The following is a 57,671-nucleotide window of genomic DNA, read 5'->3' on the forward strand; positions in this document are numbered from 1 at the left end:
CCGTTGAGATTGCAAAGCGCCGTGGGCATAAAGGAATTGCTGGTATGGTGAACGGTGTATTACGTTCGATTCAAAGAGAAGGTGTACCTTCTGTAGATGAAATCAAAGATCCGGTAGAACGCTTGGCAACTGCAACAAGTCATCCAGTTTGGCTTGTCCAAGAATGGGCTTCAGAATATGGTTTAGAAACTGCTGAGAAAATGTGTGAAGTGAACATGTTACCGCCTGTACCAACAGCGCGTGTAAATGTTGATAAAATAACAGTAGAAGAAGCAATTACATTATTAGCTAGTGAAGGTATAGAAGCGAAGCGTGGCGATTTATCAGATGATGCAATTCAAATTGAAAGAGGGAATGTAGCGCACACAGATGCGTTTAAAAAAGGTTTTCTTTCTATTCAAGATGAAAGTTCTATGCTGGTAGCACGTGCCTTAGAACCAGATGAGGGAGATGTAGTTCTTGATAGTTGTGCTGCTCCAGGTGGAAAAACAACGCATATTGCAGAGCGATTAAAAGGAACTGGTCAAGTCATGTCCCTTGATTTACATGCACACAAAGTACGTTTAATTAAACAACAAGCAGAGCGACTTGGTCTAGGAAATGTCGAAACAAAGGCATTAGATGCTAGAAAAGTACAAGAACACTTTGCAAATGAAACGTTTGATAAAATATTAGTAGATGCCCCATGTTCTGGATTTGGTGTAATTAGACGTAAGCCTGATATTAAGTTAGGTAAAGATAAAGGCGATAGTGAAAGACTATCGACGATTCAACTTGCAATACTAGAAAAAATCGCACCGTTATTAAAACAAGGTGGTCGCCTTGTTTATAGTACGTGTACAATTGAGAAAATAGAAAATGAACAAGTAATAGAACGATTTTTACAAGAGCATCCTGAGTTCGAGTGGGATACTACGATAAAAGAGCGTATGCCAGAAAAGTTAAGTCCGTATATTGATGAAGGTCAAGTACAAATTTTACCGCATTATTTTGCAACAGATGGCTTTTATATTGCTTGTTTAAGGAAGAAGGTGTAGCATCGTGGAAACGACTGTGAGAAAACAAAAGAAAAATTTAGAAACGAAAAAACCATCAATTTACTCTTTACAACTTCATGAAATGCAAGATTGGTTAAAGGAGCAAGGAGAACCAAAGTTCCGTGCTGGACAAATTTTTGATTGGTTATATAAAAAACGTGTAAAAAATTATGAGGATATGTCAAACCTTTCTAAAGGATTGCGTGAAAAATTGTCGAATTCCTTTGATATTACTACTTTAAATACGTTAGTAAAACAAACGTCTTCGGATGGAACAATTAAATTCTTATTCCAATTATATGATGGATATTCTATTGAAACGGTATTAATGCGACATGAATATGGAAATTCCATTTGTGTAACAACACAAGTAGGTTGTCGTATTGGGTGTACGTTCTGTGCTTCAACGCTTGGCGGTTTAAAGCGAAACTTAGAAGCTGGAGAAATTGTAGCACAAGTAGTAGAAGTGCAACGTGCACTTGATGAATCTGAAGAACGTGTAAGTTCTCTTGTCGTTATGGGAATTGGAGAACCATTTGATAACTATGATAATTTAATGGGATTCTTACGCATCGTTAATCATGAAAAAGGACTTCATATTGGTGCGAGACATATGACAGTTTCGACAAGTGGAATCATCCCGAAAATTTATAAGTTCGCTGAAGAAGATTTACAAATTAATTTTGCGATTTCACTGCATGCTCCAAACTCAGAATTACGTTCAAAATTAATGCCGATTAACCGTGCTTATAAGCTACCAGATTTGATGGAAGCTATTAAATACTATGTAAATAGAACAGGGCGTCGTATTACTTTTGAATATGGACTATTTGGAGGCGAAAATGACCAAGTTGAGCACGCTGAAGAGCTTGCTGCGCTCTTGAAAGGTGTAAAATGTCATGTGAACTTAATTCCGGTAAACTACGTACCTGAACGTGATTATGTACGTACGCCACGTGAACAAATTTTCTTATTTGAAAAAACGTTAAAAGATCGTGGAGTAAATGTAACGATTCGCCGTGAACAAGGTCATGATATTGATGCAGCCTGCGGTCAGTTGCGTGCGAAGGAGCGCAAAGAAGAGACGAGGTGACGAGATGAAAGCCGTGTTTCTATCAGATAAAGGAAAAGTTCGTCAACATAATGAAGATAGTGCAGGAGTTTTTCACAATTTAGATGGAAATATTTTAGCGGTAGTAGCAGATGGAATGGGAGGTCATCGAGCTGGTGATGTAGCTAGCTCGATGACCATTCAATTATTCCATGATTATTGGAAGCAAACGCATAATATGAACGAGCCAAAAAAAGTAGAAGAGTGGTTACATACTAGCGTGGGGATTATTAATGAGCGTATATATGAATACTCTAAGCAACATGTAGAATGTAATGGTATGGGAACAACACTTATAATAGCGATTTGTACACCAAATTTTGTGACGATAGGTCATATAGGAGATAGTCGTTGTTATATGGTATCAGAGGGGGAAATCTCGCTTGTAACGGAAGATCACTCACTTGTTAATGAACTTGTGAGACATGGTGAAATTTCAAAAGAAGACGCAGAATATCACCCGAAAAAGAATGTTTTGTTAAGGGCATTAGGAACAGAAGAGAAAGTCGGATTAGATGTGAAAACATTAGTGCTAGAGGAAGATGATCAGTTACTTCTTTGCTCTGATGGACTATCTAACAAAGTTTCTATTGCTGATATGCAACAAGTTTTACAGTTAAATGAACAGCTAGAAACTAAGGGACAACGTCTCATTCAATTGGCGAATGATCGTGGCGGGGAAGATAATATCACCCTTGTTCTCATTGATTATGCGGGTTCGACAAACGAAAGTAGGTGAAGTGCAACGTGCTGATTGGAAAACGCTTAAATGACCGTTATAAGCTACTGAAAATGATTGGTGGCGGTGGAATGGCCAATGTTTATTTAGCTCATGATGATATACTAGGCCGAGATGTAGCGGTGAAAATATTAAGACTCGACTATTCAAATAACGAAGAGTTTATTAAACGTTTCCATCGAGAAGCGCAGTCTGTTACAACGTTGTCGCATCCAAATATTGTGAATATGTATGATGTCGGAGAAGAAGATGGTATATATTATCTTGTAATGGAGTATGTACCAGGACAAACATTGAAGCAATACATAATTGAGCAAGGAATGTTACCGATAGGAGAAGCTCTTGATATTATGGAGCAGTTAACATCCGCCATGGCACACGCCCATCATTTTGAAATTGTGCACCGCGATATTAAACCGCACAATATTTTAATTCGAGCTGATGGAGTAATAAAAGTAACAGATTTTGGAATTGCGACAGCTACAAGTGCAACAACAATTACACATACAAATTCAGTACTCGGTTCGGTGCATTATTTATCACCAGAACAAGCACGTGGCGGGATAGCAAATAAACAATCAGATATTTATTCCCTAGGGATTGTTATGTTTGAGTTGTTAACAGGAAGACAACCATTTTCTGGCGAATCTGCTGTTGCTATAGCTTTAAAACATTTACAAAGTGAAATTCCGTCTCCAAAAAGATGGAATGAAAGTATTCCGCAAAGTGTCGAAAATATTATATTAAAGGCAACTGCGAAAGATCCGTTTCATCGATATCAATCTGCTAATGCGATGAAACGAGATATTGAAACTGCGCTATATCCAGAGAGGATAAATGAGCAGCCATTTTACATACCGGAAGATATGGAAGCGACAAAAGCGATTCCGGTTATTCAACAGGAACAATTATTCGAAAATGTAACTGATGAAACAATTGTTTTACAAGGAAGTAAAGTGGATGAACAGGCAAGAAAAGAAGATGAGGGTTTAAATAAGAAGAAAAAACGAAGTAATAAATGGCTCAAAGTTTTAATTATAACATTTTTACTTTTAGCGATCGGAATAACGTTAGCCCTTACTGTTATTCCAGGATTCTTTATTCCAAAAGATGTAAAAGTCCCTGATGTGGCTGGTATGAAATATACGACCGCAGTAAATACATTAGTTGAAAAGGGTTTTGAGGTTACGGAACCTAATATTGTATATACAGATGATGTTGAAACCGGTGATGTTATAAAAACAGACCCTGTGGCAGGAAGAGTCGTGAAAGAAAACTCTAAAATTACTATCTATCAATCAGGTGGGAAAAAGAAAAGTAAGATGATTGATTTCACAGGAAAAGATTTAGAGAGTATAAGAACAGAGTTAGAAGAGAAATATAAACAAGTTACAGTATATTATATTGAAGATGATAGGCCAAAAGGTGCAATCGTAGAGCAATTTCCGACGTCTGACCAAATGGTGGTAGAGGCCGAGCAAGAACTGAAAATCTGGGTGAGTAAAGGTCCTTATCAAATTAGACCGGGTGATTTTTCAAGGTGGACTGAAAATAGTGTAACTGGTTATCTGAATGAGAGAAAACTAACTCCAGATATAAAACGAGAGTATTCCGATACTGTTGATAAAGGACTTGTAATTTCGCAATCTCCAAAACCGGGAACGCCGTTAAAAGAAGGAGATAAAGTGACGATTGTTATTTCAGATGGTCCTAAGCCGAAAGTAACGAAAACAGTGAAAGTGGATAATATTTCTATTCCGTATGAGTCTTCTATAATAGGTGAGAAAAAACCGCAAACGATAGAAATTTATAAAGAAGATATGCAACAAAAAATGGATAGACCAATTGAAACTAGAACAATTTCAGAGTCGGCAACTATTTCATTAGAATTTGTAATTCAAGAAGGTACAAAAGGACATTATAAAATTGTACGAGATGGTGTAACGATTATCGACAAAGAAGTACCATACCCAACTCAATAATAATGAATTCCATTTTATCTCCAAAGAGAATGGAATGTATTACTTCTGCCTGTTATGCTGTCTACATATAGTGGACTGTATAACAGGCAAAAATATATGATTCAAAAAGATATAAAAGTGATACTGTTATAAATAATATTTTAAATTTGATGGTAGATTAAATATATTAATGTGTATATATGACTGGTTTTGAAATCTTTATTTAAAGAATGATAATCCATTCAATATGAATTACAGCTTCACTTTATACAGAATAAAGGAGAATTATATGCCAGAAGGAAAAATTGTAAAAGCTCTAAGTGGATTTTATTATGTGCAGCATGAAGAAGGGATTACACAATGTCGCGGGCGTGGTGTGTTTAGAAAAAATAAAATTACACCACTGGTAGGAGACCAAGTTGTTTTTCAGGCTGATAATCCAAGTGAAGGATACGTGCTTGAAGTATTTGATCGAAAAAATGAACTTGTCAGGCCTCCTATTGCTAATGTTGATCAAGCAATTCTTGTTTTTTCAGCAGTAGAACCAGATTTTAATCCAGGGCTGTTAGATCGATTTTTAGTGCTGATTGAATATCATAACATTAAGCCGATTATTTGCATTAGTAAGATGGATTTAGTTGATGAAAAAATGAGAGAAACTGTTGAATCTTATGCAAATGACTATCGTGAGATGGGATATGATGTATTATTTACTTCTATAAATACATCGGAAAGTATTGATATTTTAAAACCGTTCTTAGAAGGTTGTGTTTCCGTTGTTGCGGGGCAATCTGGTGTTGGAAAATCTTCTATGCTTAACGTCTTACGTCCAGAATTAGAACTGAAAACGAATGATATTTCCTCACATTTAGGACGCGGGAAACATACGACAAGACACGTAGAATTAATTGCGATTGGAAGCGGACTAGTTGCAGATACACCTGGTTTTAGTTCACTCGATTTCATAGATATAGAGGTAGAAGATCTTACATATTGTTTTCCAGAGTTGAAAGAAGCGAGCCAATACTGTAAATTTAGAGGGTGTACACATCTTTCTGAACCGAAATGTGCTGTGAAGGCTGCGGTTGAAGAGGGGAAGATTACAGAATATCGTTATAAGAATTACAAACAATTTGTAGAAGAAATTAGAGAGAGAAAGCCGAGGTATTAGTTATGATTAAAATTGCACCATCGATCTTATCAGCAGATTTTTCAAAATTAGGGGAAGAGATTAAAGATGTAGAAAAAGGCGGAGCGGATTACATTCACGTCGATGTAATGGATGGACATTTCGTACCAAATATTACGATTGGACCATTAATTGTAGAAGCAATTCGTCCGATCACATCGTTACCGTTAGATGTACATTTAATGATTGAAAATCCTGATAACTATATCCCGACTTTCGCAAAAGCGGGAGCGGATATTATTACTGTTCATGTAGAGGCGTGCCCTCATTTACATCGTACAATTCAGTTAATTAAATCTCATGGCATTAAAGCAGGAGTTGTATTAAATCCGCATACGCCAGTTTCAGTGATTGAGCATGTATTAGAAGATATTGATATGGTATTACTTATGACAGTAAACCCTGGATTTGGTGGGCAGAAATTTATCCATTCTGTATTACCGAAAATTAAACAAGTTGCAGAAATGGTTAAAGAGCGCAATCTAGAAGTAGAAATTGAAGTTGATGGTGGTGTAAACGCTGAAACAGCAAGACTTTGTGTAGAAGCAGGAGCAAATGTACTTGTAGCTGGGTCAGCGGTATACAATCAAAAAGACCGCGGTGAAGCAATTCGTGTCATTCGTGGATAATGAATGAACGAGTCTTTATCCCAGTGAATCTTCTAGTGTAGTAAGTTTTCACTATTTATAAAGGGTAGAGAAAAAATATATAAAAAGGCAATCTACCGAATGGCAGATTGCCTTTTTACAATAGAAGGGGAAGGAAACATGATTATTCATATTTTAGCGGGAGGACCCGCGGAATATTGTGCAGATTTTTCTTCATATGAAAATGAGAAAGTAGTGTGGGCGGCAGTTGATAGAGGAGTATATCGTTTATTGAAAATAGGTATTACTCCTGCTGTTGCGTTTGGAGATTATGACTCGGTTACTGAAGAAGAATTAGCATGGATGGGGCAACAAACAAATGATTTACATATTGTTCCTCGTGAAAAAGATCAAACAGATTTAGAAATTGCGATTAACTGGGCGTTAGAACAAAAGCCGGCACTCATTCGTATTTTTGGTGCTACTGGCGGAAGACTTGATCACGGTTTAGCGAATATACAAATGCTTTTAAAAGGATTAGAAGTAGGAATAGAGATGTGTATTGTAGACAATCAAAATGAAATAAGTGTAAAAAGAGTGGGTACACATATAATTGAAGAAAATAAAAATTTCCCTTATGTATCTTTTGTGCCTGTTACTGAAATAGTGGAAGGGATTACATTACTTGGTTTTAAATATCCTCTAACGAATAAAAAAATAGAGTGGGGATCCACACTTTGTATTAGTAATGAACTCGTTGAGGAAAAAGGTACTTTTTCATTTACTTCTGGCATATTAATGGTGATAAGAAGCACTGATTAAAGAAACAATTTTGCTCCTTACATCATATAGTGACCAAGTGGAGTAATGGGGATTAGGAGGGAAACCATGAGATTTTATACAATTAAGTTACCTAAATTTCTTGGTGGAATTGTTCGTGCCATGTTAAATACCTTCAAAAAAGATTAAAAAAAGCACCTATTACCGGTGCTTTTTCCATTGGTATAGTAAAAAAAGAGCCTAGCGGCTCTTTTTTTTATTATTAAACACGTTCGATTTTGCCAGATTTTAATGCTCTAGCAGAAACGTAAACACGTTGAACTTTTCCGTCGATGCGTACGCGAACTTTTTGAAGGTTAGCGCCCCACTTACGTTTTGTAGCGTTCATTGCGTGAGAACGAGAGTTACCAGAACGAGCTTTTCTTCCAGTAATAGCACAAACACGAGCCATTTATATTTCCCTCCCTTGATACCTTACCATACGTAATTTTTCAATGTTAGTCTTTTATGCGATGCTAAAAACACTACTATAATTTAACACAACTAAAAAGAGAATGCAACACTGTAGAAAAAAGAAATCAAGAAAAATTACTTGACACTATATGTCAATGAAGAAAAGTTGAAATCAAGAAAAATTGCTTGACATATTATAGTGATACATGTTGTATAATAACAATGGACTATTTTGCTCATCATAAAAAAGTGTAGTTTTCAACATAAAATATGAGAGTGAAAAAGAAAGAACGATGGAATTTTCTTTAAAAAGATTATATGATAGTAACTAAAGTAGTCTAACTCACTTTCACCATTTATGAAGGGGGAAAACGAGATGTCAATTGAAATTAAAACGAAGTACGGTCAAATTGATATTAGTACAGATGTAATTGCAACAATTGCTGGAGGTGCCGCGGTAGATTGCTACGGTATCGTAGGTATGGCATCAAAAAATCAGTTAAAAGATGGATTAACAGACATTTTACGAAAAGAAAATTTCACTAGAGGTGTTATTGTTCGTAAAGATGAAGATGAAGTACATATTGATATGTATATTATTGTGAGCTATGGTACGAAAATTTCAGAAGTAGCACATAACGTGCAGACGAAAGTGAAATATACATTAGATCAAACTGTAGGACTAGCAGTAGATTCTGTAAACATCTACGTACAAGGAGTTAAAGTAATAAACTTGTAATGTGCATTAAGGAGGAAAATCTGTGTCAATTCAAAAAATTGATGGAAAACGTTTATCACAAATGATCATTCAAGGAGCGAATAATTTAACGAATAATGTTCAGCTTGTTGATGCATTAAACGTATTTCCAGTTCCAGATGGCGATACCGGTACAAACATGAACTTATCTATGACTTCAGGCGCACGTGAAGTGAAAGCAAATCCTTCACAACATGCTGGTAAAGTCGGCGTAAGTTTAGCCAAAGGATTATTAATGGGAGCTCGTGGTAACTCTGGAGTTATTTTATCTCAGTTGTTCCGTGGTTTCTCGAAATCCATTGAACAAAAAGAAGAATTAACAACAGTTGATTTTGCTGCAGCTTTAGAAGCTGGAGTAGAGGCGGCTTACAAAGCGGTTATGAAACCGATTGAAGGAACGATTTTAACGGTTGCAAGAGAAACGGGTAAATATGCAGTAACAGTTGCGAAAAAACAGCGCGACTTTGTTTTGTTTATGGAAGACGTTGTGAAAGAAGCAAATGCATCGTTAAATCGTACGCCAGATTTATTACCTGTATTAAAACAAGTTGGCGTTGTAGATAGCGGTGGTAAAGGTCTTGTAGTAGTTTACGAAGGGTTTTTAGCTGACTTAAAAGGAGAAACGATTTCTTCTGATGCACCTGCCCAACCATCTATGAATGAAATGGTGCGCGCAGAACATCACCGTAGTGTACAAAGCCAATTGAGTACAGAAGATATTAAGTATGGATATTGTACGGAGTTCATGGTGAAATTAGAAGCTGATAAAGTGAAAGAACATAATTTCTCTGAACAAAAATTCCGTGAAGATATTAGTGTGTATGGTGATTCACTACTAGTTGTATCTGATGATGAAATTGTAAAAGTTCATATTCATGCAGAACATCCTGGAGACGCTATGAACTACGGACAACGTTACGGTAGTTTAATAAAGATTAAAGTAGAGAATATGCGTGAACAGCATACCGCTTTATTAGATGAGCCTGCTATGATGCCTGAGCCAACTAGCCAGCCTAAAGAGAAACAACCATATGGTATCGTAACTGTAGCTATGGGATCTGGTATTAAAACTTTATTTGAAAGCATTGGCGCGACGAAAGTTATCGAAGGTGGCCAAACGATGAATCCAAGTACTGAGGATATCGTGAAGGCGATTGAAGAAGCAAACGCTGAAAAAATCATTATTTTACCGAACAACGGGAATATCGTAATGGCAGCAGAACAAGCAGCGTCAGTTGTGGATCAAGAAGTGATTGTAGTTCGTTCAAAAACAGTTCCTCAAGGTATGGCTGCAATGTTAGCATTTAATCCAGTTGGAACGCTAGAGGAAAATGAAGAAAACATGAAAGAAGCTTTATCTCATGTGAAAACAGGTCAAATTACGTATGCTGTACGTGATACGGAAATTGATGGTGTGGCAATTCAAAAAGATGATTTCATGTGTATCGCAGATGGAAAAATCGTATCAACAAATGCTGAAAAAGTAGGAGCTGCGAAGCAATTACTAGAAGCACTAATTGATGAAGATTCTGAAATCGTAACGATTCTACAAGGTGAAGATGCAACTGATGAAGAAGTAGCTGAATTAGTTGAGTTTGTAGAAGAGAATTTTGAAGATGCAGAAGTAGAAGTACATGCTGGAAACCAACCGGTGTATTCTTTCATCTTCTCTGTAGAATAAGAAAAAATTCGTTTTGAAAATAAATGGATTACTTACTTGCTAATGGATAATAAGTAGTAATATGAAGTTTATTACTAGTTTTTATTCAAAAGGCTAGCATATTGAAGATAAAAAAGAGCCTTGCTGCTAATAGTGAGGCTCTTTTCTTTCGTGTTGTTTATGAGGGATTTGAGTAGTTTCTCTTAGAATGCCTATGATAGAATATATAGGGTGAAAGAGAGCGATTACAGATGTCAATCATGTTAATGGATAATGAATCAAAAAATAATGTGACGGAGCGTGAGAATCTTGAATGAAGTTGTACAAGTTCCTGTTACGGATGTAAAGGGAATCGGAGGAGAAACATCTGAATTACTACACGAGATGGGAATTTATACAGTTTCTCATCTATTAGAACATTTTCCGTACCGTTATGAAGACTATGCGATGAAAGATCTTGCAGAAGTAAAGCATGATGAACGTGTAACAGTTGAGGGAAAAGTTCATAGTGCTCCTTTACTGCAATATTACGGGAAGAAGAAGTCGCGTCTTACGGTTCGTGTCCTCGTAGGTCGTTATTTAATTACAGCTGTATGTTTTAATAGGCCGTACTATAAGCAGAAGTTAAATTTAGATGAAACGGTAACGATTACTGGAAAATGGGACCAGCATCGTCAAACGATTGCGGTATCAGAACTTCATTTTGGACCGGTTGTACGTCAACAAGAAGTGGAGCCTGTGTACTCAGTGAAAGGGAAACTTACAGTAAAACAGATGCGTCGTTTTATTGCACAAGCGTTAAAGGAGTATGGAGACTCTATAGTTGAAGTGTTACCAGATGGATTGCTAAGTCGGTATAAATTACTGCCACGTTATGAAGCACTTCGGGCTTTGCATTTTCCATCGGGGCAGGAAGACTTGAAGCAAGCGCGTCGCCGGTTTGTATATGAAGAGTTTTTCTTATTTCAGTTGAAAATGCAAACGTTACGAAAAATGGAGAGGGAAAATTCGAAAGGGACGAAAAAAGAAATTCCTTCAGAAGAATTGCAAGAGTTTATCGATGCACTTCCGTTTCCATTAACTGGTGCGCAACGCCGAGTTGTAGATGAAATTATGAAAGATATGACATCTCCTTATCGAATGAATCGTCTGCTGCAAGGTGATGTAGGTTCTGGTAAAACGGTGGTCGCTGCAATTGGTCTTTATGCAGCGAAATTAGCGCATTATCAAGGTGCTTTAATGGTTCCAACAGAAATTTTAGCAGAACAACATTATCAATCGCTCGCAGAGACGTTCTCGCACTTTGGTATGAAGGTTGAATTGTTAACAAGTTCAGTTAAAGGTGTGAGACGCCGAGAGATTTTGGCAAAATTAGAACAAGGAGAAATAGATATCCTTGTTGGAACGCATGCTTTAATTCAAAATGAAGTTATTTTTCATAGGTTAGGTCTCGTGATTACTGATGAACAACATCGATTTGGTGTAGCGCAGCGACGAGTTTTACGTGAGAAAGGTGAAAGTCCAGATGTATTATTTATGACAGCAACACCAATTCCACGTACGTTAGCAATTACTGCATTTGGAGAGATGGATGTTTCTATAATCGATGAGATGCCAGCTGGTAGAAAGGTAATTGAAACATACTGGGCAAAACATGACATGTTAGATCGTGTTCTCGGTTTTGTAGAGAAAGAGATAAAAAAAGGAAGACAAGCATATGTTATTTGTCCTCTAATTGAAGAATCTGAGAAACTTGATGTACAAAATGCAATCGACTTACATAGTATGCTGACTCATCATTATCAGGGGAAATGTCAAGTCGGATTAATGCATGGAAGATTATCATCTCAAGAAAAAGAAGAGATAATGGGGCAATTTAGTGAAAATAAAGTGCAAATTCTTGTGTCGACAACAGTTGTTGAGGTGGGTGTGAACGTACCGAATGCGACTGTAATGGTTATTTATGATGCAGAACGTTTCGGTTTATCACAGCTTCATCAGCTAAGAGGACGTGTTGGGCGTGGTAGTGAACAATCGTATTGTTTATTAATCGCGGATCCAAAATCGGAAACGGGAAAAGAACGAATGCGTATTATGACCGAAACGAATGATGGATTTGTATTGTCAGAAAAAGATTTAGAATTACGAGGTCCTGGAGATTTCTTTGGGAGTAAGCAAAGTGGTTTACCAGAATTCAAGGTTGCTGATATGGTACATGATTATCGGGCGCTAGAAACAGCTAGACAAGATGCGGCGTTACTAGTAGATTCAGAAGCGTTTTGGCATAATGATCAATATGCGTCGTTGCGTACGTATCTTGACGGGACAGGTGTGTTCCAGGGAGAGAAGCTCGATTAAAGGGAGGCAACAAAAGTTTTTGTTGCATTCTACTTTTAATGATTATATACTACTGTTAGTACCTAGTCATAAAAAAATGGATGGTGCGGTATGAAAAAAAGAAGAAGTAAAAAAGAAAGACAAGAATTATTACAACAAACGATAGAAACGAATCCTTTTATTACGGATGAAGATTTAGCAGAAAAATTTCAAGTGAGTATACAAACTGTACGTCTTGATCGTATGGAATTATCTATTCCTGAATTAAGAGAAAGAATTAAACATGTAGCTACAAAGCAACATGAAGAAGATGTGAAATCTTTACCGTTAGAAGAGGTTGTCGGAGAAATTATTGATATAGAATTAGATAGACATGCGATTTCTATTTTTGAAGTGAAGGTAGAACACGTATTTAAAAGAAATCAAATTGCCCGTGGGCATCATTTGTTTGCACAAGCAAACTCACTAGCTGTTGCGGTTATTGATGAAGAATTAGCTTTAACTGCAAAGTCTACCATTCGATACATTCGTCCTGTAAAATTAGGAGAGCGTGTTGTTGCAAAAGCGCGCGTGGAAGATGTAGAGAATGATAAAGGGCGGACGGTTGTCAAAGTGCGTAGCTTTGTTGGAGAAGAACTTGTTTTTACAGGCACTTTTGAAATGTATCGATCTAGTAATTATAGTGAGGAAGGTAACAACTTATGAAAATCGCAATAGATGCAATGGGCGGCGATCATGCTCCAAAGGCTGTCGTACTAGGAGCAATGAAAGCTATTAAGGAATATTCTGATTTACATATTACGTTAGTGGGGAAAGAAGAGGAAATTCGTCAATACTTAACGAGTGAAGAACGAATTACTATACTTCATACAGACGAAAAAATTGAATCGACAGATGAACCAGTAAGAGCGGTTCGTCGAAAAAAACAGGCTTCAATGGTACTTGCGGCGCAGCAAGTGAAAGACGGTGTAGCGGATGCTTGTATATCAGCTGGTAGTACAGGAGCTTTAATGGCGGCTGGATTGTTTGTTGTAGGTCGTATGGAAGGAATTGAGCGACCAGCTTTATCCCCTACAATGCCAACTGTTGATGGAGAAGGTTTTGTTATGTTAGATGTTGGAGCGAACGTTGATGCAAAACCAATTCATTTATATCAATATGCAGTAATGGGATCTGTATACGCTGAGAAAGTAAGAGGAATTAAAAATCCTCGCGTTGGACTTTTAAACGTTGGAACAGAAGATGGTAAAGGTAACGAGCTTTCAAAACAAGTCTTTGCAATGCTTAAAGATGCCCCAATTAATTTCGTTGGGAACGTTGAATCAAGAGATTTATTGCAAGGTGTAGCAGATGTTGTTGTATGTGATGGTTTTACAGGGAATGTAGCACTGAAATCATTAGAAGGAACAGCACTTGCATTATTCTCTATGTTAAAAGAACAGTTAATGAGTTCGTTTACGAGCAAATTAGCAGCAGCGGTATTAAAGCCAAAACTTATGGTATTAAAAGATAAAATGGATTATTCGGAGTATGGAGGAGCGGCATTATTTGGATTGAAGGCTCCTGTCATTAAGGCTCACGGTTCTTCCAATGACCAATCGATATTTAGTGCGATTCGTCAAACGAGAGAAATGGTAGCGAAAGAAGTTATTCCTACTATTTCAAGCGTAATGGAGAAAGAGCCACTCCAATAAGAGGAGGATTTGAAATGGGAAAACTAGCATTTCTTTTTCCGGGCCAAGGTTCACAGGCAGTTGGAATGGGTAAACAGTTAGCAGAGAATAATAAAGAGGTTGCAAATGTATTTGCAAAAGCAGATGAGGTGTTGCAAGACTCACTTTCAGAAGTGATTTTTGAAGGGCCGCAGGAAAAGCTTACGTTAACAACAAATGCGCAACCTGCTTTATTAACAACGAGTTTTGCTATTTTGACAGCTTTAAAAGAGTATGATATTACACCAGACTTTGTCGCAGGGCATAGTTTAGGTGAGTATAGCGCTCTTGTAGCAGCGGGTGCATTAACTTTTGAGGATGCAGTATATGCTGTAAGGAAACGTGGGGAATATATGGAAGAAGCTGTTCCTGGCGGAGAAGGTGCAATGGCGGCTATTTTAGGTGCTGATCCACATATGCTGAAACAAGTTACAGAAGAAGTAACAAGTGAAGGGTATGCAGTACAAATTGCTAATATGAATAGTACGAAGCAAATTGTGATTTCTGGAACAAAGCAAGGAGTCGAGATTGCTTCTCAAAGAGCGAAAGAACATGGTGCAAAGAGAGCAATTCCGCTTAAAGTAAGTGGACCGTTCCACTCTGCGCTTATGAAGCCAGCGGCGGAGAAATTCCAAAGTGTCTTAAATGAAATTACAATTCAAGATACGAATATTCCGGTAATCGCAAATGTAACAGCAGACGTTATTACAAGTGGTGCGCATATTCAAGAAAAGCTAATCGAGCAGCTCTATTCGCCTGTCTTATGGTATCCATCCATTGAATATATGGTGAGTCAAGGGGTAGATACATTTATTGAGATTGGACCTGGGAAAGTACTTGCTGGACTTATGAAGTCAATTGATTCATCAGTGAAAGCATACGCGATATACGATGAAGAGACATTACAAGATACCATTTCAAATTTGAGAGGAGAAAACTGATGTTAAAAGGGAAAGTAGCATTAGTAACGGGTGCTTCACGTGGAATTGGTCGTGCAATTGCGATTGATTTAGCAAAACAAGGGGCAAATGTTGTAGTAAATTATGCTGGTAACGAGCAAAAGGCAAATGAAGTAGTTGATGAAATAAAGAAATTAGGTTCGGATGCAATTGCAGTAAGAGCAGATGTTGCAAATGCTGAAGACGTTACAAATATGGTGAAACAAACTGTAGATGTATTTGGACAAGTTGATATTCTTGTAAATAATGCAGGTGTAACAAAAGATAATTTATTAATGCGTATGAAAGAAGAAGAATGGGATACAGTTATTAATACAAACCTAAAAGGTGTATTCTTATGTACAAAGGCAGTATCTCGATATATGATGCGTCAACGTCATGGACGTATTGTAAATATCGCTTCTGTTGTCGGAGTAACGGGAAACCCAGGACAAGCAAACTATGTTGCTGCTAAAGCAGGTGTAATCGGATTAACAAAAACATCAGCAAAAGAGTTAGCAAGCCGCAATATTACTGTAAATGCAATTGCTCCTGGATTTATTGCGACAGATATGACAGACGTATTAGATGAAAATATAAAAGCTGAAATGTTAAAATTAATTCCTGCAGCTCAGTTTGGTGAAGCGCAAGATATCGCAAATGCTGTAACGTTTTTTGCTTCTGATCAAAGCAAATATATTACAGGTCAAACGTTAAATGTTGATGGCGGTATGGTAATGTAATAAAAGAATCGATTTCAGCTAGTTTTTTTGGACAATATTTAATATAATATTTGAGGGGAGGTGAATGGAATGGCAGATGTTTTAGAGCGTGTAACAAAAATTATCGTTGATCGTTTAGGAGTAGAAGAAACAGAAGTAGTACCAGCTGCAAGCTTCAAGGAAGATTTAGGAGCAGACTCCCTAGATGTAGTAGAACTTGTAATGCAATTAGAAGACGAATTCGAAATGGAAATTTCTGATGAAGATGCTGAAAAGATTGCTACTGTTGGCGATGCTGTGACTTACATAGAGAGTCATCTATAATGCTTGAATGAAGTCCCGTTTTTTAGCGGGGCTTCTCGGCTTATATCTGGAGGGACCTATGCCGTACCGTAAATATAGAGAAAAAAAATACGAAACAAAATATCGTGAAGCGTTTAAAGTATTTCAAGAAAAAATAGGTATTACGTTTACAGATGAAAAATTATTGATTCAAGCATTTACGCATTCATCGTATGTGAATGAGCATCGAAAAAAACCGCATGAAGACAATGAGCGTCTCGAATTCCTTGGAGATGCAGTATTGGAACTTACTGTATCGCAGTATCTGTTTCAAAAATATCCGACAATGAGCGAAGGAGAGTTAACAAAACTACGTGCAGCTATTGTATGTGAACCATCTCTTGTTCGTTTTGCAAACGAGTTGTCATTTGGTAGCCTAGTTTTATTAGGAAAAGGTGAGGAAATGACAGGCGGACGTGAACGACCAGCTTTATTAGCGGATGTCTTTGAAGCGTTTATTGGTGCCCTTTATCTTGATCAAGGGTTAGAAACAGTATGGGGCTTCTTAAAAGAAATTGTATACCCTAAAATTAATGAAGGTGCTTTTTCTCATGTGATGGATTATAAGAGTCAATTACAAGAGTTGATTCAGCGTGATGGTAGTGGCAATATTGAGTATCAAATTTTGCAAGAAAAAGGACCGGCTCACAATCGAGAATTTGTGTCACGTGTTACGTTAAATAACGTGGCCTTAGGTCTTGGTAGTGGCAAGTCGAAAAAAGAAGCAGAGCAACAAGCTGCTGCAGAAGCGTTGAAAAAGTTAAAAGAACAACTATAAGGAATCCCCCTTTGAATGAGGGGGATTCCTTGTGCATAGAATGAAACTTTCCTTTCGTTTATAAATGTAAGGAAATGAAATCCGTATAATCGTTTGTTTTTGTATAAACAACATTTATAGCAACGGAGAATAGGAGGAAGGCCTTTCGTGTTTTTAAAAAGATTAGAAATAGCAGGATTTAAGTCTTTTGCTGAGCGTGTATCTGTCGATTTTGTCCCAGGTGTAACGTCTGTAGTAGGACCTAATGGAAGCGGGAAAAGTAATATTACTGATGCCATTCGTTGGGTACTTGGTGAACAATCGGCAAAATCATTACGTGGTGCAAAGATGGAAGATATTATTTTTGCAGGTAGTGATACGAGAAGAGCGGTTAATGTTGCTGAAGTAACATTAACTTTAAATAATGAAGATCAACGTTTACCGATTGAATATAATGAGGTGTGTGTAACGCGTCGTGTATCTCGTTCTGGTGATAGTGATTTTTATATTAATAAACAATCATGCAGGTTGAAAGATATTATCGATTTATTTATGGACTCTGGTATGGGAAGAGAAGCTTTTTCGATTATTAGCCAGGGGAAAGTTGAAGAAATTTTAAGTAGTAAATCAGAAGAACGTCGTGGTGTATTTGAAGAAGCGGCGGGAGTGCTGAAATACAAACTTCGTAAAAAGAAAGCTGAAGGTAAATTAGCAGACACACAAGAAAACTTAAATCGTGTACAAGATATAATTCACGAATTAAGTAGTCAAGTAGAACCTTTAGAAAGACAAGCTTCTATTGCAAAGGATTATCTCGAGAAAAAAGAAGAATTAGAGAAAGTAGAAGCGGCGCTTATTGTACATGAAATTGAAGAATTACATGAGAAATGGGAAGCGCTTCGAAATCAGTTTGGGCATAATAAAAACGAAGAAGCGAAAATGTCAACGCATTTACAAAAAGGTGAAGAAGAGTTAGAGGAATTACGAGGCCAATTACAAGCAGTAGATGAGTCTGTAGATTCCCTGCAAGAAGTACTTTTGCTTTCTAGTAAAGAGCTAGAAAAGTTAGAAGGACAGCGTGAGCTATTAAAAGAGAGAAAGCAAAATGCAACGACGCATTGTGCACAACTCGAACAGTTAATTGTTGAATTAACAGAGAAAGCTACAAGTTATGATGGTGAAATTGAATCGAGTACAGAAGTATTGATGCAATTTGTAAATCATGTAAAAGAGTTGGAGACGAAATTGCATGATAATGAGCAATTACTTGCAACGTTTGCTGACAATTTAGAAGAGCAAATTGAGAATTTAAAAGGTGACTATATTGAACTTTTAAATCAACAAGCTAGTCATCGTAATGAGTTATCTATGATTGAAGAACAATCTAAACAACAAAACTCAAAAAATGAACGCCTTGATGAAGAAAATGCGAAATATGTAGAAATGCGTATGGAAATTACAGCGAAAAAGACAAAACTTGTGGAAAATTATGAACAAGTAAAAGAAAAAGTAGCTGGAATCCTTTCGAATATACAAAAGACAGAAGCGGCACTTGGGAAATGCAAGGCGCAGTATAGTGAAAACGAAACAAAACTGTATCAAGCATATCAATTTGTACAACAGGCACGTTCTCGAAAAGAAATGCTAGAAGAGATGCAAGAGGACTACTCTGGTTTCTATCAAGGGGTACGTGAAGTATTAAAAGCTAGAGAAAATAGGTTGCAAGGTATTGAGGGTGCTGTTGCAGAACTGCTAACGGTACCGAAAGAATATGAAATTGCAATGGAAATTGCTCTAGGTGCAGCAATGCAGCATATAGTTGTACAAAAAGAAGAACATGCTCGTAATGCAATTGCGTTTTTAAAACAAAATAAACATGGACGAGCAACGTTTTTACCGCAAGCTGTTATTAAAGGTAGATCGTTATCATTTGAGCAATTACGTATTGTAAATCAGCACCCATCGTTTGTAGGTGTGGCAGCAGAACTCGTGCAATATAACAATAAATATGAAAATGTAGTTTCAAATTTATTAGGTACTGTTATTGTTGCAAAAGATTTACGCGGAGCGAATGAGTTGGCGAAACAATTGCAATACCGTTATCGCATTGTAACAATCGAAGGTGATGTAGTAAACCCTGGCGGTTCTATGACGGGTGGAGCGGTAAAACAGGCGAAATCATCTTTATTAGGACGTCAACGTGAACTAGAAGAGTGGACGAGTAAGTTAACTGATATGGAAGAAAAAACAACGAAGTTAGAAAACTTTGTTAAAGCAGTAAAACAAGAGATTCAAGAAAAAGAAGTGCAAATACGCGAACTAAGGCAAAGTGTAGAAGCAGAGCGTGTAGATGAACAGAAATTAAGAGAAGAAATTAGTCGCTTAGAATTAGAAGAACATCGTATTAATGATCGTTTATCTATTTACGATTTAGAGATTGAAGGGTTCTTGCAAGACCAAGTGAAAATGCAAGGCCGTAAAGAAGAGTTAGAAAAGATTTTAGCGACTCTTCAGGCAGAGATTACGGAATTAGATAGCAAAATCACAGCTTTAACAAAACAAAAAAGTGAGCAACATTCTTCGAAAGAAAAAGTTCAAAAAGAAATGACTGAGTTAAAAGTGTTAGCAGCTGAAAAGCAACAACGCTTATCTAATCAAAAAGAAAAAGTAGAACGATTGACGAAGGAAAAAGAAGAAACCGATGCAACGCTTGTCAAAACGAAAGAGGATTTAGCATTCTTAAAACAAGAAATGACATCGAATTCAAGTGGTGAAGAACAAATTACGAATATGATTGAGAAGAAAGCATATGATCGTAATCAAACTTCAGAGTTAATTCGCTCTCGTCGTGAACAACGTGTATCGTTACAAGAGAGAGTAGAACAGTTAGAGCGTAACCTGAAAGAAACAACAGGTAAACATAAATACATTCTTGAGATGTTGAAAGATCAAGAGGTAAAAATAAACCGACTTGATGTAGAGTTAGAAAATAGATTACAACATTTACGTGAAGCATATACGATTTCATTTGAAGCGGCAAAACTGAAGTATACAATGGTGATGCCTGCTGAGGATGCACGTAAAAAGGTGAAACTAATTAAACTCTCCATCGAAGAGCTAGGTACAGTAAACATAGGAGCAATTGATGAGTATGAGCGTGTGGCAGAGCGTCATACATTTTTACTAGAGCAAAAAGATGATCTAGAAGAAGCAAAAACGACATTGCACCAACTTATTACTGAAATGGATGAAGAAATGAAAAAACGCTTTTCTACTACGTTTGAAGGAATTCGAATGGAGTTTCAATCGGTGTTCTCTGAATTATTTGGAGGCGGTAGAGCGGATTTAGTTATGACGAATCCAGAGGACTTATTAAATACGGGTATTGATATCGTAGCGCAACCGCCAGGGAAGAAACTGCAAAACTTAGGTTTACTTTCAGGTGGAGAGCGTGCTTTAACGGCAATTGCGCTGCTATTTGGTATTTTAAAAGTGCGCCCAGTCCCATTCTGTGTATTAGATGAGGTAGAGGCTGCTCTTGATGAGGCAAACGTTGCCCGTTTTGCTCAGTATTTAAAGAAATTTAGTGATGAGACACAGTTTATTGTAATTACACATAGAAAAGGTACAATGGAAGAGTCTGACGTATTGTACGGTGTAACAATGCAAGAGTCAGGGGTATCTAAACTTGTTTCGGTTCGTTTAGATGATGGAGAAGAACTAGTTGCAAGCAAATAGAAAGGATGGGACAGTATGAGCTTTTTTAAAAAACTAAAAGAAAAAATTTCAAAACAAACAGATACGGTAACAGAGAAGTTTAAACAAGGATTAGAAAAAACGAGAAATTCGTTTGCAGATAAAGTAAATGATCTAGTCTTTCGTTACCGTAAAGTAGATGAAGATTTCTTCGAAGAATTAGAAGAAATTTTAATCGGTGCAGATGTTGGCGTTTCGACAGTGATGGAATTAATCGACCAGCTGAAAGAAGAAGTGCAACGTCGTAATATTCAAGATCCAAAAGAAGTACAAGCTGTTATTTCGGAAAAATTAATAGAGATTTATAAAGGTGACAGTGATTTTACTAATGAAATTAATGAGCAAAAGGATGGATTGACAGTTGTTTTATTTGTTGGTGTGAATGGTGTAGGTAAAACGACAACAATTGGTAAGATGGCTCATAAGTTTAAATCAGAAGGTAAGTCTGTCTTATTAGCAGCAGGAGATACATTTCGTGCTGGAGCGATTGAACAATTAGAAGTATGGGGCGATCGCGTTGGGGTAGAAGTGATTAAACAAGGATCAGGGTCTGATCCAGCAGCGGTTATGTATGACGCTGTACAAGCTGCAAAAGCACGTAAAGTAGATGTATTACTATGTGATACAGCAGGACGTTTACAAAATAAAGTAAACTTAATGAAAGAGTTAGAGAAGGTAAAGCGTGTAATTGAGCGTGAAGTACCAGGAGCTCCTCATGAAGTATTACTTGTTATTGATGCAACAACAGGACAAAACGGTTTAAGTCAAGCGAAAACATTCCGTGAAGCAACGAATGTGACTGGTATTGTTTTAACGAAGTTAGATGGAACTGCTAAAGGTGGTATTGTATTAGCAATTCGTAACGAAATGGATGTACCGGTGAAATTCGTTGGATTAGGAGAGCAAATGGATGATCTGCAACAGTTCGATCCAGAACAATATGTATATGGTTTATTTGCGAACTTAGTAGAAACAGAAGAAGCATAAGTGAAAGAAGCGGTATTTTCCGCTTCTTTTTCTATAAAAATATGAGATGTTAAGAAAAAAACTTGACACTCTTTTGTACTCCATGTAAACTAATTCATGTAAAGGGAAATCACTTAACAAAGGATGATCCAACATGCTCGAAAAAACAACGAGAATGAACTATTTATTTGATTTTTATCAATCGTTGTTAACGCAAAAACAAAGAAGTTATATGTCGCTTTATTATCTAGATGATTTATCTCTTGGTGAAATTGCGGAAGAATTTGATGTAAGTCGCCAAGCCGTGTATGATAACATTAAACGGACTGAAGCGATGCTTGAAGAATATGAAGAAAAATTAGTATTACTTCAAAAGTTTCAAGAGCGACAGCGACTTGTTGCAAAGCTAAAACAGCTAATCAGCGAAGAAGAGCATGTGAATGAAGAAATGAAACAAGTTGTTGAAGCTATCGAAAAATTAGATTAGGAGGGCGGCAATATGGCATTTGAAGGATTAGCCGACCGACTTCAACAGACGATGCAAAAAATCCGCGGCAAAGGAAAAGTTTCTGAAGCCGATGTGAAAGAAATGATGAGAGAAGTTCGTCTAGCTCTTTTAGAAGCGGACGTTAACTTTAAAGTAGTAAAAGATTTTGTAAAGCGTGTATCTGAACGTGCTGTCGGACAAGATGTAATGAAAAGTTTGACACCTGGACAACAAGTAATTAAGGTTGTACAGGAAGAACTTACAGAACTTATGGGCGGAGAGCAAAGCAAAATTGCTGTTGCTAATAAGCCACCGACTGTTATTATGATGGTTGGTCTGCAAGGTGCAGGTAAAACAACGACGACAGGTAAGCTTGCGAATTTGCTTCGTAAAAAGCATAATCGTAAACCAATGCTTGTTGCGGCGGATATTTACCGTCCTGCAGCGATTAAACAGCTTGAAACATTAGGGAAGCAATTGGACATGCCTGTATTCTCTTTAGGAGATCAAGTAAGTCCTGTTGAAATTGCGAAACAAGCGATTGCAAAAGCGAAAGAAGATCATCATGATTATGTTTTAATTGATACAGCAGGTCGCCTGCATATTGATGAAGAACTAATGGATGAATTAGCGAAAGTGAAAGAAGTTGCGAAACCGGATGAGATTTTCCTTGTTGTCGATGCGATGACAGGACAAGACGCGGTTAATGTTGCACAAAGTTTCCATGAACAGCTAGGTTTAACAGGGGTTGTATTAACGAAGTTGGATGGTGATACGCGCGGTGGTGCGGCATTGTCTATTAAAGCTGTTACAAATACGCCAATTAAATTTGCTGGTATGGGTGAAAAACTAGATGCACTTGAAGCGTTCCATCCAGAACGTATGGCATCCCGTATTTTAGGGATGGGAGACGTCTTAACATTAATTGAAAAAGCGCAAGCTACAGTTGATGAGGAGAAAGCAAAAGAACTTGAGCAAAAAATGCGTACGCTTTCGTTTACGCTTGACGATTTCCTAGAACAACTTGGACAAGTGCGTCAACTTGGACCGCTTGACGAATTGTTAGGAATGCTTCCTGGTGCAAATAAAATTAAAGGGCTGAAAAATGCACAAGTTGATGAAAAACAAATTGGGCATATTGAGGCAATTATTCGTTCTATGACTAAATTAGAGCGAGAACAACCGGAAATAATCAATGCTAGTCGCAAAAAACGCATTGCCAAAGGTAGCGGTACAACGGTACAAGAAATTAATCGTTTAATCAAGCAATTTGATGATATGAAAAAGATGATGAAAACGATGACTGGAATGCAAAAAGGTAAGAAAAAAGGACTAGGTGGATTGAAGTTTCCATTCATGTAAGGAAAAAAGATGGCTCTGTTAAGAAAAAATACTTTACAAAGCAATAGTCTTTTTGCTAATATAATTATCTGTGTGAAATAAATTCGGAGGTGCTTTATAAATGGCAGTTAAAATTCGTTTAAAACGTATGGGAGCTAAAAAAACTCCTTTCTATCGTGTAGTTGTTGCAGATTCTCGTTCTCCTCGTGACGGACGTTTCATTGAGGAAATCGGTACTTACAATCCGGTTGCTCAACCAGCTGAAGTTAAGATCAACGAAGAAGCAGCATTAAAATGGTTAGGAAATGGTGCTAAACCATCTGATACAGTTCGTAACTTATTCTCTAACCAAGGTATCATGGAGAAATTCCACTTATCTAAACAAGGTAAGTAATTGAGGCAATGACTATGAAGAAGTTAGTCGAGACGATTGTCAAGCCTCTTGTCGATTATCCTGAAGATGTAAAAGTTACACAGGAACTTTACAACGGAGAGATAAAGTATCGATTAACTGTACATCCTGAGGATGTTGGAAAAGTCATTGGAAAGCAAGGGAAAGTTGCGAAAGCAATTCGAATGCTCTTGTATTCAGTGGGACATCACAATAGTGAAAAAGTAACACTGGAAATTCAATAAAGGTAAAAAGGGCGAGGAGTTATTCCTCTCCCTTTTTTAACATTTAAAGAGAAGTTGCATGTTCCATATGTGAAATGGGGATGCTTAATTTATATAGAAACCAGAGGTGACATACTGTTTATGACAAAATGGTTTAACGTAGGGAAAATTGTAAATACTCATGGCGTAAAAGGAGAAATTCGTGTGGTTTCTCGTACTGATTTTCCAGAAGAGCGATATAAGGTAGGGAATACGTTATACATATCGAATGAAAAAGGTGGAGAGCCTTTCCCAGTAAAGATTACTTCTCATCGTCAACATAAAACATTTGATTTATTGACATTTGAAGGATATGGGAATGTAAATGAAGTAGAACAGTTTAAAGGTTCTCTTTTAAAAGTACCTGAAGATCAATTAGGCGAACTAGCTGAAGGTGAATACTACTATCATGAAATTATTGGTTGCAACGTTGTAACGGAAGAAGGAGAAGCGTTAGGGACAATAAAAGAAGTTTTATCTCCTGGTGCAAATGATGTTTGGGTAATTAAACGTCCAAAAGGTCAAGATTTGTTAATTCCTTATATTGATGATGTTGTACTTCAAGTTAACATTGAGAATAAATTAGTAACCATTCATGTAATGGAAGGGCTACTATAATGAAAATTGACATTTTAACTTTGTTTCCAGATATGTTTACAGGTGTGTTTGGATCTTCAATTTTAAAGAAAGCACAAGAAAAAGAAGCGGTAGAGCTCCGTGTTGTCAATTTCCGCGATTATACAACGAGTAAGCATAATAGTGTGGATGATTATCCGTATGGTGGCGGCGCTGGGATGGTGTTAACTCCTCAGCCTATTTTTGATGCTGTAGAAGATTTAACGAAAGAAACGGAGCGGAAGCCGCGAGTTGTCTTAATGTGTCCGCAAGGTGAAAGGTTTACTCAGAAGAAAGCGGAAGAGCTTGCAGAGGAAGAACATTTAATCTTTGTATGTGGGCATTATGAAGGATATGACGAACGAATTCGTGAACATCTCGTAACAGATGAGATTTCTATCGGTGACTATGTATTAACGGGTGGAGAGTTAGCCTCTATGGTTATAACTGATAGTGTCGTACGTCTCCTTCCAGGAGTACTAGGAAATCATGCTTCACAAGTCGAGGATTCGTTTAGTACAGGTTTATTAGAGCATCCTCATTATACACGTCCAGCTGATTTTCGTGGTATGAAAGTGCCAGATGTATTAATGTCGGGAAATCATAAAAATATTGATGAATGGCGACATAAAGAATCGTTGCGTCGTACGTACACGCGTAGACCGGATTTACTAGAAGAACGAGAATTGTCTAAGCAAGAAAAGAAGTGGCTAGAACAGATTAAAGAAGGCAAATAAGTGCTTGATATATTTTCTATTGCAACAGCCTTAGCAATATGCTATTATAACACTTGTGCTGCTGAAATCAGTAGCCGTATTAACGATGTTCCGCTGTAATTTATTTAGACTTTATAAGAGCATCTGTTTAAAGGAGAGAATTTAATATGCAACAATTAATCGCAGAAATTACAAAAGGCCAATTAAAAACTGACCTTCCTTCATTCCGTCCTGGAGACACTTTACGTGTACACGTAAAAGTAGTTGAGGGAACTCGTGAAAGAATTCAGCTTTTCGAAGGTGTTGTAATTAAACGTCGTGGTGGCGGAATCAGTGAAACATTCACAGTTCGTAAGATTTCTTACGGTGTAGGTGTAGAGCGTACATTCCCAGTTCACACGCCAAGAATCGCGAAAATCGAAGTACTTCGCCGTGGTAAAGTACGTCGTGCTAAGTTATACTACTTACGTAACCTTCGCGGTAAAAAAGCACGTATTAAAGAAATTCGATAAGACATGTATGGGAGCTTGTAAATGCACAAGCTCCCTTTTTCCAATCTATATAAAATTTTGATATAATACGATCAGCTTACATAATCGTGGAGGGGAAAAGCATGAAGAAAGAAAAGAGTTCACTTTGGGAATGGATCAAGGCAATTTTGATAGCTGTTGTATTAGCAGGTGTTATTAGACAGTTTTTCTTTGCGCCAATTCTCGTAGATGGAGTATCGATGGCGTCTACATTACATGATCGCGATCGAATGATTGTTAATAAAATTGGTTATCACATAGGAGATCCGAAACGATTTGATATTATTGTATTCCGAGCAACGGAAGATAAAGATTATATTAAGCGTATTATCGGCCTGCCAGGCGATGAAATAGAGTATCGTAATGATAAACTATATGTTAACGGAAAGGCTTATGAGGAGCCGTATTTAGACAAGCAGAAAAAACAAATTGCTGACGGACCGCTTACATATGATTTCACTCTTGAAGAAATGACAGGGAAGAAAACTGTTCCAGAAGGTCAATTATTTGTTTTAGGCGATAATCGTCGTTTTAGTAAAGATAGCCGTTCGATTGGTACAATTTCAATGGACCAAGTGATTGGAAAGGCAAATATACTATATTGGCCGTTAAAAGATGCTCGTATTGTGAAATAAAAGAAAAAGAAGGTGGCAACATGGTAATTCAATGGTTCCCGGGACATATGGCAAAGGCTAGACGCCAAGTAACAGAAAAATTAAAGTTAATTGATGTTGTAATTGAGCTTGTAGATGCTCGATTACCTTTATCTTCTCGAAATCCGATGATCGATGAGATTATTACACATAAACCGAGGCTTGTTGTTTTAAATAAAGCGGATATGGCAGATGATCGTTTAACAAAGCAATGGATCGCATATTTTAAAGAAAAAGGCCATATGGCAATTTCAATTAACGCACAGGCTGGACAAGGTATGAAGGAAATTGCAGCGGCTTGTAAAGTGTTAGTGAAAGAGAAATTTGATAAAATGGTTGCAAAAGGTATTAGACCGAGAGCGATTCGTGCATTAATTGTGGGGATACCGAATGTTGGTAAATCTACGTTGATTAATAAGTTAGCGAAGAAAAATATTGCTAAAACAGGAGATCGTCCTGGTGTGACAACAGCTCAGCAATGGATTAAAGTTGGGAAGGAAATGGAATTACTTGATACACCAGGTATACTATGGCCTAAATTTGAGGACCAATTAGTTGGATTACGTCTAGCTACGACTGGTGCAATTAAAGATTCTATTTTAAATCTACAAGACGTAGCTGTTTATGCGCTACGTTTTATGGAGAAACATTACCCAGAGCGATTAAAAGAGCGCTATAATTTAAATGACATTCCAGAAGATATCGTGGAGTTATTTGATGCGATTGGAAAAAATAGAGGCTGTTTAATGGGCGGCGGAATGATTGATTATGATAAAACATCTGAACTTGTACTTCGTGAGCTTCGTGGTGGCAAACTTGGAAAAATGACGTTTGAAACACCAGAAGAGTTTGCAGAGCAGACAGAAGATGCAGAAAAAGTAGAAGAAGTATAAGACGTGCGTTTGTACGTCTTTTCTTTTTTGTATATAAAGGGAGTGGCATGAATGCAAAAAGTGACGATTCAAGAGGCGGAACATTTACTGCAAGAGATTATAAGTGAAGAGGACGACCGGTTTCAAATATTAATGAAAGATGAGCGAAAAGGGGTACAAAAGCTCATTTCGAAGTGGTATAAACAAAAAGAGTTAGCACAAAAGGAAAAAGAAAAATTTCTAGAAATGTCTAAATATGAAAATGCGTTACGTGAAAAAGGTCTCACATATATCGCGGGTATAGATGAAGTAGGTCGTGGACCGCTAGCTGGGCCTGTTGTGACGGCAGCTGTTGTTCTTCCGGAAGACTTTTATATTCCAGGGTTAAACGATTCGAAAAAGCTGAGTGAAGCGAAACGTGAGCGTTTTTATGATGAAATTAAAGCGCAAGCAATTGCAATTGGAGTTGGAATTGTATCACCGCAAGTTATTGATGAAATAAATATTTATCAAGCGACGAAACAAGCGATGTTAGATGCTGTTGCGAATTTATCTTGTACACCACAATATTTATTAATTGATGCGATGAAACTCCCTACACCAATTCCGCAAACATCTATTATTAAGGGTGATGCAAAAAGTATTTCTATTTCAGCTGCATCCATTATTGCGAAAGTAACGAGAGATCGTATGATGAAAGAGCTTGGAGAAAAGTATCCTGCATATGGATTTGAACAACATATGGGATATGGCACAAAACAACATTTAGAAGCGATTGAAGCGCATGGCATATTAGAAGAACATCGAAAATCGTTTGCGCCAATTAAAGATATGATTCAAAAATAAGCTGCGAAAACGCAGCTTATTTTGTATTTTGACATATAAACATTACTATTTTCCAAAAAGAATAAAGCGATTTCAGTTTTCTGACACTTTATTGTAGACAGCGTGCCAATCATCTTATACAATGGCAATGTAATGTTTTTTAAACATTAAAAAACTTTTCGAGTAAAACAGGAAAACAGGGGAGGATGGGACCATGAATATCCATGAGTACCAAGGTAAGGCAGTCCTTAGAAGCTATGGGGTTAGCGTTCCGAACGGGAAGGTTGCATTTACAGTAGAAGAAGCTGTAGAAGCGGCGAAAGAATTAGGAACGGATGTATGTGTAGTGAAAGCACAAATTCACGCTGGTGGACGCGGCAAAGCTGGCGGAGTAAAAGTTGCAAAAAATTTAGATGAAGTTCGTACATATGCAGAGAGCATTTTAGGAACTACACTTGTGACACATCAAACAGGTCCTGAAGGTAAGGAAGTAAAACGCTTACTTATCGAAGAAGGTTGCGATATTAAAAAAGAATATTATGTAGGTCTTGTTTTAGACCGTGCAACTTCTCAAGTTGTTTTAATGGCTTCTGAAGAAGGCGGAACAGAAATTGAAGAAGTAGCAGAAAAAACACCTGAAAAAATCTTTAAAGAATATATTGATCCAGCAGTAGGCTTACAAGGCTTCCAAGCACGCCGAATTGCATTTAACATCAATATTCCAAAAGAGCTTGTAGGACAAGCTGTGAAGTTTATGATGGGCTTATACCGTGCTTTTATCGAAAAAGATTGCTCTATCGCAGAGATTAACCCACTTGTTACAACAGGTGATGGTAAAGTTATGGCATTAGATGCGAAATTAAACTTTGATTCTAATGCTTTATATCGCCATAAAGACATTTTAGAACTTCGTGACCTTGATGAAGAAGATGCAAAAGAAATCGAAGCTTCTAAATATGACTTAAACTACATTCCTTTAGATGGAAATATCGGTTGTATGGTTAATGGTGCAGGTTTAGCGATGGCTACTATGGATATCATTAAACATTACCATGGCGATCCAGCTAACTTTTTAGATGTTGGTGGCGGTGCGACAGCTGAAAAGGTTACAGAAGCATTCAAAATTATCCTTTCTGACAAAAATGTAAAAGGTATCTTCGTTAACATTTTTGGTGGCATTATGAAGTGTGATGTTATTGCAGAAGGTGTTATTGAAGCAACGAAACAAGTAGGTCTTGAATTGCCTTTAGTTGTACGTCTTGAAGGTACAAACGTAGAGTTAGGTAAGAAAATTTTAAATGAGTCTGGCTTAAATATTGTTGCAGCAGAATCTATGGCAGACGGTGCACAAAAAATTGTTTCACTAGTGGGCTAATAGAAAGCGGGGGAGAAAAATGAGCGTATTAGTTAATAAAGATACAAAAGTTATTGTTCAAGGTATTACAGGTTCTCAAGGATTATTCCACACAAAGCAAATGATAGAATACGGTACGAAAATTGTCGGTGGTGTAACGCCAGGTAAAGGTGGCACTGATATTGAAGGTGTACCAGTATTTGATACTGTAGAAGATGCAGTGAAAGCAACAGGCGCAAACGCTTCAGTTGTATACGTTCCACCCGCTTTTGCGGCTGATGCAATTATGGAAGCAGTTGATGCAGAAATTGATTTAGTAGTATGTATTACTGAAGGAATTCCTGTATTAGATATGGTAAATGTAAAGAGATATATGGCTGGTAAACATACACGTTTACTTGGACCGAACTGCCCAGGTGTTATCACACCTGATGAATGTAAAATTGGTATTATGCCAGGGTACATTCATAAAAAAGGTCATGTAGGTATCGTATCTCGCTCTGGTACATTAACGTATGAGGCTGTACATCAGTTAACACAAGAAGGTATTGGTCAATCTACGGCTGTAGGTATCGGCGGAGACCCTGTTAACGGTACAGACTTTATTGATGCGTTAAAAGCATTTAATGAAGATGAAGAAACACATGCTGTAATTATGATTGGTGAAATCGGTGGTACAGCGGAAGAAGAGGCAGCTGAATGGGTGAAAGCTAATATGACAAAACCTGTTGTAGGCTTCATTGGCGGCCAAACAGCGCCTGCTGGCAAACGTATGGGTCATGCTGGTGCAATCATTTCTGGCGGTAAAGGAACTGCTGCAGAAAAGATTAAAACGATGGAAGCTTGTGGTATTAAAGTAGCGGAAACTCCAGCAGTTATGGGTGAAACGCTAATCTCTGTCTTAAAAGAAAAAGGTCTATTTGAGACTTGTAAAAACTACTAATCTGTTGAAAGACACCTTCTTGCTTGAAGGTGTCTTTTTACAAACTTCTTGTTAACATAATAAAAATTATGGGTAAGGAGAATTGGGATGAAAAGAGAACGATTATTACATCTTCATTACTTGTTAGCAGACCATTGGAAGGCGATAGAGAGGCTATTACATGTCGATCCAGAATTGAAGGAAATATACAATTTTAATGCAAAACAAATTGAATGTTACACTGGAATACCCTCGAAAAAATCTTCAGAATTAGTAAATTTTCTTCAAAGTTCAAATCTCCCACAATATATATCTTATTTAGAGAAAAATCGATTCTTTTATATGACAATATGGGATGAAGATTATCCAAAATTATTACGTGAAATACAAGATCCTCCCTTTGTATTATATGGAAAAGGAGAAAAAGATTTTCTCAATAAAGTGAATAAATTAGCGGTTGTTGGAACGAGAGAACCGACTTTATATGGATATGAAAGTTTGAAATTTATTTTACATCCATTATTAGAAAAAGAATGGCTTATTGTCAGTGGATTTGCAAGAGGGATAGATGCGATGTCTCATGAAATTACAGTAAGACGGCATTGCCCAACAATTGCGATACTAGGACATGGATTATCGTATATATATCCAAGAGAGAATCGATATTTATATGAAGTGTGGAATGAATATATATTGTTATTAACAGAGTATCCTCCGCACTATGCACCGAAAAAATGGTATTTTCCAAAAAGGAATCGAATTATTAGTGGCATAAGTAAAGGTGTTTTAGTTGTAGAAGCGAAATCGAGAAGTGGAACACTTATTACCGCAGACCTTGCTCTAGAGCAAAATAGAGAGGTATTTGCACTTCCTGGACCTATATTTATAGATAGTGCATCAGGAACAAATCATCTCATTCAACAAGGAGCGAAACTAGTAAGAAATGCAGAAGATATACTGGAAGAGATTTTAAATTAACCTTATATTTTTATGTTTTTATTAAACAATTATTGACAAATGGTAGATAGGCACTGTATGGTATATTCATTCTTGATTGACAAAAACAAGAGAAATCAATAAGATTAATGAAGACTTGAATCCACCTCTTAAGGAGGCACTAGCATGTCAGATTACCTCGTAATCGTGGAGTCGCCTTCTAAGGCGAAGACCATTGAGAAATATTTAGGGAAAAAATACAAAGTTGTCGCGTCTATGGGACACGTTCGCGATTTACCTAAAAGCCAAATGGGGATAGAAGTAAAGAACAACTTCACCCCGAAGTATATTACCATTCGTGGTAAAGGTCCCGTCTTAAAAGACTTAAAATCAGCAGCAAAAAAAGCAAAGAAAGTCTATCTCGCGGCCGATCCAGACCGCGAAGGGGAAGCTATTGCTTGGCATTTAGCCAATACGTTAAATGTAGACGTTGAATCAGATTGCCGAGTTGTGTTTAATGAGATTACAAAAGATGCAATAAAAGAATCATTCAAACATCCTCGCGCGATTAACATGAATTTAGTAGATGCACAACAAGCAAGACGTATACTAGATCGTCTTGTTGGTTACAATATTAGTCCTTTATTATGGAAGAAAGTAAAAAAAGGATTAAGTGCAGGACGCGTACAATCTGTAGCAGTTCGTTTAATTATCGAACGTGAAAGAGAAATACAAAGTTTCGAGCCTGAAGAATTCTGGACAATTAAGACAGAATTTGTGAAAGGGAAAGACACATTTGAAGCAAGCTTTTACGGTGTAGATGGTGAAAAAGTTCAATTAACGAATGAAACACAAGTGAATGAAATAATTGAACGGCTGAAAGATAATGCGTTCTCAGTTGAAAATGTAACGAGAAAAGAGCGAAAACGTAATCCAGCATTACCATTTACAACATCTTCCTTGCAACAAGAGGCGGCGCGTAAGTTAAACATGCGAGCAAAGAAAACGATGATGCTTGCGCAGCAATTGTATGAAGGAATTGATCTTGGAAAACAAGGAACTGTAGGTCTTATTACGTATATGAGAACTGATTCAACACGTATCTCAGAAACAGCTCAAACAGAGGCACGTACGTACATTACTGAGGCGTTTGGTACGGAATACATAGGAACAGAAAAGAAGAAAGAAACGAAGAAGTCGAACGCACAAGATGCGCATGAGGCAATTCGTCCTACTTCGGTAATGAGAAAGCCAGAGGAACTAAAGAGTTTCTTAAGTCGTGACCAACTTCGATTGTATAAATTGATTTGGGAGCGATTTGTTGCAAGTCAAATGGCGTCTGCTATAATGGATACTGTGACCGCGAGACTCATTAATAATAATGTTCAGTTCCGTGCAAGTGGATCGGTTGTAAAGTTCCCAGGATTTATGAAAGTGTATGTAGAGTCGAAAGATGATGGGGCTGAAGAAAAGGATAAGATGTTGCCACCTTTAGAAGTAGGGGAAACCGTATTTTCGAAGGATTTAGAACCGAAGCAACACTTTACACAACCTCCGCCGCGCTATACAGAGGCTCGTTTAGTAAGAACACTTGAAGAGCTTGGAATTGGAAGACCGTCGACTTACGTACCGACACTTGAAACGATTCAAAAACGTGGATATGTAGGTTTGGATAATAAACGCTTCGTTCCAACTGAACTAGGTGAAATAGTAATTGAACTTATTTTAGAGTTTTTCCCGGAAATTATTAACATTGAATTTACTGCTAACATGGAGCAAAGCCTCGATGAAGTAGAAGAAGGAAATGCGAATTGGGTAAAAATTGTTGATGATTTCTACGTAGGATTTGAACCGCGTTTAGAAAAAGCGGAAAAAGAAATGCGTGAAGTGGAAATTAAAGATGAACCAGCTGGGGAAGATTGTGAATTATGTAATCACCCAATGGTCTTTAAAATGGGTAAATACGGGAAATTTATGGCTTGCTCGAATTTCCCAGATTGTCGTAATACAAAACCGATTGTGAAAGAAATCGGTGTTACTTGTCCGAAATGTGATAAAGGTCAAATTATTGAACGTCGTAGTAATAAAAAGAAACGTCTTTTCTATGGGTGCGGTACGTATCCAGAGTGTGACTTTGTATCTTGGGATAAGCCGATTGGCCGTAAATGTCCGAAGTGTGAAGGTATGCTAGTAGAGAAGAAGTTGAAAAAAGGCGTACAAGTACAATGTATTTCGTGTGATTATGAAGAAGAACAACAAATGTGAGCGTAACTGCTCACATTTTTTTCGGGAAGAAAAGGAAAGGTGATAAATATATGACAACACAAGTAGTAAACGTCATTGGCGCAGGTCTTGCAGGAAGTGAAGCAGCTTACCAAATTGCAAAACGTGGTGTCCAAGTAAGATTATACGAAATGAGACCGGTAAGGCAAACGCCAGCTCATCACACAGATAAATTTGCAGAATTAGTATGTAGTAACTCGCTTCGCGCAAACACATTAACAAATGCTGTTGGTGTTATTAAAGAAGAAATGCGTTTAATGGATTCTGTTATTATTCGTGCAGCTGATGAGTGTTCTGTACCAGCAGGAGGGGCTTTAGCGGTAGATCGTCATGAATTTGCGGCAAAAGTAACGGAATATGTGAAAAATCATCCGAACGTAACTGTGGTGAATGAAGAAATCACTGAAATTCCAGAAGGTCCTACTGTTATCGCGACAGGTCCACTTACGTCGCCTGATCTTTCTGCGCAATTAAAAGAATTAACGGGTGAAGACTACTTTTATTTCTATGATGCAGCAGCACCGATTGTTGAGAAAGACAGCATTGATATGAATAAAGTGTATTTAAAATCTCGTTACGATAAAGGTGAAGCGGCATATTTAAACTGTCCAATGACGGAAGAGGAATTTGACCGTTTTTACGAGGCTTTAATCGCTGCTGAAACAGTACCTTTAAAAGAATTTGAAAAAGAAATTTTCTTTGAAGGTTGTATGCCGGTAGAAGTTATGGCAAGTAGAGGAAGACAAACACTAGTATTTGGACCGATGAAACCTGTTGGATTAGAAGATCCGAAAACAGGGAAAACGCCATATGCTGTTGTTCAGTTACGCCAAGATGATGCAGCGGGAACGTTATACAATATCGTAGGTTTCCAAACGCATTTAAAATGGGGACCGCAAAAAGAAGTGTTACAGTTGATTCCAGGACTGGAAAACGCAGAGATTGTACGTTATGGTGTAATGCATCGTAATACGTTTATTAATTCACCTAACTTGCTTCGTCCAACATACCAATATAAACAACGTGATGATTTATTCTTCGCTGGTCAAATGACTGGAGTGGAGGGATATGTTGAATCAGCGGCTTCAGGATTGCTAGCAGGTATCAACGCTGCTCGACTTGTAAAAGGTGAAGAGCCGGTTGTATTACCACCAGTAACTGCGATGGGAAGTATGGCGAATTATATTACTGCGACAAATGCAAAAAACTTCCAACCGATGAATGCAAACTTCGGTCTGTTTGCACCGTTAGAGAAGAAAATTAAAAAGAAAGCAGAACGTAATGAAGCATATGCAACACGCGCTTTAGAAACGATTCGAAATTTTGTAAATATTTAGTTAAATTTCTTGCAAAGGCTACTAAGTTGTGATACGATTTAGTAGCCTTTATTGAGGTGAATTGTGTGAATGTGAAGAAATTGTTACAATTATTCGTTGGATATTTACAAATTGAAAGAAATTATTCAAAATATACAATTGCAAGTTATCAAAATGATTTAGAACATTTTGTGCAATTTATGGAGCGAGAAGGCATATCCTCTTTTTTAGATATTACATACGCGGATGTTCGTTTGTACTTAACGACGTTGCACGATGAAAAGTTAGCCCGTAAATCTGTCGCAAGAAAAGTATCAAGCTTACGAAGTTTATATCGTTTTTTGATGCGTGAAGGTTATCGGAAGGATAATCCGTTTGCACTTGCGTCACTCCCCAAAAAAGAATTGTCAATCCCAAAGTTTTTATATGCTGAAGAATTAGAGGAATTATTTGAAGTTTCTGATACGGAAACCCCGTTAGGTCAAAGGAATCAAGCTTTATTAGAGTTGATGTATGCGACCGGGATCCGTGTGAGTGAATGTGTCAATTTACAACTTACCGATATTGACTTTGCGGTGGGAACAATTTTAGTAATGGGAAAAGGAAAAAAACAAAGGTATATACCGTTCGGGAGCTATGCACAAGATGCTTTAATTACTTATATAGAGAACGGGAGAAAACAGTTAGCCAAGAAAACTGAAGAACAATCTCATATGGTATTTTTAAATGCGAAAGGCACGCCGCTGACAAGTCGAGGAGTACGCTATGTATTAAATGAACTCATTAAGAAAGCTTCACTGACAATGCGTATAAGTCCTCATATGTTAAGGCATACATTTGCTACACATATGTTAGATGAAGGGGCAGATTTACGTACTGTACAGGAGCTACTCGGTCATGAAAATTTGTCTACTACACAAATTTATACGCATGTCTCTAAAGAAAGATTGCGTTCTGTCTACATGAAGCATCACCCACGGGCATAAATTGCTTTTAAAGCTATAAAAACATATAAAGGAGTTTTTTCTATGGGAAATTTCCACGCTACAACGATATTTGCAGTTCATCATAATGGAGAATGTGCAATGGCTGGAGATGGCCAGGTGACAATGGGAAATGCTGTTGTAATGAAACATACAGCTCGTAAGGTTCGTAAACTTTTTCAAGGGAAAGTTTTAGCTGGTTTTGCAGGTTCAGTTGCTGATGCATTTACTCTTTTTGAAATGTTTGAAGGGAAATTAGAAGAGTATAATGGAAACTTGCAGCGTGCTGCTGTTGAGATGGCGAAGCAATGGCGCGGTGACAAAATGTTACGTCAGCTAGAAGCGATGCTCATTGTCATGGATAAAACAACGATGCTCCTTGTTTCAGGTACGGGAGAAGTGATTGAACCGGATGATGGTATTTTAGCAATTGGATCTGGCGGAAATTATGCGCTTTCAGCAGGTCGTGCTTTAAAACAATATGCAAGTGAACATTTAACAGCGAAGCAAATTGCGAAAGCGAGTTTAGACATTGCAGGCGATATTTGTGTGTATACAAACCACAATATAATTGTGGAAGAATTGTAGAATCGTAAGGGAGGCATTTTATATGCATTTACATTTTACTCCGCGTCAAATTGTGGAAAAATTAGATCAATACATTATCGGTCAAAAGGATGCGAAGAAAGCGGTTGCTGTAGCTTTAAGAAATCGATACCGCCGAAGTAAATTAGCTGAAAATCTACGTGATGAAATTGCACCTAAAAATATTTTAATGATTGGACCGACAGGTGTTGGTAAAACAGAGGTAGCACGACGAATGGCGAAACTCGTTGGAGCACCTTTTATTAAGGTTGAAGCTACGAAATTTACAGAAGTTGGATATGTAGGTAGAGATGTAGAATCGATGGTACGTGACCTTGTGGAAACGTCAGTTCGCATTGTGAAAGAAGAAATGGTAGTAAAAGTACAAGACAAAGCAGAAGAACAAGCGAACCAACGTCTTGTTGAAATTTTAGTGCCGAGTCCGGAGAAGCAATCTGGATTTAAAAACCCATTAGAAATGCTATTTGGTGGCGCTCAAAATTCGAATCAAACAACAGATTCACAGGAAGATGTTGAAATCGAAAAGAAACGTCAAGATGTGGAAAGAAAGCTTGCTGCAGGACTTCTTGAAGATGAAATTGTATCGATTGAAGTGACTGAACAACAGTCTTCCATGTTCGATATGCTGCAAGGAACTGGCATGGAACAAATGGGGATGAATTTTCAAGATGCATTAGGAAGTTTTATGCCGAAAAAAACAAAAAAACGTAAACTTTCTGTAAAAGAAGCAAGAAAAGTCTTGACAAATGAGGAAGCACAGCGCTTAATTGATATGGATGAAGTTACACAAGAGGCTGTTTATCGTGCTGAACAGCTCGGGATTATTTTTATCGATGAAATTGACAAAATTGCTGGTAAGCAGTCGAATAGTGTAGATGTATCACGTGAAGGTGTGCAACGTGACATTTTACCAATTGTAGAAGGATCAAATGTTGCGACAAAATACGGATCAGTAAAAACGGATTATATTTTATTCGTTGCAGCTGGAGCGTTTCATATGTCTAAACCGTCAGATTTGATTCCGGAATTACAAGGGAGATTTCCGATTCGAGTAGAATTAACAAAATTATCGACGGATGATTTTGTTAAAATATTAATCGAGCCTGACAATGCGTTAATAAAACAATATATTGCTTTATTAGCGACTGAAGGTATAGAAATTGAATTTTCAGACGAAGCTATTCGTAAGATTGCTGAGATTGCTTATCAAGTTAATCAGGATACAGATAATATTGGAGCAAGAAGACTTCATACGATTATGGAGAAGCTCCTTGAAGATTTATCGTTTGAAGCATCTGAAATTACGTTAGAGAAAATAACGATAACGCCTCAATACGTTGAGGAAAAATTAGCAACGATTGCTAAAAATAAAGATGTGAGCCAGTTTATTTTGTAATAGTGTCATCAGGTGACTCGCCCTAGTTTCCAAGTGATGAAAAAATATGTGAGTAACATGTAGGAGGAACTTTTGAAATGGAATTATTAGCAAAAACAAGAAAATTAAATGCGTTATTACAGAGCGCAGCAGGAAAGCCTGTAAACTTTAGAGAAATGTCTGACACAATGTGTGAAGTAATCGAAGCGAACGTATTCGTAGTAAGCCGTCGTGGTAAATTACTAGGTTATGCAATTCACCAACAAATCGAGAATGAGCGTATGAAACAAATGCTTGCAGAGCGTCAATTCCCAGAAGAGTATACACAAAGCTTATTCAACATTACAGAAACATCTTCAAACTTAGATGTAAACAGTGCTTACACAGCATTCCCAGTAGAAAATAAAGAATTATTTGGTCAAGGCTTAACTACAATCGTACCGATCGTTGGTGGCGGTGAGCGTCTAGGTACATTAGTTTTAGCTCGTCTTGGTCAAGAGTTCTTAGATGATGATTTAATTCTTGCTGAGTACAGCTCAACTGTTGTAGGTATGGAAATTTTACGTGAAAAAGCAGAAGAAATTGAAGAAGAAGCACGTAGCAAAGCTGTTGTTCAAATGGCGATCAGCTCATTATCTTACAGTGAGTTAGAAGCAATCGAGCACATCTTCGAAGAATTAAACGGAACAGAAGGTTTACTTGTTGCAAGTAAAATTGCTGACCGCGTAGGAATCACTCGTTCGGTAATCGTAAATGCACTTCGTAAATTAGAAAGTGCTGGTGTAATTGAGTCGCGTTCTTTAGGTATGAAAGGAACATACATTAAAGTATTAAACGACAAATTCTTACATGAACTTGCTAAATTAAAAACAAACTAATTTATAAAACTCTTCTCATTTTTTGAGGGGAGTTTTTTTGTATAACAGATTGATGTTGTTCGTACATAGCGTCATAATCGCATTTTTTTGAAAAGCCATGAATTGCATTTCACTTTTTGCTTAAAAGAAATGCAGGTTGGTAATACTAGAATTCAAGTATGAACAAAGAAAGTTTTACATTGTTCGCATTTTCGACTTGATTGTAATATTTCAGTATGATATAGTAAGCAGTGGTGTCAGTACAAAGTACACACGTTTACTGATTTAAGTGTTGGTGCTACGTTTGTAGTTTCGCTTAGAGATGAAGTAAACGGAGGATATCAAAAACCATTTAGGAGGAACTATATTATGTCAGTAATTTCTATGAAGCAATTGCTTGAAGCTGGTGTTCATTTCGGACATCAAACTCGTCGTTGGAACCCAAAAATGAAGCGTTACATTTTCACAGAGCGTAACGGTATCTACATCATCGACTTACAAAAAACTGTGAAAAAAGTTGAGGAAGCTTTCAAAGTTATGCGTGACATCGCTGCTGAAGGCGGAGACATCTTATTCGTAGGTACTAAAAAACAAGCACAAGAAGCTATTAAAGAAGAAGCAACTCGTGCTGGTATGTACTTCGTTAACCAACGTTGGTTAGGTGGAACTTTAACTAACTTCCAAACAATCCAAAAGCGTATCAAGCGTCTTAAAGACATCGAAAGAATGCAAGAAGATGGTACTTTCGAAGTACTACCTAAGAAAGAAGTTGTTCAACTTAAAAAAGAGTTAGAGCGTCTTGAGAAATTCTTAGGCGGTATTAAAGATATGAAAGGTCTTCCAAGTGCATTATTCGTAGTAGACCCTCGTAAAGAGCGTATTGCAGTTGCTGAAGCACGCAAATTACACATTCCAATCATCGGTATCGTTGATACAAACTGTGATCCAGACGAAATCGATCACGTTATCCCAGCGAACGATGATGCAATTCGTGCTGTAAAACTTCTTACATCTAAAATGGCAGACGCGATCCTTGAAGCAAAACAAGGTGAAGAAACTGTTACTGCGTAACAAAGTTGGAAAGGTGATAAGGGGTTCGGCCTTTTATCACCTTTTTTAAGGTATAAACACCTTTATAAAAGGTATAAATACATATTTTAGGAGGATGAAAAGTATGGCAATCACTGCACAAATGGTAAAAGAATTACGTGAAAAAACTGGCGCAGGTATGATGGACTGCAAAAAAGCTTTAACAGAAACTAACGGCGACATGGAGAAGGCAATTGACTTCTTACGTGAAAAAGGTATCGCGAAAGCTGCTAAAAAAGCAGACCGCATCGCTGCTGAAGGTTTAACTTTCATCGAAACAAACGGTAACGACGGTTTAATCTTAGAATTAAACTCTGAAACTGATTTCGTTGCGAAAAACGAAGGTTTCCAAACATTAATTAAAGAATTAGCTGCTCACTTATTAGCTAAGAAGCCTGCTAACGTTGAAGAAGCTATGGCTCAAACAATGGAAAACGGTAAAAAAGTTGAAGAGCACATCAACGAAGCAATCGCTAAAATTGGTGAAAAGCTTACACTTCGTCGTTTCGAAATCGTATCAAAAACTGATGCAGATGCATTCGGTGCTTACCTACACATGGGTGGACGCATTGGTGTTCTAACAGTTCTTGAAGGTTCTACTGATGAAGCGGCTGCTAAAGACGTAGCAATGCACATCGCTGCAGTTAACCCAAAATACATCGATCGTGATGCTGTAACAGCTGAAGAAGTTGAGCATGAGCGTCAAGTATTAACACAACAAGCATTAAACGAAGGCAAGCCTGAAAAAATCGTTGCAAAAATGGTTGAAGGCCGTCTAGGCAAATTCTTCGAAGAGATTTGCTTACTTGACCAAGCATTCGTTAAAAACCCTGATATGAAAGTTCGTCAATTCGTTGAGTCTAAAGGCGCAACATTAAAAGGATTCGTTCGCTACGCTGTTGGTGAAGGTATCGAAAAACGCGAAGACAACTTTGCTGAAGAAGTAATGAACCAAGTAAAAGGTAGTAACTAATACAGATTAGGGAACACATTGTGTTCCCTTTTTTAAAATAAAGATGTAAGCAATTGGAGGTTCATTATGAGTAAACCAAAATATAATCGTGTCGTTTTAAAGCTGAGTGGAGAAGCTTTAGCTGGCGAGCAAGGATTTGGAATCAACCCAGCTGTTATTAAGTCAGTTGCGGAACAAGTGAAAGAAATTGCAGAACTAGATGTAGAGGTTGCTGTTGTTGTTGGCGGCGGTAACATTTGGCGTGGAAAAATTGGAAGTGAGATGGGCATGGATCGTGCAGGAGCGGATTACATGGGCATGTTAGCGACAGTTATGAATTCATTAGCTCTTCAAGATAGCTTGGAGAACATCGGAATTCAAACTCGCGTACAAACTTCAATTGAAATGCGTCAAGTGGCAGAGCCTTACATTCGTCGTAAAGCAGTTCGTCACTTAGAGAAAAAACGTGTTGTTATCTTTGCAGCAGGTACTGGTAACCCATACTTCTCTACAGATACAACGGCAGCATTACGTGCAGCGGAAATTGAAGCTGACGTAATTTTAATGGCGAAAAACAATGTGGATGGCGTATATAATGCAGATCCATCTATTGACCCAACAGCTACGAAATACGAAACACTTACTTACTTAGATGTATTAAAAGAAGGTTTAGGTGTAATGGATTCTACAGCTTCTTCTCTATGTATGGATAATGATATTCCATTAATTGTATTCTCGGTTATGGAAAAAGGGAATATTAAACGTGCCGTGTTAGGCGAAAATATCGGAACAGTTGTAAGGGGGAAATAAATATGGGACAACAAGTATTGAAGTCTGCAAATGAAAAAATGGAAAAAGCGGTTGCTGCTTATTCACGCGAATTAGCAACAGTTCGCGCTGGTCGTGCAAACGCGTCTGTATTAGATAAAGTACAAGTTGATTACTATGGTGCACCAACACCAGTTGTGCAATTAGCGAACATTACAGTTCCAGAAGCACGTTTACTTGTAATTCAACCGTATGATAAAACTTCTATCGGTGATATCGAAAAAGCAATTTTAAAAGCAGATTTAGGCTTAAACCCTTCTAATGATGGAACTGTAATTCGTATTGCATTCCCTGCATTAACAGAAGAGCGTCGTCGTGATCTTGTAAAAGTTGTGAAAAAATATGCTGAAGAAGCAAAAGTTGCTGTTCGTAACGTACGTCGTGACGGTAACGATGATCTTAAGAAGCTTGAAAAAGCTGGCGAGATTACAGAAGACGATTTAAGAGGATATACTGAAGATATCCAAAAAGAAACAGATAAATATATTGCAAAAGTTGACGAAATCGCAAAAAACAAAGAAAAAGAAATCATGGAAGTGTAATAGCGATACTTTCGCAAATATGACCCTCTTCTTAAGGGGGTCTTTTTACACTTTTAGGCATACGTCTGCTTGTTGGAGGGTATGAATGATGTTTAAAAACTTTCCTTTTTTTAAAGGTAAAAAGGACACATCGTTTGATCATCTCGTTGAAGAAGTGAAAAAAGGATACATCCCAGAACATATTGCCATCATTATGGATGGTAATGGAAGGTGGGCAAAGAGGAGAGCGATGCCTCGTATTGCGGGACATCATGAAGGCATGCAAGTTGTAAAGAAAATCACAAAATTTGCAAGCAAACTTAATGTGAAAGTATTAACTCTTTATGCTTTTTCAACTGAGAACTGGAAAAGACCAAAAAAGGAAGTTGATTATTTAATGAAGCTTCCAGAAGAATTTTTAGGTACATTTTTACCAGAATTGATTGAAGAGAACGTACAAGTCCGTGTAATAGGGCAACAAGATCGTCTTCCTACGCATACACGCAGAGCGATGGAGAAGGCCATGGAAGAGACGAAAGAGAATACGGGATTAATTCTGAATTTCGCGTTAAACTATGGAAGTCGAGATGAAATCGTTTCTGCTGTGCAACATATGATGAAAGATCGTGAGGAAGGAAAAGTTCGTGTTGAAGATGTAAGCGAAGAAATGCTTTCTTCCTACTTAATGACGAGTTCTTTACCTGACCCAGAATTGTTAATCCGTACGAGCGGAGAGCTACGTATTAGTAATTTCATGTTATGGCAAATTGCATATTCGGAATTTTGGTTTACAGATGTGTATTGGCCAGATTTTACCGAGGAACATTTGCTAAATGCGATTACAGACTTTCAGCATAGAGGGCGCAGATTCGGAGGCGTGTAGAAAGAGAGGGTTTGGTAGTGAAACAGAGAATTATTACTGGAGTGGTTGCTGCCGCGCTATTCATTCCCATCGTAATTTACGGTGGCGTGCCTTTTACGGTTTTAGTGTATGCACTTGCTTCTATAGGTTTATATGAATTAATTCGTATGAATAAGCTTACGCTTATTTCAGTACCAACAGTTTTAGCTGCAGTATTATTATGGATTATTTTAATTCCAAGTAGTGCATCAGAACTGTTTACTTGGATTGGATTAGGTAAATTAGAAATCACATTTGTGATTGTTCTATTACTTTTATCATATACAGTCCTTTCTAAGAATACATTTACTTTTGACAATGCTTCATTTTTACTAATGGCGACAACATATGTTGCAATGGGATTCTTATATTTGAATGAAACGAGAATTTTAGGAATTAAATATGTGTTTTGCGCATTATTTGTTATATGGGCTACTGATTCAGGTGCATATTTCGTAGGAAAAGCATTAGGAAAAAGAAAATTATGGCCAGAAATTAGTCCAAATAAAACGATTGAAGGTTCATTAGGCGGCATCGTTTGTGGAATTATTGTGGCGCTTGTTTACAACATGTTCTTCCCAGTGGAATCGAATGTAGTAATTTTAATTGTGCTGACAATTATCATTTCTATTTTTGGACAAATTGGTGATTTAGTACAATCTGCATTTAAACGTCATTATGGCGTAAAAGATTCAGGTACAATTTTACCTGGACATGGTGGTATATTAGATCGAACAGATAGTTGGTTATTCGTTTTACCAATTCTCTACTTCTTATTACAATACAATTAATAAATGAACGAGGGGTTGGAGTCATGAAAAACATTAGTTTATTAGGTGCAAGCGGATCAATTGGTACACAAACTTTAGATGTATTACGCTCGCACCCAGACCAATTCCGTCTCGTTGCTTTTTCTGTAGGGAAAAATATTGACTACGCAGTAAAAGTCATTCAAGAATTTTCTCCGCAAATTGTCTCTGTGCAAAGAGAGGAAGATGTTTTAAAATTACAAGCTGTCTCTGGTAATACAAAAATTGTATATGGTAGTGAAGGACTTTTAGAAGTAGCATTACATCCAGATGCGGAGATCGTAGTAAATGCTGTTGTAGGTAGCGTAGGGTTGTTACCGACACTTCGTGCAATTGAGGCGAAAAAAACAATTGGAATTGCAAACAAAGAAACGTTAGTAACTGCAGGGCATCTTGTAATGGAAGCAGCGCGAAAACATAATGTTTCGTTACTTCCAGTAGACAGTGAACATTCAGCTATTTTTCAATGCTTGAATGGTGAAAATGAAAAAAGAATTTCTCGACTAATTATAACGGCTTCTGGTGGAAGTTTCCGTGATAAAACGAGAGATGAATTGCATCATGTGACCGTAGAAGATGCGCTTCGACATCCAAACTGGTCAATGGGTTCGAAAATTACAATTGATTCTGCTACAATGATGAATAAGGGGCTAGAAGTAATTGAAGCACATTGGCTTTTCGGTATCCCTTATGAGCAAATCGATGTTGTTTTACATAAAGAAAGTATTATTCATTCTATGGTTGAATTTGAAGATCGTAGTGTGATGGCACAGCTTGGCTCACCTGATATGCGAGTGCCAATTCAATACGCACTTACATATCCTGATCGATTACCTCTTTCAGACACAAAGCAGTTAAATTTATGGGAAATGGGTACATTGCATTTTGAGAAAATGAATCAAGAACGTTTCCGTTGCTTGCGCTTTGCGTATGAAGCTGGAAAAACAGGTGGAAGTATGCCAGCTGTAATGAATGCAGCGAATGAAGTAGCTGTTGAAGCTTTTTTACAAAAGAGAATTGGTTTCTTAACAGTGGAAGACCTCATTGAAAAAGCAATGAACCATCACAATGTCATTGCACGTCCAAGCTTAGAGGAAATTCTGGAAATTGATGCAGCCACAAGACGGTTTGTGATGGAACAAATTTAGCAAAGGTGGTATGGAATTGAATACAGCGATTGCCTTTATATTAATTTTCGGTGCACTCGTATTTTTCCATGAGCTAGGGCATCTATATTTCGCAAAACGAGCAGGTATTTTATGCCGTGAGTTTGCGATTGGTTTTGGTCCGAAAATATTCTCATTTGAAAAGAATGAAACGGTGTATACGATTCGATTACTGCCCCTTGGCGGCTATGTAAGAATGGCTGGCGAGGATGCAGATACAGTTGAGTTAAAGCCTGGGAAAAAGGTTGGCCTTGTATTAAACGAAAAAGACGAAGTTGTAAAATTAGTTTTTGATGGATATGAAAAGTATCCAAATGTTCGCGTTATTGAAGTCGAACAATCTGATTTAGAGCATAATTTAACAATTTCGGGTTATGAAGAGTACGAGGAAGAGCTTCAAACATTCCGAGTGAATGAAAAGGCTCGTATTATTACTGCTGGTGAAGAAATTCAAATTGCTCCGTATAATAGACAGTTTGGCTCTAAGAAATTAGGTCAACGTGCTTTAACGATCTTTGCGGGTCCTGCAATGAACTTCATTTTAGCATTTGTTATTTTTGTGATTCTTGGATTTGTACAAGGTGTTCCTGTTGACAAACCAATGGTCGGAAAAGTGATGGAGAATAGTGCGGCAGAGCAAGCTGGATTAAAAGAAAATGATACAATTCAAGCTATTGATGGGAAAAACACAAGTACATGGAAAGATGTTGTTACCATTGTACGTGAAAATCCGAATAAAGAAATTACGTTACAAGTAAAGCGTGATAGTGAACAGTTTAATGTGAAAGTAACGCCAACGCTCGATAAAGAAGGTAAAGAAGAAGTTGGTAGAATCGGTGTTTACTCTCCTGTAGAAAAAACAGTGATGGGTTCTATTAAATCAGGTTTTGAACAAACATACCAATGGACGAAACTAATTTTTGAGTCTCTTGTGAAATTAGTAACCGGCCAATTCTCTATTAATGAGTTGTCAGGTCCAGTAGGAATTTATAATCTAACAGATCAAGTTGTAGATTATGGATTTACGCGTGTATTAAGTTTAGCAGCCGTTTTAAGTATTAACCTTGGTTTATTTAACCTACTACCAGTTCCTGCTTTAGACGGTGGACGTTTGTTCTTCTTCTTAATTGAAGCGTTACGCGGGAAACCAATTGACCGCCAAAAAGAAGGAATGGTTCACTTTATTGGTTTTGCATTATTAATGTTACTTATGTTAGTTGTAACTTGGAATGACATTCGTAAGTTTTTCTTGTAAAATAAAGTGAAACTTATAATGAAATAGAGCTCGTAGAATAAAATCCCTCACCTAACTCGAGGTGAGGGGTTTTCCTGCGTGTAAGAGTAAAATGAAGAGGTGCGAATAGATGAAACAAAGTATGGTATTCAGTCCTACATTACGTGAAGTTCCAGCTGATGCGGAGATTAAGAGTCATCAGTTATTACTTCGTGCAGGTTTTATGCGTCAAAATGCTTCTGGTATTTATAGTTTTCTACCATTTGGATTAAAAGTACTACACAAAGTAGAACGTATCGTTCGAGAAGAAATGGAGCGCGCAGGTGCTGTAGAATTATTAATGCCAGCGATGCAAGCTGCAGAATTATGGCAAGAGTCAGGTCGTTGGTATTCTTACGGATCTGAATTAATGCGTATGAAAGATCGTAACGCTCGTGAATTTGCATTAGGAGCGACACATGAAGAAGTAATTACGGATCTTGTACGTGATGAAGTAAAGTCATATAAAAAATTACCGTTAACATTATATCAAATTCAAACAAAATTCCGTGATGAACAAAGACCTCGTTTCGGTTTATTACGTGGAAGAGAGTTTCTAATGAAAGATGCATACTCTTTCCATGCTACACAAGAGAGCTTAGATGAAGTATACGATCGCTTATACAAAGCATACTCTAACATTTTTGCTCGTTGTGGTTTGAATTTCCGTGCGGTTATTGCTGATTCTGGGGCAATGGGTGGAAAAGATACACATGAATTTATGGTATTATCTGATGTTGGTGAAGATACAATTGCATACTCTGATACATCTGATTATGCAGCGAACATCGAAATGGCTCCTGTTGTAGCTACGTATACGAAGAGTGACGAAGCAGAAAAAGCGCTTGAAAAAGTAGCAACACCAGACCAAAAAGCAATTGAAGAAGTATCTGCATTCTTAAGCATCGAAGCTGAAAAGTGCATTAAGTCTATGGTATTTAAAGTAGATGAGAAATTAGTAGTTGTACTTGTTCGTGGTGATCATGAAGTAAACGATGTAAAAGTGAAAAATGTATACGGTGCTTCCGTTGTTGAGCTTGCCTCTCATGAAGAAGTAAAAGAATTATTAAATTGTGAAGTTGGTTCATTAGGTCCAATTGGTGTAACAGGTGATATCGAAATTATTGCTGATCACGCTGTGGCATCAATTGTCAACGGATGTTCAGGAGCGAACGAAGAAGGGTTCCATTATGTAAATGTAAATCCAGAACGTGACTTTAAAGTAAGTCAATATACGGATTTACGATTCATTCAAGAAGGAGACCAATCTCCAGACGGAAACGGAACAATTCTTTTCGCACGCGGAATTGAAGTTGGTCATGTATTTAAATTAGGAACTCGTTATAGTGAAGCAATGAACGCAACATTCCTAGATGAAAACGGAAAAACACAACCACTTATTATGGGTTGTTACGGCATTGGTGTGTCTCGTACAGTGGCAGCAATTGCAGAGCAGTTTAATGATGAGAACGGTTTAGTTTGGCCAAAAGCTGTTGCACCGTTCCATGTGCATGTAATTCCAGTAAATATGAAATCTGATGCACAACGTGAAATGGGTGAAAACATCTATAACTCATTACAAGAGCAAGGATATGAAGTATTACTAGATGATCGTGCAGAACGTGCAGGCGTTAAATTTGCTGATGCTGATTTATTCGGCCTTCCAGTTCGCGTGACAGTTGGTAAAAAAGCAGACGAAGGTATTGTAGAAGTGAAAGTACGTGCTACAGGTGAGTCTGAAGAAGTAAAAGTAGAAGAACTTCAAACATATATTGCTAATATTTTAAAATAGGAAGAGGTACCTCGTAATGAGGTACCTTCTCTTTCTTTGTAAACGTATTTTGTAAAAGAAGAAGGGAGAAATCTTTCTTTGTAGTACGTTTCAATTTATAATAGCAAATGGAAGGAGAGTGCTTATGTCTTTAACAAATGAACAAAAAGAGCGATTTCAAATTTTGCTCCAGCAGTTGCAAATACCAGACGACCTTATAAATCAATATTTACAAGGCGGTGGTATTGAAAGGCTCGTTATCGATAAAACGAATAAAAGTTGGCATTTTAATTTACAAGTGCCACGTATTTTGCCTACAGAATTATATGAATTGCTAGAAACAAAGCTTAAGCAATCATTTTCTCATATTGCAAGAACAACATTTGCATTAGAAACAGAGAACAAACAATTTACTGAAGAAGAAGTGAGGGCGTATTGGCCACTTTGTACGGAACGAATTACATTTTCACCTATGTTTGCTTATTTAAAGAAGCAGCTTCCACAGGTCAATGGAGTGAAGTTACTTATAAATGTGAATAATGAGCTGGAATCTACTGCTTTAAAGAAAAACGTTGCGAAACCAGTAGGGGATCAATACGAGGCTTTTGGATTCCCGCGTTTCCAGTTAGATACACATATACAGCAAAATACAGAAGAAATGCAAAAGTTTCGTGAGCAAACGCAACAAGAAGACCGCGAGCGTGTTATACAAGCTATGGAAGAAATGGCGAAGAAGCAAGCTGAAGAAAGCAGCGTTGTGCATGAAGGGCCGATCACACTCGGGTATCTTATTAAGCCAGATGAAGAGATTACACCAATGCGAGAAATTCAAGATGAAGAAAGAAGAAAAACAGTTCAAGGATATGTCTTCCATGTGGAAACGAAAGAGCTTCGTAGTGGACGTACGTTATTAACTTTAAAAATAACTGATTATACAGATTCGATTATGATCAAAATGTTCTCACGTGATAAAGAAGATATTCCAATGCTACAATCCTTGAAAAAAGGAATGTGGGTGAAGGCTCGTGGTTCTGTTCAAAATGATACATTTGTTCGAGATTTAGTAATGATTGCAAATGATATTAATGAAATAACAGGACCGTCTCGTAAAGATAAAGCACCAGAAGGCGAAAAACGAGTAGAGCTCCATCTTCACACGCCAATGAGTCAAATGGATGCTGTTACTCCAGTTTCTAAGCTTGTTGCTCAAGCTGGTAAATGGGGGCATGAGGCTATTGCCATTACAGACCATGCTGTGGCACAGTCATTCCCAGAAGCATATTCAGCTGGGAAAAAAGCCGGAATTAAAGTTATATATGGTGTGGAAGCAAACTTAGTGAATGACGGTGTACCAATAGCGTATAACGAAGCGCATCGTTTACTTGCAGAGGAAACGTATGTTGTTTTCGACGTTGAGACGACAGGTTTATCAGCTGTATATGATACAGTTATTGAGTTAGCTGCTGTAAAAGTAAAAGGCGGCGAAATTATTGACCGCTTTGAATCTTTTGCAAATCCGCATCAACCATTATCGGCAACGATCATTGAATTAACAGGTATTACAGATGATATGTTAACCGACGCACCAGAAGTGGACGAAGTGTTTAAAAAGTTTGAAGAATGGATGGGCGACCATACACTTGTTGCTCATAACGCAAGCTTCGATATGGGCTTTATTAACGTAGGATTTAAAAAAGCTGGTTTAGAAAAAACAAAAAATCCAGTAATAGATACGTTAGAGCTTGCACGATTCTTATTCCCAGAAATGAAAAATCACCGTTTAAATACGTTGTGTAAAAAGATGGATATCGAATTAACGCAACATCACCGTGCAATTTATGATACAGAAGCAACGGGATATTTACTTGTAAAAATGTTAAAAGAGGTAATTGAAAAAGGTTTTGAATATCATGATCAATTAAACGATAGTATGGGACAAGGGGATGCATATAAACGCGGGCGTCCAAGTCATATGACATTACTTGCTACATCGGATGTTGGATTGAAAAATTTATATAAACTTGTTTCATATTCTCATTTAAATTACTTTTACCGTGTACCGCGAGTACCAAGATCACTATTAAAAAAGTATCGTGAAGGTATTTTAGTAGGAACGGCTTGTGATAAAGGTGAAGTGTTTGAGGCGATGATGCAAAAAGCTCCTGAAGAGGTAGAAGAAATTGCGCAGTTCTACGATTACATTGAAGTAATGCCACCAGAAGTGTTACGTCATTTAGTAGAGCGTGAACTCGTTCGAGATGAGGGACAATTAAAAACAATTATTTCTAACTTAGTAAAACTAGGTGAGACTTTAGATAAACCAGTTGTGGCTACAGGAAACGTGCATTACTTAAATCCAGAAGATGCAATGTATCGTAAAATTTTAGTAAGTTCACAGGGTGGAGCGAATCCGTTAAACCGACATTCATTACCACCTGTACATTTCCGTACAACGGATGAAATGTTAGAGTGTTTCTCATTTTTAGGTGAAGACGTAGCGAAAGAAATAGTCGTAACGAATACACAAAAGATTGCATCATTAATTGGTGATGTTCATCCAGTAAAAGATGATCTATATACACCGAAAATTGAAGGTGCAGATGATGAAACGCGTGATATGAGTTATAAAATGGCGCGTAGCATTTATGGTGAAGAGTTACCTGAAATAGTAGAAGCCCGTTTAGAAAAAGAATTAAAAAGTATTATTGGTCATGGATTCGCCGTAATTTATTTAATTTCACATAAACTTGTGAAAAAATCATTAGTAGACGGATATCTAGTAGGTTCGCGTGGATCGGTAGGTTCATCATTCGTTGCAACGATGATGGAAATTACAGAAGTAAACCCATTACCACCACATTATGTATGTCCGAAGTGTAAGCAATCAGAATTCTTTAATGATGGTTCTGTAGGGTCTGGTTTCGACTTACCGGATAAAGAATGTCCAACTTGTAATATTCCATATGTAAAAGATGGACATGACATTCCGTTCGAAACGTTCCTTGGATTTAAAGGAGATAAGGTACCCGATATCGATTTGAATTTCTCCGGGGAATATCAACCACGTGCCCATAACTATACGAAAGTACTGTTCGGTGAAGATTATGTATATCGTGCAGGAACGATTGGTACAGTTGCGGAAAAAACTGCTTATGGATATGTAAAAGGTTATGCAAATGATCATAACTTAACGATTCGAAATGCAGAAATTGATCGCTTAGTAGCAGGATGTACCGGTGTAAAACGTACAACAGGGCAGCATCCAGGTGGTATTATCGTTGTGCCAGATTATATGGACATTTTTGATTTCTCACCAATACAGTATCCAGCAGATTCAATAGGTGCTGAGTGGAGAACGACACACTTTGACTTCCACTCTATTCATGATAATTTATTGAAGCTTGATATACTAGGACACGATGATCCGACAGTTATTCGTATGTTACAAGATTTAAGTGGTATTGATCCAAAAACAATCCCAACGGATGATCCAGAAGTAATGAAAATTTTCTCAGGGCCAGAATCGTTAGGCGTAACGGAAGAACAAATTAACTGTAAAACAGGTACACTTGGTATACCAGAGTTTGGTACGAAATTCGTAAGACAGATGTTAGAAGAGACAAAACCGACGACGTTCTCAGAGTTAGTCCAAATTTCTGGATTATCACATGGTACGGACGTATGGCTTGGTAATGCGAACGAGTTAATTTATAACGGTACATGTACGCTGAGTGAAGTTATCGGTTGTCGTGATGACATCATGGTATACTTAATCTATCAAGGTTTGGACCCATCATTAGCCTTCAAAATCATGGAGTCAGTACGTAAAGGTAAAGGTGTACCAGAAGAATGGGAAGAGGACATGAAAAGTAATAATGTACCAGGTTGGTATATCGATTCATGTAAGAAGATTAAGTACATGTTCCCGAAAGCCCATGCGGCTGCTTATGTACTTATGGCTGTGCGTATCGCATACTTTAAAGTACATTTCGCGCTTTTATTCTATGCGGCATACTTTACGGTTCGTGCAGATGACTTTGACGTAGAAGCGATGGCAAAAGGTTCAGCATCTATACGTGCAAGAATCGATGAAATTGCGCAAAAAGGTTTAGATGCAGCACCGAAAGAGAAGAGTTTATTAACGGTACTAGAAATGACACTTGAAATGTGTGAGCGTGGATACTCATTCCAAAAGGTCGATTTATATCGCTCACATGCAACAGACTTTATTATTGATGGAGACTCATTAATCCCTCCATTTAATGCGGTGCCTGGTCTTGGTACAAACGCAGCTTTAAGTATTGTGGAAGCACGTAAAAATGGAGAATTCTTATCAAAAGAAGACTTGCAGCAGCGTAGTAAGGTTTCGAAAACAATTATTGAGTATTTAGATAGTCAAGGTTGTTTAGGTGATTTGCCGGATCAAAACCAGTTATCGCTGTTCTGATAGGTAGGAAAAGTCTTTGCAAATCAACATTTGGTATGGTATACTATTAACCGAGATAACCATGTCATGTATATTGTGTGAAAAGAAGAGTGGGGAAACCCACTCTTTCGTGTTACTATCTACATTTTATTGATGTGGAGAGGTAAGAAATTTCTGTCGTATATACATATTTTGTTACAAGTTTTACTTCTTAAATTTGGTAATACTAAGACAGATATTCCCTGCTTAACGGCAGGGGCTTTTGTTAGCTAACGAGAAAGAATAAGATAGACCGTTCTATGGACGGGGTCTTTTCTTGTGAATGGTACATGGCGGCAGGAAGGAGGCTGTTTATGGATAAGAAAGTCACAGAAGTTGTAGAAGCATTTGCGCAGCCAATCGTTGAAGAGTTAAATCTTGAACTTGTAGATGTAGAGTATGTGAAAGAAGGACAAGACTGGTTCTTACGCGTATTCATCGATTCTGAAAAGGGAGTCGACATTGAAGAATGCGGTGCGGTGAGTGAACGTTTAAGCGAAGCTTTAGATAAAGAGGATCCAATTCCTCATCTTTACTTTTTGGATGTGTCATCTCCTGGAGCAGAACGTCCATTAAAGAAAGAGAAAGACTTCCAGCAAGCGGTAGGAAAACAAGTGGCAATTAAAACATATGAGCCGATTGATGGTGAAAAGATGTTTGAAGGAAAAATGCTTTCCTACGATGGTACTACAATTACACTATTATTAACAATTAAAACACGTAAAAAAGAAATCCAAATTCCAATGGACAAAGTTGCAAATGCGCGACTTGCTGTTACGTTTTAGTTAGAAGGGGGATCTTCATGAGCACTGAGTTGTTAGATGCCTTGCTCGTATTAGAGTCAGAAAAAGGAATTAGCAAAGATATTATTATTGATGCGATTGAAGCAGCGTTAATCTCTGCTTATAAACGCAATTTTAACCAAGCACAAAACGTTCGTGTGAGCTTTAACCCACAAGTGGGAACAATCCAAGTTTTAGCACGTAAAGACGTTGTTGATAATGTGTTTGATCCACGTCTTGAAATTTCTGTTGAAGAAGCAAGACAAATTAATCCAAACTATCAAGATGGTGACGTACTAGAAATTGAAGTAACACCAAAAGATTTCGGTCGTATTGCAGCACAAACTGCAAAACAAGTTGTAACACAACGAGTGCGTGAAGCTGAGCGTGGTGTTATTTACTCTGAGTTTAGTGACCGTGAAGAAGATATCATGGTTGGTATCGTACAACGTCAAGATGCTCGTTTCATCTATGTAAGCTTAGGAAAAGTAGAAGCTTTATTACCTGTAAGTGAGCAAATGCCAAACGAACAATACAAACCACATGATCGTATTCGCGTATTCATTACGAAAGTAGAAAAAACAACAAAAGGACCACAAATTTACGTATCACGTACACATCCTGGTCTTTTAAAACGTTTATTCGAAATGGAAGTTCCTGAAATCTATGATGGAACGGTTGAAATTCGTTCTGTAGCACGTGAGGCAGGAGATCGTTCTAAAATCTCTGTACATGCAGAGAACATTGATGTGGATCCAGTAGGTTCTTGTGTAGGACCGAAAGGACAACGTGTACAACGCATTGTAGACGAACTAAAAGGTGAAAAGATTGACATCGTTCGCTGGTCAAATGATCCAGTAGAATATGTTGCCAATGCTTTAAGCCCATCACAAGTTGTGAAAGTACTTGTAGATGAAGAAGAAAAAGCAACAACAGTTGTTGTTCCAGACCACCAACTGTCATTAGCTATCGGTAAACGTGGACAAAATGCACGTCTTGCAGCTAAATTAACAGGTTGGAAAATTGATATTAAGAGTGAGTCTGATGCGAAACAACTTGGTATTGTAACAGAAGAAGATAGCGTAGTCGCATTCGGATTCGATTCTGTTGAAGACGAAATCGAATAGAGGTGATGAGTATGAGCAATCGAAAAGTTCCGTTACGAAAATGTGTTGCAACGCAAGAAATGAAATCAAAACGAGAGCTCGTTCGCATTGTTCGTTCCAAAGAGGGAGAAGTGTCTATTGATTTAACTGGAAAGAAATCAGGACGAGGTGCTTATTTATCAAAAGATAAAGAAAGCATTCTTCAAGCTCAAAAGAAAAATGTTTTGGAACATCATCTAAAAGCGAAAATCGACAGTTCTCTTTATGAAGAGCTTCTTGAGCTTGTTGAGAAGGAGTCGAAATAAGTGTCCGATTGGAAATCGTTTTTAGGACTAGCAAACCGGGCTCGAAAAATTATTTCGGGTGAAGAACTCGTTTTAAAGGAAGTACGAAGTGGCAAGGCAAAACTTGTGTTGCTCTCTGAGGATGCGTCAGTAAATACTACAAAGCGTATCACGGATAAAACGACGTACTACAACGTACCAATGAGAAAGGTCGAAAATCGACAACAATTAGGGCATGCGATTGGGAGAGATGAGCGAGTCGTTGTAGCTGTGTTAGATGAAGGCTTTGCGAAAAAGCTGCGTAGCATGCTCGATACAAGTTACCGGGGGTGAAGGTATGAGTAAAATTCGAGTGCATGAATATGCGAAAAAACATAATATCTCAAGTAAAGAGCTTATGACAAAACTAAAAGAAATGAATATCGAGGTTTCGAATCATATGACAATGTTAGACGATGAAGTAGTAAACAAATTAGATAATGAGTATCAAGCTGAAAAACCTTCTGTTGCAGATGAGTTTGAAGTAGAAGAAAAAGTTGTTCGTAGTAAAAAGAACAGCAATAAGAAAAAGAAGAAAGGCAAAGGAAACGAAGACAAGCGTCAAGAGAACTTTGCTGGAAGACAACAAACACAAACTGTAGAAACACCAGATAAAATTACTTTCTCTGGAAGCCTTACAGTAGGTGACCTTGCTAAGAAATTAAGCAAAGAGCCATCTGAAATTATTAAGAAGCTCTTCATGCTTGGAATTATGGCAACAATTAACCAAGACTTAGATAAAGATACAATTGAGTTAATTGCTAACGACTACGGTATTGAAGTAGAAGAAGAAGTAATTGTTAGCGAGACTGAGTTTGAAACATTCATCGATGAGCAAGATGATGAAGAGAACTTAAAAGAGCGTCCAGCTGTAGTTACAATCATGGGACACGTTGACCATGGTAAAACAACATTACTTGACTCTATCCGTAACTCTAAAGTAACTGCTGGCGAAGCAGGTGGAATTACTCAGCACATTGGTGCATACCAAGTTGAAGTAAATGACAAGAAGATTACATTCTTAGACACACCTGGTCACGCGGCGTTTACAACGATGCGTGCTCGTGGTGCACAAGTAACAGATATTACAATCCTTGTTGTTGCAGCTGATGACGGTGTTATGCCACAAACAGTTGAAGCAATTAACCATGCGAAAGCAGCAGGAGTACCAATTATTGTTGCTGTGAATAAAATGGATAAACCAGCAGCAAATCCTGATCGCGTAATGCAAGAATTAACAGAATATGAATTAGTTCCAGAAGCATGGGGCGGAGACACAATTTTCGTACCAATTTCTGCAATTCAAGGTGAAGGAATTGACAACTTACTAGAAATGATTCTTCTTGTAAGTGAAGTAGAAGAATATAAAGCAAATCCAAACCGCTATGCAACTGGTACTGTAATTGAAGCACAGCTTGATAAAGGTAAAGGAACTATCGCGACATTACTTGTTCAAAACGGTACGCTTCGAGTTGGAGACCCAATCGTTGTTGGTACTTCATTCGGACGTGTTCGTGCAATGGTAAGTGATATTGGTCGTCGTGTAAAAGTTGCTGGTCCATCAACTCCTGTCGAAATTACAGGTTTAAACGAAGTGCCACAAGCGGGAGATCGTTTCATGGCATTCGCTGATGAGAAGAAAGCTCGTCAAATCGGTGAATCACGTGCGCAAGAAGCGTTACTTGCTCAACGTGGTGAAAAATCTAAATTAAGCCTTGAAGATTTATTCCAACAAATCCAAGAGGGCGATGTAAAAGAAATTAACTTAATTGTGAAAGCAGACGTACAAGGTTCTGTAGAAGCAATGGCAGCATCACTTCGTAAAATTGATGTTGAAGGTGTTAAAGTTAAAATTATCCATACAGGCGTAGGTGCGATTACAGAATCTGATATCATTTTAGCTTCTGCATCTAATGCAATTGTAATTGGATTTAACGTACGCCCAGATGTGAATGCGAAGCGTACAGCTGAATTAGAGAACGTTGATATTCGATTACACCGCATTATTTATAAAGTAATCGAAGAGATCGAAGCAGCGATGCAAGGTATGTTAGATCCAGAATTCGAAGAAAAAGTAATCGGTCAAGCAGAAGTACGTCAAACGTTTAAAGTAACAAAAGTTGGAACAATCGCAGGTTGTTACGTAACAGACGGTAAAATTACACGTGATAGTGGTGTGCGTATTATCCGTGATGGCGTAGTAATTTTCGAAGGACAACTTGATACGTTAAAACGATTCAAAGACGACGTAAAAGAAGTTGCACAAAACTATGAGTGTGGTATTACAATTGAGAGATATAATGATCTTAAAGAAGGGGACATTATTGAAGCATACATTATGGAAGAAGTGAAGCGATGATTATCGCTTCACTCTCATTCGAGTGTATGATTTACGATGTGCATTCTTTAAAAGAGAAACGAGCAATTTTGCAACGGGTGCTAACTCGTGTGAAACAGCGTTATAACGTAGCGGTTTCAGAAGTAGGGCATCAAGATGTATGGCAACGTACGGAAATTGCAATTGTTTCTGTATCCTCTAATCGTGTTATTTGTGAA

The 57,671-nt window shown here is 37.6% G+C and carries 55 protein-coding genes (2 of these 55 only partly in view); 54 read left to right on the plus strand and 1 reads right to left on the minus strand.

The features are described from left to right. The 8 genes from rsmB to spoVM all read left to right on the plus strand — a co-directional run. A protein-coding gene (rsmB, locus tag QCI73_RS08375; RefSeq protein ID WP_001249687.1) for a 16S rRNA (cytosine(967)-C(5))-methyltransferase RsmB crosses the window boundary here: on the plus strand, positions 1-1,037 show its 3' portion. It extends 298 nt beyond the left edge of the window; only the last 1,037 of its 1,335 coding nucleotides appear in the window; the start codon falls outside the window, past its left edge; it ends in the stop codon at positions 1,035-1,037. A gap of 4 nt (positions 1,038-1,041) precedes the next feature. Then, positions 1,042-2,130 carry a dual-specificity RNA methyltransferase RlmN gene (rlmN, locus tag QCI73_RS08380; protein ID WP_353822747.1) on the plus strand — a complete coding sequence of 363 codons (1,089 nt, stop codon included), beginning with the start codon at positions 1,042-1,044 and terminating at the stop codon, positions 2,128-2,130. A 4-nt stretch (positions 2,131-2,134) separates the two neighbouring features. Further along, positions 2,135-2,887: a Stp1/IreP family PP2C-type Ser/Thr phosphatase gene (locus QCI73_RS08385; RefSeq protein ID WP_000648696.1), complete on the plus strand. Its 753-nt coding sequence runs from the start codon at positions 2,135-2,137 to the stop codon at positions 2,885-2,887. A gap of 8 nt (positions 2,888-2,895) precedes the next feature. Continuing rightward, positions 2,896-4,869 carry a serine/threonine protein kinase PrkC gene (prkC, locus tag QCI73_RS08390; RefSeq protein ID WP_327922593.1) on the plus strand — a complete coding sequence of 658 codons (1,974 nt, stop codon included), beginning with the start codon at positions 2,896-2,898 and terminating at the stop codon, positions 4,867-4,869. 268 nt (positions 4,870-5,137) lie between these two features. Further along, positions 5,138-6,019, plus strand: coding sequence for a ribosome small subunit-dependent GTPase A (gene rsgA / locus QCI73_RS08395; protein ID WP_001113936.1), 882 nt, complete (start codon positions 5,138-5,140; stop codon positions 6,017-6,019). A gap of 2 nt (positions 6,020-6,021) precedes the next feature. Next, entirely contained in the window at positions 6,022-6,666 is a 645-nt protein-coding gene (gene rpe / locus QCI73_RS08400; RefSeq protein WP_000589966.1) for a ribulose-phosphate 3-epimerase, read from the plus strand. A gap of 99 nt (positions 6,667-6,765) precedes the next feature. Further along, positions 6,766-7,446 carry a thiamine diphosphokinase gene (locus tag QCI73_RS08405; protein ID WP_327922595.1) on the plus strand — a complete coding sequence of 227 codons (681 nt, stop codon included), beginning with the start codon at positions 6,766-6,768 and terminating at the stop codon, positions 7,444-7,446. 66 nt (positions 7,447-7,512) lie between these two features. Beyond that, complete coding sequence (gene spoVM / locus QCI73_RS08410; RefSeq protein WP_001213599.1) at positions 7,513-7,593, plus strand: stage V sporulation protein SpoVM; 81 nt, start codon at positions 7,513-7,515, stop codon at positions 7,591-7,593. Between the two features lie 73 nt (positions 7,594-7,666). On the opposite strand, the gene rpmB is transcribed toward spoVM, so the two are convergent. Beyond that, a complete protein-coding gene (gene rpmB, locus QCI73_RS08415) occupies positions 7,667-7,855 on the minus strand; it encodes a 50S ribosomal protein L28 (protein ID WP_000124776.1) in 189 nt (62 codons plus the stop codon). A gap of 378 nt (positions 7,856-8,233) precedes the next feature. Between rpmB and QCI73_RS08420 the strand changes: the two genes are divergently transcribed. From QCI73_RS08420 to QCI73_RS08645, 46 genes are all read left to right on the plus strand, one after another. Further along, positions 8,234-8,596, plus strand: a complete 363-nt coding sequence (locus QCI73_RS08420) for an Asp23/Gls24 family envelope stress response protein (RefSeq protein WP_000021109.1) — start codon at positions 8,234-8,236, stop codon at positions 8,594-8,596. A 22-nt stretch (positions 8,597-8,618) separates the two neighbouring features. After that, positions 8,619-10,295, plus strand: a complete 1,677-nt coding sequence (locus QCI73_RS08425; RefSeq protein WP_000027110.1) for a DAK2 domain-containing protein — start codon at positions 8,619-8,621, stop codon at positions 10,293-10,295. A gap of 288 nt (positions 10,296-10,583) precedes the next feature. Beyond that, positions 10,584-12,632: an ATP-dependent DNA helicase RecG gene (gene recG / locus QCI73_RS08430; protein ID WP_353822748.1), complete on the plus strand. Its 2,049-nt coding sequence runs from the start codon at positions 10,584-10,586 to the stop codon at positions 12,630-12,632. A gap of 90 nt (positions 12,633-12,722) precedes the next feature. After that, positions 12,723-13,316 carry a transcription factor FapR gene (fapR, locus tag QCI73_RS08435; protein WP_000747352.1) on the plus strand — a complete coding sequence of 198 codons (594 nt, stop codon included), beginning with the start codon at positions 12,723-12,725 and terminating at the stop codon, positions 13,314-13,316. Further along, a complete protein-coding gene (gene plsX, locus QCI73_RS08440; protein ID WP_000684108.1) occupies positions 13,313-14,305 on the plus strand; it encodes a phosphate acyltransferase PlsX in 993 nt (330 codons plus the stop codon). The genes fapR and plsX overlap by 4 nt, the downstream gene beginning before the upstream one ends. A 14-nt stretch (positions 14,306-14,319) precedes the next feature. Further along, on the plus strand, positions 14,320-15,264 hold the full coding sequence (gene fabD, locus QCI73_RS08445) for an ACP S-malonyltransferase (protein ID WP_000516951.1): 945 nt from the start codon (positions 14,320-14,322) through the stop codon (positions 15,262-15,264). After that, entirely contained in the window at positions 15,264-16,004 is a 741-nt protein-coding gene (fabG, locus tag QCI73_RS08450; protein ID WP_000911784.1) for a 3-oxoacyl-[acyl-carrier-protein] reductase, read from the plus strand. Before fabD ends, fabG begins: the two co-directional genes overlap by 1 nt. 69 nt (positions 16,005-16,073) lie before the next feature. Then, a complete protein-coding gene (gene acpP / locus QCI73_RS08455; protein WP_000786062.1) occupies positions 16,074-16,307 on the plus strand; it encodes an acyl carrier protein in 234 nt (77 codons plus the stop codon). 58 nt (positions 16,308-16,365) lie between these two features. Next, positions 16,366-17,103 carry a ribonuclease III gene (gene rncS, locus QCI73_RS08460; RefSeq protein WP_001146876.1) on the plus strand — a complete coding sequence of 246 codons (738 nt, stop codon included), beginning with the start codon at positions 16,366-16,368 and terminating at the stop codon, positions 17,101-17,103. Positions 17,104-17,250: 147 nt separating this feature from the next. Next, positions 17,251-20,820, plus strand: coding sequence for a chromosome segregation protein SMC (smc, locus tag QCI73_RS08465; RefSeq protein WP_353822749.1), 3,570 nt, complete (start codon positions 17,251-17,253; stop codon positions 20,818-20,820). Positions 20,821-20,835: 15 nt separating this feature from the next. After that, positions 20,836-21,825 (plus strand): signal recognition particle-docking protein FtsY, encoded by a 990-nt coding sequence (ftsY, locus tag QCI73_RS08470; protein WP_353822750.1) that lies wholly within the window; start codon positions 20,836-20,838, stop codon positions 21,823-21,825. A 133-nt stretch (positions 21,826-21,958) separates the two neighbouring features. Then, positions 21,959-22,291, plus strand: coding sequence for a putative DNA-binding protein (locus QCI73_RS08475; RefSeq protein WP_000891062.1), 333 nt, complete (start codon positions 21,959-21,961; stop codon positions 22,289-22,291). A gap of 12 nt (positions 22,292-22,303) precedes the next feature. Next, complete coding sequence (ffh, locus tag QCI73_RS08480; RefSeq protein ID WP_000863461.1) at positions 22,304-23,653, plus strand: signal recognition particle protein; 1,350 nt, start codon at positions 22,304-22,306, stop codon at positions 23,651-23,653. Between the two features lie 100 nt (positions 23,654-23,753). Beyond that, positions 23,754-24,026 carry a 30S ribosomal protein S16 gene (gene rpsP, locus QCI73_RS08485; RefSeq protein ID WP_000268750.1) on the plus strand — a complete coding sequence of 91 codons (273 nt, stop codon included), beginning with the start codon at positions 23,754-23,756 and terminating at the stop codon, positions 24,024-24,026. 14 nt (positions 24,027-24,040) lie between these two features. Next, positions 24,041-24,268 carry a KH domain-containing protein gene (locus tag QCI73_RS08490; RefSeq protein WP_000737403.1) on the plus strand — a complete coding sequence of 76 codons (228 nt, stop codon included), beginning with the start codon at positions 24,041-24,043 and terminating at the stop codon, positions 24,266-24,268. A gap of 120 nt (positions 24,269-24,388) precedes the next feature. Continuing rightward, positions 24,389-24,904, plus strand: coding sequence for a ribosome maturation factor RimM (rimM, locus tag QCI73_RS08495; RefSeq protein ID WP_000170268.1), 516 nt, complete (start codon positions 24,389-24,391; stop codon positions 24,902-24,904). Further along, positions 24,904-25,638: a tRNA (guanosine(37)-N1)-methyltransferase TrmD gene (gene trmD / locus QCI73_RS08500; protein ID WP_000686892.1), complete on the plus strand. Its 735-nt coding sequence runs from the start codon at positions 24,904-24,906 to the stop codon at positions 25,636-25,638. The genes rimM and trmD overlap by 1 nt, the downstream gene beginning before the upstream one ends. 146 nt (positions 25,639-25,784) lie before the next feature. Next, positions 25,785-26,129 carry a 50S ribosomal protein L19 gene (gene rplS, locus QCI73_RS08505; protein ID WP_001186516.1) on the plus strand — a complete coding sequence of 115 codons (345 nt, stop codon included), beginning with the start codon at positions 25,785-25,787 and terminating at the stop codon, positions 26,127-26,129. 101 nt (positions 26,130-26,230) lie between these two features. Then, positions 26,231-26,782, plus strand: coding sequence for a signal peptidase I (gene lepB / locus QCI73_RS08510; protein ID WP_000711857.1), 552 nt, complete (start codon positions 26,231-26,233; stop codon positions 26,780-26,782). 20 nt (positions 26,783-26,802) lie between these two features. Next, positions 26,803-27,693 carry a ribosome biogenesis GTPase YlqF gene (gene ylqF, locus QCI73_RS08515; RefSeq protein WP_000236700.1) on the plus strand — a complete coding sequence of 297 codons (891 nt, stop codon included), beginning with the start codon at positions 26,803-26,805 and terminating at the stop codon, positions 27,691-27,693. A 51-nt stretch (positions 27,694-27,744) separates the two neighbouring features. Further along, positions 27,745-28,518 (plus strand): ribonuclease HII, encoded by a 774-nt coding sequence (gene rnhB / locus QCI73_RS08520; protein ID WP_001174718.1) that lies wholly within the window; start codon positions 27,745-27,747, stop codon positions 28,516-28,518. Positions 28,519-28,711: 193 nt separating this feature from the next. Continuing rightward, entirely contained in the window at positions 28,712-29,872 is a 1,161-nt protein-coding gene (gene sucC / locus QCI73_RS08525) for an ADP-forming succinate--CoA ligase subunit beta (RefSeq protein WP_001020785.1), read from the plus strand. Between the two features lie 19 nt (positions 29,873-29,891). Further along, complete coding sequence (sucD, locus tag QCI73_RS08530; protein ID WP_000115178.1) at positions 29,892-30,794, plus strand: succinate--CoA ligase subunit alpha; 903 nt, start codon at positions 29,892-29,894, stop codon at positions 30,792-30,794. 87 nt (positions 30,795-30,881) lie between these two features. Next, on the plus strand, positions 30,882-31,751 hold the full coding sequence (gene dprA / locus QCI73_RS08535; protein ID WP_353822751.1) for a DNA-processing protein DprA: 870 nt from the start codon (positions 30,882-30,884) through the stop codon (positions 31,749-31,751). A 144-nt stretch (positions 31,752-31,895) separates the two neighbouring features. Continuing rightward, positions 31,896-33,974 carry a type I DNA topoisomerase gene (gene topA / locus QCI73_RS08540; protein WP_001286972.1) on the plus strand — a complete coding sequence of 693 codons (2,079 nt, stop codon included), beginning with the start codon at positions 31,896-31,898 and terminating at the stop codon, positions 33,972-33,974. Between the two features lie 50 nt (positions 33,975-34,024). Then, positions 34,025-35,329, plus strand: coding sequence for an FADH(2)-oxidizing methylenetetrahydrofolate--tRNA-(uracil(54)-C(5))-methyltransferase TrmFO (gene trmFO / locus QCI73_RS08545; RefSeq protein ID WP_002028254.1), 1,305 nt, complete (start codon positions 34,025-34,027; stop codon positions 35,327-35,329). 65 nt (positions 35,330-35,394) lie between these two features. Further along, a complete protein-coding gene (gene xerC, locus QCI73_RS08550; protein WP_001101228.1) occupies positions 35,395-36,294 on the plus strand; it encodes a tyrosine recombinase XerC in 900 nt (299 codons plus the stop codon). Between the two features lie 42 nt (positions 36,295-36,336). Then, the gene (gene hslV / locus QCI73_RS08555) at positions 36,337-36,879 is read left to right on the plus strand and encodes an ATP-dependent protease proteolytic subunit HslV (protein WP_000526271.1); all 543 of its coding nucleotides are present in this window, start codon (positions 36,337-36,339) and stop codon (positions 36,877-36,879) included. Between the two features lie 22 nt (positions 36,880-36,901). Continuing rightward, positions 36,902-38,293: an ATP-dependent protease ATPase subunit HslU gene (gene hslU / locus QCI73_RS08560; RefSeq protein ID WP_000550081.1), complete on the plus strand. Its 1,392-nt coding sequence runs from the start codon at positions 36,902-36,904 to the stop codon at positions 38,291-38,293. A 77-nt stretch (positions 38,294-38,370) separates the two neighbouring features. Further along, the gene (gene codY, locus QCI73_RS08565; protein WP_000421288.1) at positions 38,371-39,150 is read left to right on the plus strand and encodes a GTP-sensing pleiotropic transcriptional regulator CodY; all 780 of its coding nucleotides are present in this window, start codon (positions 38,371-38,373) and stop codon (positions 39,148-39,150) included. Between the two features lie 348 nt (positions 39,151-39,498). Further along, positions 39,499-40,200, plus strand: coding sequence for a 30S ribosomal protein S2 (gene rpsB, locus QCI73_RS08570; protein WP_000111483.1), 702 nt, complete (start codon positions 39,499-39,501; stop codon positions 40,198-40,200). A 103-nt stretch (positions 40,201-40,303) separates the two neighbouring features. Next, the gene (tsf, locus tag QCI73_RS08575; protein WP_001018580.1) at positions 40,304-41,191 is read left to right on the plus strand and encodes a translation elongation factor Ts; all 888 of its coding nucleotides are present in this window, start codon (positions 40,304-40,306) and stop codon (positions 41,189-41,191) included. Between the two features lie 66 nt (positions 41,192-41,257). Continuing rightward, positions 41,258-41,980 (plus strand): UMP kinase, encoded by a 723-nt coding sequence (gene pyrH / locus QCI73_RS08580; protein ID WP_000042663.1) that lies wholly within the window; start codon positions 41,258-41,260, stop codon positions 41,978-41,980. A 2-nt stretch (positions 41,981-41,982) separates the two neighbouring features. Continuing rightward, positions 41,983-42,540 (plus strand): ribosome recycling factor, encoded by a 558-nt coding sequence (gene frr, locus QCI73_RS08585; protein WP_000531500.1) that lies wholly within the window; start codon positions 41,983-41,985, stop codon positions 42,538-42,540. A gap of 85 nt (positions 42,541-42,625) precedes the next feature. Then, complete coding sequence (gene uppS, locus QCI73_RS08590) at positions 42,626-43,402, plus strand: undecaprenyl pyrophosphate synthase (RefSeq protein WP_000971300.1); 777 nt, start codon at positions 42,626-42,628, stop codon at positions 43,400-43,402. Between the two features lie 17 nt (positions 43,403-43,419). Continuing rightward, positions 43,420-44,211: a phosphatidate cytidylyltransferase gene (gene cdsA, locus QCI73_RS08595; protein WP_000813584.1), complete on the plus strand. Its 792-nt coding sequence runs from the start codon at positions 43,420-43,422 to the stop codon at positions 44,209-44,211. Between the two features lie 23 nt (positions 44,212-44,234). Beyond that, a complete protein-coding gene (gene dxr, locus QCI73_RS08600; RefSeq protein ID WP_000790362.1) occupies positions 44,235-45,377 on the plus strand; it encodes a 1-deoxy-D-xylulose-5-phosphate reductoisomerase in 1,143 nt (380 codons plus the stop codon). 16 nt (positions 45,378-45,393) lie between these two features. Next, positions 45,394-46,650 carry an RIP metalloprotease RseP gene (rseP, locus tag QCI73_RS08605; protein WP_001090248.1) on the plus strand — a complete coding sequence of 419 codons (1,257 nt, stop codon included), beginning with the start codon at positions 45,394-45,396 and terminating at the stop codon, positions 46,648-46,650. Positions 46,651-46,759: 109 nt separating this feature from the next. Then, positions 46,760-48,460, plus strand: a complete 1,701-nt coding sequence (locus QCI73_RS08610) for a proline--tRNA ligase (protein ID WP_000814308.1) — start codon at positions 46,760-46,762, stop codon at positions 48,458-48,460. Between the two features lie 124 nt (positions 48,461-48,584). Continuing rightward, positions 48,585-52,886, plus strand: coding sequence for a PolC-type DNA polymerase III (locus tag QCI73_RS08615; RefSeq protein ID WP_353822752.1), 4,302 nt, complete (start codon positions 48,585-48,587; stop codon positions 52,884-52,886). A 332-nt stretch (positions 52,887-53,218) separates the two neighbouring features. Then, a complete protein-coding gene (rimP, locus tag QCI73_RS08620; protein WP_000359097.1) occupies positions 53,219-53,689 on the plus strand; it encodes a ribosome maturation factor RimP in 471 nt (156 codons plus the stop codon). A gap of 17 nt (positions 53,690-53,706) precedes the next feature. Beyond that, the gene (gene nusA, locus QCI73_RS08625) at positions 53,707-54,813 is read left to right on the plus strand and encodes a transcription termination factor NusA (RefSeq protein WP_000102609.1); all 1,107 of its coding nucleotides are present in this window, start codon (positions 53,707-53,709) and stop codon (positions 54,811-54,813) included. An 11-nt stretch (positions 54,814-54,824) separates the two neighbouring features. Then, complete coding sequence (rnpM, locus tag QCI73_RS08630; RefSeq protein WP_000071128.1) at positions 54,825-55,097, plus strand: RNase P modulator RnpM; 273 nt, start codon at positions 54,825-54,827, stop codon at positions 55,095-55,097. After that, positions 55,098-55,409, plus strand: a complete 312-nt coding sequence (locus tag QCI73_RS08635; protein ID WP_353822753.1) for a YlxQ family RNA-binding protein — start codon at positions 55,098-55,100, stop codon at positions 55,407-55,409. Positions 55,410-55,413: 4 nt separating this feature from the next. Continuing rightward, positions 55,414-57,474: a translation initiation factor IF-2 gene (gene infB, locus QCI73_RS08640; protein WP_353822754.1), complete on the plus strand. Its 2,061-nt coding sequence runs from the start codon at positions 55,414-55,416 to the stop codon at positions 57,472-57,474. After that, positions 57,471-57,671: the 5' portion of a DUF503 domain-containing protein gene (locus QCI73_RS08645; RefSeq protein WP_000582364.1), read on the plus strand. Its footprint extends 81 nt past the window's final position; the window shows 201 of its 282 coding nt (coding positions 1-201); its start codon is at positions 57,471-57,473; the stop codon falls past the right edge of the window. The genes infB and QCI73_RS08645 overlap by 4 nt, the downstream gene beginning before the upstream one ends.

The sequence above is a fragment of the Bacillus cereus group sp. MG16 genome, assembly GCF_040459875.1.
In the GTDB taxonomy this organism is placed as follows: Bacteria; Bacillota; Bacilli; order Bacillales; family Bacillaceae_G; genus Bacillus_A; species Bacillus_A paranthracis.

Bases quoted from the DNA above. Each gene is read 5' to 3' on its own strand.
- pyrH (WP_000042663.1), top strand. From the start codon at position 41,258: ATGAGTAAACCAAAATATAATCGTGTCGTTTTAAAGCTGAGTGGAGAA.
- rimM (WP_000170268.1), top strand. From the start codon at position 24,389: ATGACAAAATGGTTTAACGTAGGGAAAATTGTAAATACTCATGGCGTA.
- QCI73_RS08385 (WP_000648696.1), top strand. From the start codon at position 2,135: ATGAAAGCCGTGTTTCTATCAGATAAAGGAAAAGTTCGTCAACATAAT.
- sucD (WP_000115178.1), top strand. From the start codon at position 29,892: ATGAGCGTATTAGTTAATAAAGATACAAAAGTTATTGTTCAAGGTATT.
- ffh (WP_000863461.1), top strand. From the start codon at position 22,304: ATGGCATTTGAAGGATTAGCCGACCGACTTCAACAGACGATGCAAAAA.
- QCI73_RS08615 (WP_353822752.1), top strand. From the start codon at position 48,585: ATGTCTTTAACAAATGAACAAAAAGAGCGATTTCAAATTTTGCTCCAG.
- trmD (WP_000686892.1), top strand. From the start codon at position 24,904: ATGAAAATTGACATTTTAACTTTGTTTCCAGATATGTTTACAGGTGTG.
- plsX (WP_000684108.1), top strand. From the start codon at position 13,313: ATGAAAATCGCAATAGATGCAATGGGCGGCGATCATGCTCCAAAGGCT.
- trmFO (WP_002028254.1), top strand. From the start codon at position 34,025: ATGACAACACAAGTAGTAAACGTCATTGGCGCAGGTCTTGCAGGAAGT.
- rpsP (WP_000268750.1), top strand. From the start codon at position 23,754: ATGGCAGTTAAAATTCGTTTAAAACGTATGGGAGCTAAAAAAACTCCT.
- rpmB (WP_000124776.1), bottom strand. From the start codon at position 7,855: ATGGCTCGTGTTTGTGCTATTACTGGAAGAAAAGCTCGTTCTGGTAAC.
- QCI73_RS08490 (WP_000737403.1), top strand. From the start codon at position 24,041: ATGAAGAAGTTAGTCGAGACGATTGTCAAGCCTCTTGTCGATTATCCT.
- topA (WP_001286972.1), top strand. From the start codon at position 31,896: ATGTCAGATTACCTCGTAATCGTGGAGTCGCCTTCTAAGGCGAAGACC.
- sucC (WP_001020785.1), top strand. From the start codon at position 28,712: ATGAATATCCATGAGTACCAAGGTAAGGCAGTCCTTAGAAGCTATGGG.
- fabG (WP_000911784.1), top strand. From the start codon at position 15,264: ATGTTAAAAGGGAAAGTAGCATTAGTAACGGGTGCTTCACGTGGAATT.
- rpe (WP_000589966.1), top strand. From the start codon at position 6,022: ATGATTAAAATTGCACCATCGATCTTATCAGCAGATTTTTCAAAATTA.
- rsgA (WP_001113936.1), top strand. From the start codon at position 5,138: ATGCCAGAAGGAAAAATTGTAAAAGCTCTAAGTGGATTTTATTATGTG.
- dxr (WP_000790362.1), top strand. From the start codon at position 44,235: ATGAAAAACATTAGTTTATTAGGTGCAAGCGGATCAATTGGTACACAA.
- QCI73_RS08475 (WP_000891062.1), top strand. From the start codon at position 21,959: ATGCTCGAAAAAACAACGAGAATGAACTATTTATTTGATTTTTATCAA.
- nusA (WP_000102609.1), top strand. From the start codon at position 53,707: ATGAGCACTGAGTTGTTAGATGCCTTGCTCGTATTAGAGTCAGAAAAA.
- spoVM (WP_001213599.1), top strand. From the start codon at position 7,513: ATGAGATTTTATACAATTAAGTTACCTAAATTTCTTGGTGGAATTGTT.
- QCI73_RS08610 (WP_000814308.1), top strand. From the start codon at position 46,760: ATGAAACAAAGTATGGTATTCAGTCCTACATTACGTGAAGTTCCAGCT.
- QCI73_RS08405 (WP_327922595.1), top strand. From the start codon at position 6,766: ATGGCAGATTGCCTTTTTACAATAGAAGGGGAAGGAAACATGATTATT.
- acpP (WP_000786062.1), top strand. From the start codon at position 16,074: ATGGCAGATGTTTTAGAGCGTGTAACAAAAATTATCGTTGATCGTTTA.
- rplS (WP_001186516.1), top strand. From the start codon at position 25,785: ATGCAACAATTAATCGCAGAAATTACAAAAGGCCAATTAAAAACTGAC.
- hslU (WP_000550081.1), top strand. From the start codon at position 36,902: ATGCATTTACATTTTACTCCGCGTCAAATTGTGGAAAAATTAGATCAA.
- frr (WP_000531500.1), top strand. From the start codon at position 41,983: ATGGGACAACAAGTATTGAAGTCTGCAAATGAAAAAATGGAAAAAGCG.
- rnpM (WP_000071128.1), top strand. From the start codon at position 54,825: ATGAGCAATCGAAAAGTTCCGTTACGAAAATGTGTTGCAACGCAAGAA.
- dprA (WP_353822751.1), top strand. From the start codon at position 30,882: ATGAAAAGAGAACGATTATTACATCTTCATTACTTGTTAGCAGACCAT.
- ylqF (WP_000236700.1), top strand. From the start codon at position 26,803: ATGGTAATTCAATGGTTCCCGGGACATATGGCAAAGGCTAGACGCCAA.
- fapR (WP_000747352.1), top strand. From the start codon at position 12,723: ATGAAAAAAAGAAGAAGTAAAAAAGAAAGACAAGAATTATTACAACAA.
- rpsB (WP_000111483.1), top strand. From the start codon at position 39,499: ATGTCAGTAATTTCTATGAAGCAATTGCTTGAAGCTGGTGTTCATTTC.
- fabD (WP_000516951.1), top strand. From the start codon at position 14,320: ATGGGAAAACTAGCATTTCTTTTTCCGGGCCAAGGTTCACAGGCAGTT.
- rimP (WP_000359097.1), top strand. From the start codon at position 53,219: ATGGATAAGAAAGTCACAGAAGTTGTAGAAGCATTTGCGCAGCCAATC.
- rncS (WP_001146876.1), top strand. From the start codon at position 16,366: ATGCCGTACCGTAAATATAGAGAAAAAAAATACGAAACAAAATATCGT.
- uppS (WP_000971300.1), top strand. From the start codon at position 42,626: ATGATGTTTAAAAACTTTCCTTTTTTTAAAGGTAAAAAGGACACATCG.
- rnhB (WP_001174718.1), top strand. From the start codon at position 27,745: ATGCAAAAAGTGACGATTCAAGAGGCGGAACATTTACTGCAAGAGATT.
- infB (WP_353822754.1), top strand. From the start codon at position 55,414: ATGAGTAAAATTCGAGTGCATGAATATGCGAAAAAACATAATATCTCA.
- hslV (WP_000526271.1), top strand. From the start codon at position 36,337: ATGGGAAATTTCCACGCTACAACGATATTTGCAGTTCATCATAATGGA.
- lepB (WP_000711857.1), top strand. From the start codon at position 26,231: ATGAAGAAAGAAAAGAGTTCACTTTGGGAATGGATCAAGGCAATTTTG.
- QCI73_RS08420 (WP_000021109.1), top strand. From the start codon at position 8,234: ATGTCAATTGAAATTAAAACGAAGTACGGTCAAATTGATATTAGTACA.
- codY (WP_000421288.1), top strand. From the start codon at position 38,371: ATGGAATTATTAGCAAAAACAAGAAAATTAAATGCGTTATTACAGAGC.
- tsf (WP_001018580.1), top strand. From the start codon at position 40,304: ATGGCAATCACTGCACAAATGGTAAAAGAATTACGTGAAAAAACTGGC.
- ftsY (WP_353822750.1), top strand. From the start codon at position 20,836: ATGAGCTTTTTTAAAAAACTAAAAGAAAAAATTTCAAAACAAACAGAT.